Source organism: Streptomyces sp. NPDC030798 (assembly GCF_055572275.1).
Genome location: NZ_JBVIDR010000004.1, coordinates 266,334 through 324,004, shown reverse-complemented (window position 1 = coordinate 324,004; position 57,671 = coordinate 266,334). Strand labels below are relative to the sequence as shown.

The window sequence follows — 57,671 nt, the reverse complement described above, 5'->3', positions numbered from 1 at the left end:
GGCGCGCGGGAGGACCGCACCCTGCTGCCGGAGGCGATCGAGCTGCTGCGCCGGGCCATCCACAGCGCCGGTCCGGCCGCCGACAACCTCGCGCAGATGTACTCCGACCTCGGGCACGCCCTCACCCTGTACGCCGTCACCGCCGGCGAGGGCGAGGAGGTCGACCCCGCCGTGCCGGAGGAGGCCGTCGGCGCGCTCCGGCAGTCCCTCGCGCTCACCCCGGACGGCGAGAGCGAGGCGCTGCGGGACCGGCTCGACCGGCTGGCGGCCGCCCTCATGGCGTCCGCACCCGGCACCGACCGGGCCCGGACCGCCGTGCAGGCCGCGGAGGCCGTCGAGGCGCTGCGCCGGCTGCTGGACCTGACCCCGGTGGGTCACCCCGACCATGCGGACGTGCTGCTGCGGCTGGCCGCGGGCCTGATCGCAGCGCAGCGGCCGCAGGAGGCGATCGACCTGCTCGCCGGGGCCGATCCGGTGTTCGCCGGGGACGCCGGGCGGACCGCGCAGGCCGAGGGGCTGCTGTTCCAGGCGGCCGTGCTCAAGGGCGAGTTGGCCTCCCGCTCGGATCTCACCCCCGGCCAGCAGGACGACTGGGACGCCATCGACGACATCCTGCGGCCGGTGCTCGCCGGCGAGGGCGGGGACCATCCCATCGCCGCCGTGATGGGTCTGCTGGGCATGGGCCCGCAGGGTGGCACCAGCCGCAGCCAGGAGTTGATGGACTTCGGCAACCTGGTCCTCGGCTACCCCCAGCAGACCTCCCTGGGTGACGTCTTCGCCAAGGCCCTGGAGATGCAGGCCCGGCGCATCTCCCGGCTGCCCGCGGAGGAACGCGCCCAGGCTCTCACCGAGTTCCTCCAGGGCGGCGGCGAGGACCCGCAGCCCGTGGCGCACGCCCCGGTCGACCTCAGCGGCCTCGACGAGCTCATCGAGGTGCACGAACGCGTGCTGTCCCGGATGCCGGAGGACTTGCCCGAGTACCGCTTCCTGAAGAGCAACCGGTCCACGCTCACCCTGACGAAGGTCATGCACGCGTCCCTGGACGAGACGGGGGACCAGGCGACCCGCCTCGCCAGGATGCGCGAGGCGCTGCCGCTGCTGCGGGAGCTGTACGAGGAACTCCCGCAGCAGCTGCGGGACATGGGCATCGACCCCGAGCTGTTCGCCGGGCACACGGCGCTGGCGTTCGCGTACGAGTCGCCGTTCGAGCATGTGCAGGCCCTGGAGGAGGGCGTCCGGGGCGCCCGCCGCCGGCTGGCCGAACAGGAGCCGGGCAGCAGGGAGTACGACGACACGCGCGCGATCCTCGCCATGATGCTGTTCATCCGGCACGGGCTGTGGGCGGAGGAGGCGGACTTCACCGAGGCGGAGGGCGTCGCCCGCGAGCTGACCGCCGTACCCGAGCCGGACGGGCTGACGGCGCGGCTGCTGGCCCAGTGGACCTCGGCCGTCCAGTCCCGCGTCCAGCGCGGCCGGCTGCTCGGCGGCGACCCGCCCCCTGCCGGCCCGTCGCCGAGCCTGGTCACCCGGCTGGCCTCCGACGGCGCGGCCCGGGCGCTGGACTCCCGTGACCCGGTGGAGGCGCTGGAGACCCTGGAGGACGGCCGTGCCCATCTGCTGTCCACGGCGCTGAACGCCCGCCGGGAACTCGCAGTGCTGCACGGCGCAGACGCCGCGCTGCACGCCCGGCTGCGCGACACCCTGGGCCGGCTGCGGGCGCTGCGCCGGAGCGTGGAACCCGGCCGGCGGCCGGCCGAGGAGGAGATGGCGGCACAGCGGGCGGTGTCCGAGGAAGCGGCCCGGCTGATCACCGAGTTGCAGCAGCGCCCGGGCTTCCAGCGGTTCCTCACCCCGCTGCCGCTCGGCCTGGACGACCTGCGGCCTGCCGCCGAGCAGGGCCCTGTGGTCAGCATCAACGTGCATCCGCGCCGCTGCGACGCCCTCGCGCTGTGCTCCGACGGGCTGCGCACGGTGCCGCTGCCCCGGCTGTACGCCTCCGACCTGGTGGCGCAGGCCGAGGCGTTCCGGCTGGCCGTTCAGACGCTGACGGCGGGGCCGTACGATCCGCTGTTCGAGGAGGCGCGGGAGATCTTCACCGGGACCCTGGCCTGGCTGTGGGACGTCCTGGCCGAGCCGGTGCTGGAGGCCCTGGGCCACACGCGTCCACCGGAGCCGGGGGCGCCCTGGCCGCGGGTGTGGTGGTCGCCGTCGGGTGTGCTCAACTCCTTCCCCCTGCACGCCGCCGGGCACCACGGGCCGAATGCGCCGGCGGGCGCGACGGTGCTCGACCGGGTGGCCTCCTCGTACACACCGACGCTGCGTGCCCTGCTGTTCGCCCGGGCGCGCCGGCGCGCGGCCCCCGGCCGGCGCGCTGTGGTGGCCGTGGCGATGCCGGAGACGGCCGGGCAGGCGCCGCTGGCCCGGACGGTGGCCGAGGCCACGGCCGCGGTCGCTGCGGGCGGCGGTACCCCGCTGATCGGGCCGGCCGCCACCCGGGAGGCGGTGCGCACGGCGCTGCTCGACGCGGCGGTGGTGCACTTCGCCTGTCACGCCGACAGCGACCCGGAGGACGCGGCCGCCGGCCGGCTGCTGCTCGCCGACGGCGACCTGCTCATCGGCGACATCGCCGAACTGCACCTGGAATCGGCGGAGTTGGCCTATCTCTCGGCCTGCGGCACGGCCCGGGCCGGCTCGACACCCGCCCTGGTCGACGAGGTGATCCACCTCGCCTCCGTCTTCCAGCTGGCCGGCTACACCCAGTCGGTGGCCACACTCTGGGAGGTCGGGGACGCGTTCGCGGCGGACGCGGCCGCCGCCTTCCACCGCACCCTGGCCCCCGCCCTGCCGGAGCCGGGCCCGCTGCCCGCCGCCCTCGCCCTGCACGAGACGGTCCGGGCCCTGCGGGCGGCCGACCCGGACCGGCCCTGGACCTGGGCGGCCCTGGTCCACGCCGGCGCCTGACCGGCGCCGGCCCCGCTCAGTCCTCGGCCGGCGCCAGCCGCAGCGAAATGCTGTTGATGCAGTACCGCTGGTCGGTCGGGGTCGGATACCCCTCCCCCTCGAACACGTGCCCGAGGTGGGAGCCGCAGCGGGCGCAGCGGACCTCGGTGCGGACCATGCCGTGGGACCGGTCCTCGATCAGCTCGACCGCGTCGGTGTCCTTCGGGTCGTAGAAGGAGGGCCAGCCGCAGTGGGAGGCGAACTTGGTCTCCGAGGTGAACAGCTCGGCACCGCAGGCGCGGCAGGAGTAGACACCCTTCGTCCTGGTGTCGGTGTACTCACCGGTGAAGGCCGGCTCGGTGCCGGCCTGGCGCAGCACGGCGTACTCCGCCGGGGTCAGCTCCGCGCGCCACTGCTCGTCCGGCTTCTCGACGTCGTACGACATGAGGTTCAGCCCCTTCACTGGTGCGACAGGCGGTCCAGGATCAGCGGGCCCAGGTCGGTCACGTCGCCCGCGCCCATGGTGAGAACGAGATCACCGGGCTTGGCCATTCCCGCGATCACCTCGGGGATCTCCGCCTTGTCGTGCACGGCGGCGACGTCGGCACCCGCCGCGCGCGCGGCCTCGATGATCAGCTCGCTGGTGACGCCGGGGATCGGGTCCTCGCGGGCCGGGTAGATGTCGAGCACCACCGAGGCGTCGGCGAGCGCCAGCGACCGACCCATTTCCTTGCCCAGCTCCTGGGTGCGGGAGAACAGGTGCGGCTGGAAGACGACCAGGATCCGCGCGTCCCCGGCGGCGGCGCGCATGGCCTCCAGGTCGGCGGTCATCTCGGTGGGGTGGTGGGCGTAGGAGTCGATGACCTGCACCCCGGCGGCCTCGCCCTTGAGCTGCAGGCGCCGCTTGACCCCGGTGTAGGCGGCGAGCGCGGACGCCAGCTCCGCGGCCGGGACACCGAGGGCGGCGCCGGCGGCGAGCGCGGCGACGGCGTTGTGGGCGTAGTGCCGCCCGGGCACGGAGACCGTGAAGATCAGCTCCTGCCCGTCCAGCAGCACGGTCACCCGGCTCGTCAGCCCCTGCGGGACGACGGCGAGCACCCGCACATCGGCGTCCTCCGCCTCGCCGTAGGTCACGGTCCGCACGGACCCCGCGAGGCGTCGGGTCAGCTCGCGCGCTCCCTCGTGGTCGGCGGAGATCACCAGCGTGCCGCCGGGCACGATCCTGCCGGCGAAGGTCTCGAAGGACTCGTAGATCTCGTCCATCGAGGCGTAGTTGGCGTGGTGGTCCAGCTCGACGTTCAGGACGATGGCGACCTCGGGCGCGTACTTGTGGAAGCTGCGGTCCGATTCGTCCGCCTCGGCGACGAAGATGTCGCCCTCGCCGTGCAGCGCGTTGGAGCCGGGCGCGTCCAGGTCGCCGCCGATGGCGTACGACGGCCTCCGGCCCAGCTCGGTGAGGGAGACGGCGAGCATCGACGTGGTCGTGGTCTTGCCGTGCGTCCCCGCCACGGCGATCGGCCGCAGCCCGTCCATGAGCGCGGCCAGCGCGTCGGAGCGGTGCACGACGGGGATGCCCAGCTCGGCGGCGCGGGCCAGTTCCGGGTTGTCCTCGCGGATCGCCGACGACACGACGACACAGCTCGCGTCGTCGGCGAGGTGCCCGGCGGCGTGCCCGATGTGCACCGTCACGCCCAGCGCGCGCAGTGCCTCGGCGGTCGCCGACTCCTTGGCGTCACTCCCGGCCACCCGGGCCCCGCGCTGGGCCAGGATCTTCGCGATGCCCGACATCCCGGCGCCGCCGATGCCGATGAAGTGCGGACGGACCATGGCGGCAGGAAGCCCGGGTGCCATGCGTTTCTCCCCAGAGACGGTACGTACGAAATCAGCCCCAGCCTATGCCGTGAATCAAGGCCAGGGTGTCTAGGCCTTGCTGTGCGAGAACAGCTTCAGCACCGGCACGCCCACCTTGTGCCGGGCCCGGGAGGCCCAGTCGCGGTGGAAGAACTCCTCCACATAGTGGGGATCGGTGAGCACGATCACCTCGTCCGCGTCCACCTCGGCCACCAGCGTCTTCAGCGCGTCCAGCGGGTGGTCCTCCACCAGCCGCCCCTCGGCCAGGCTGCCCGCGGAGCGCAGCGCCTGCACGGACACGTCCAGCGCCCGCTGCCCGACGCTCTTGGCCTCCTCGCCCTCGGGCGTCTCGCCTTCGCGCACCGCCTCGTCGAGTTCGCCGAGCGCGATGTCGTCGATGGCCCGCAGCAGGCGGTCCGCCTGGTCGCCGCGCGGCTGGATCAGCACGTGGAAGAAGACGGGCTCGTCCCCGTGCAGGGTGGTGACGAACTCCACGTCGGCGGACGTCAAAGCCTTCTCGATCATCAGAACGCTCGTGAACACCAGGCGCCTCTTCTCCTTCGAGGGCCGGTGGGCCCCTCTGTCCTGCGTCGGGCCCGGCAAGGCCCTGCGGAAACCATCCTGCCCCGTGATCGCAGGAGTAGTGCCGGACCCAGTGTGCCCGCGAAAAGCCAACCGGAACGGCATATTCCGCCCATGTCAGGACCGACGGTAGCGACTGAACAGAAAACCCTCCTCCTCAAGGAGGGACACGAGCTCGAAGCGGCGCGGTACGGCGACCGGGGGACCCCCGGCGATGCGCTGCGCGTCCCCGGCGGTGAGCATCGGCGCGACGGTCAGACACAGCTCGTCCAGCACCTCGGCGGCGATCAGCTGGCCGAGCAGCCGGGGGCCGCCCTCGGTGAGCAGCCGGGTGTGACCGAGGTCCGCGAGGGCGCGCACGGCGCGGGCCGGGTCGACGCCCATGCCCTCGCCGGCGACGACCACCCGGGCGCCGGCCCGCTCGGCGGCGGCGACGCGGTCGGGGTCCGCGGCGGCGCCGGTGAGGATGAGGGTGGGCACCTGGGGCGAGGTGAACAGCGGCAGGGAGAAGTCCAGCTCGAGCCCGGCGGTGACCACGGCGATCGCCGGGGCCGGGCCCTGACCCGCGGCCTGTCGGGCCCCGGTGAACTCCGCACGCGCGCGTGCCGGGCGGTACCCCTCCTGGCGTACCGTCTCCGCGCCGACCACGATCACGTCCGCGAGCGCCCGCAGCGTGCCGAAGATCCGCATGTCGGCCGCGCTGGAGATGGGCTGCGAGTGCCCCTCGTGCTGGGCGGCCCCGTCGAGGGTGGACACCATGTTGGCCCGCAGCCACGGCCGCCGCGCACCGCCACCGGCATCCGCCTCGGGATAGGCGTAGGCGGCGGCCAACTCGGCGAGACTCCACTCGCGGTCCGCGAACGGGTCACGGGCGCCCACGCCGGCCGCCGCGGCGCCGGCGGCGCCGACCCGCTCGGTCCCACCTGGCCCGCCCACCTCAGGGGCCTCGTCGGCCTCCTTGCTCCCGGTGGGGGTCTGGGCTGCTGTTTCGTAGGTCACAGGGAACAGGCGTCGCATGTCGTGCAGTGTGACACGGCGCTTAGCATGGGTAACCGTGTCCTCCTCCACCGCCGCCCCCGGTTCCGGCCCGCTGACCGAAGCGGGCCCGCTGTCCCTGTGCGCTCGCGAGCCGCGCGTCCCCGCGGACCGGCTGGTCGCCGAGATGGTGCCGCCGCCACGCTTCGACGCGGTGCGCTTCGCCACGTACCTCCCGGACCCGAACCAGCCCAGCCAGACCGAGGCCGTCCAGGTACTGGAGGGCTTCGCGGCCGGGCTCGGCGGGGCGCACGCCTCCGGCGCCGGCCGGCGCGGCTTCCTCGGCTTCGGCCGGGCGAAGGCGCCCAAGACCCCGGCGGGACCGCGCGGTGTCTACCTCGACGGCGGCTACGGCGTCGGCAAGACCCATCTGCTCGCCTCCCTCTGGCACGCCACCCCGGCCGAGCCCGCGCTCAAGGCGTTCGGCACGTTCGTGGAGCTGACCAACCTGGTCGGCGCCCTCGGCTTCCAGCAGACCGTGCAGACGCTGAGCGGCCACCGACTGCTGTGCATCGACGAGTTCGAGCTGGACGACCCTGGCGACACCGTCCTCGTCTCCACGCTGCTCGGCAAGCTGGTGGAGGCGGGCGTGGCGCTGGCCGCCACCTCCAACACACTGCCGGGCAAGCTCGGCGAGGGCCGGTTCGCGGCCGCCGACTTCCTGCGCGAGATCCAGGGCCTGTCGGCCCACTTCCGCACCCTGCGCATCGACGGCGAGGACTACCGCCACCGCGGTCTGCCCGAGGCCCCGGCGCCGTTCACCGACGAAGAGGTGACGAAGGCGGCGTACGCCACCCCGGGCGCGTCGCTGGACGACTTCCCGCACCTGCTGGAGCACCTGGCGAAGGTCCACCCGAGCCGGTACGGCGCGCTGACCGACGGGCTGGCGGCCGTGTGCCTCACCGACGTGCGGCCGGTGCCGGACCAGTCGACGGCCCTGCGGCTGGTGGTGCTGGCGGACCGGCTGTACGACCGTGAGGTGCCGGTGCTGGCCTCGGGGTTGCCGTTCGACCGGCTCTTCAGCGAGGAGATGCTGAACGGCGGCTACCGCAAGAAGTACTTCCGCGCGATATCCCGGCTCACCGCGCTGGCCCGTGACGCCAAGGGACTCGTCACCGCGTAACGGCGGCTCGCCGCCTCGTCACCCACGGCCCGCCACGGCCCGCCACGGCCCGCCACGGCCGTCCAATAGTCGATCATGCTCCTGCGGGTCAAGAGCCGGTTCCGGCCATCCGACCCGCAATTTTCACGCTCTCTTGTGCTCGTAACGCCGAGTTAACCCTGCAAAGGGTCACGAGGCGTTACCGTGCTTCTTGACCATTCATTGACCAATGCTTGGTGCGCACAAGAGGCGCGAACATCCGGAAGGAGGGCGCATGTTCCGAGGTACGGCACCCCGGACCCGGCTCTCCCTCCTTGCCGTGGCCCTGCTCGTCCTGCAGATCTTCGCACTGTCGGGAACCTTCGCAACCGCGCACACGCTCGGTGAGGTAAAGGCCAAGGCCCGGCCCGGAATCACGTCCTCCACCAAGCCGCTCGGCACCGGCGCGGCCACGCTCCGCGAGCCCTGCCGTTCCCACGAGCCCGTGGGCACCCCGCAGACCCGCGACCGGCAGCGCGGCAGCGCCTCCGGGTGGGCGCCCGAGCGCCCGCCCATATCCCGTCGGGCCGCCGACCCGCAGGCACCGGCCGCACCCGGCGCCTCGCACCAACGTGCCAGTAGATCCTCCAGGGCCCACCTCCCCGCAGTCCTTCAGGTCTTCCGCTGCTGAGGGCGGGCTCCGTTCTCCCCCCACATCCACCGCGCAAGCCCGACGCGCCGTCCGGCGCGCCAGGAGGAGTCCACACGCATGCAGCCCCTCATCGACAACGCCCGTACCTTCGGACAGCGCCCTGAGGAGTTCGCCAAGCTCGCCGAAGGCCAGTCCCCGCAGGTCCTGTTCATCACCTGCTCCGATTCCCGGGTCGTCCCCGCCCTGATCACCGGCGCCCGCCCCGGTGAGCTCTTCGAGCTGCGCACCGCGGGCAACATCGTTCCGCCCTACGCCTCGGTCCACCCCACCAGCGAGGCCGCCACCATCGAGTACGCCGTGGAGGTGCTCGGCGTCCGCGACATCGTCGTCTGCGGCCACTCGCACTGCGGCGCCGTCGGCGCGCTGGTGCGCGGCGACGACCTGGACGCCGTACCCGCCGTGCGCGACTGGCTGGCGCACGCCACCCCGCGCCCGGCCGGCGCGGCCGAGGACCCCGAGGTCGCCGAGGGCGTGCAGAGCCACGTCCTGACCCAGCTCCTGCGGCTGCGCTCGTACCCGTGCATCGAACGGAAGCTGGCCCGGGGCGAACTGGGCCTGCACGCCTGGTACTACGAGGTGCACACCGGCACCGTACGCACGCACCGACCGCAGACCGACACCTTCGAGTCCCTGTGAGCGCGCCGATGACCAGCAACGACACCCGCATATCCCGCTTCCCGCACCTGCGGGAGGACTTCACCGCCTCCCTCGTCGTCTTCCTGGTCGCGCTCCCGCTGTGCGTGGGCGTGGCCGTCGCCTCCGGGGTGCCGGCCGAACTCGGCCTCGTCACCGGCATCGTGGGCGGACTGGTCACCGGGCTGATGCGCGGCAGCAGCCTCCAGGTGTCCGGGCCGGCCGCCGGACTCACCGTGCTCGTGTTCGAGGCGGTGAAGGAGTTCGGCCTGCCGATGCTCGGCGCGCTGGTGCTCGCCGCCGGTCTGCTGCAGATCCTCATGGGCGCGCTGCGGCTCGGCCGCTACTTCCGGGCCATCTCGGTCTCGGTGGTCGAGGGCATGCTGGCCGGAATCGGTCTGGTACTGATCGCCGGCCAGCTGTACCCGGCCCTGGCGGCCAAGGCGCCCGACTCGGGCCTGGGCAAGATGGCCGGGCTGCCGGGGGCGTTCCTCGACGCCCTCGGCGACGGCGGGGCCCTCGCCTCCCTCGCCCTGTGCGCCGGCACCGTCGCCGTCCTGGTGCTGTGGAAGCACGCCCCCGCCAAGCTGCGCGCGGTGCCCGGCCCGCTCGCCGCGGTGGGCCTGGCCACGCTGGTCACGCTGGGCCTGAGCATGCCGGTGGCGACCGTCGAGGTGAAGGGGCTGCTGGGATCGATCCAGCCGCCGCCGCTCAGCTCGGTCACCGAACTGGCGTCGCCCGGGGTGCTCGGCACGATCGCCGCGTTCACGCTGATCGCGTCCGCCGAGTCGCTGTTCAGCGCGGCGGCCGTGGACCGGCTGCACGACGGTCCGCGCACCCGGTACGACAAGGAGCTGATGGCGCAGGGCGCGGGCAACACGGTCTGCGGGCTGCTCGGCGCGCTGCCGATGACCGCGGTGATCGTGCGCAGCGCGGCCAACGTCCAGGCCGGCGCCCGGACGAAGGCCTCCCGGGTGCTGCACGGCGTGTGGCTGCTGCTGTTCGCGGCGCTGCTGCCGGGCGTGCTCGCCTACATCCCGATCCCGGCCCTGGCCGGTGTCCTGATCTACTCCGGCGCGAAGCTGGTGCCGGTCCGGGCGCTGGCCGCGCTGTGGCGCGAGCACCGGGGCGAGGCGCTGATCCTGAGCGTGACCGCCGTGTCGATCGTGGCGGTCAGCATGTTCGAGGGCGTGCTGATCGGTCTGGCGCTGGCGGTCGTGAAGACGGCCTGGGAGGCCTCGCACCTGAAGCTGGAGGTCGTCGACAAGGGCGCGGGCCCGGTGGAGGCGCACCTGTCGGGCAACGCGACCTTCCTCAAGCTGCCGAAGATCCTCGACCGCCTGGAGTCCCTGCCCCAGGACCGCCCGGTCCGCCTGGACCTGTCCGGCCTGCACCACCTGGACCACGCCTGCCGCACCGCCCTGGAGAACTGGGCCGCGCGGCACAGCGCGACGGGCACGGAGCCGGTCCGGATGACCACGGGCCCGGAGCAGGTGCGGGCCACGGCCGCGTGACACCCGCCTCCCGGCCCGCCGCCCCTCGGGTTGCGGGCCGGGAGGTCCCCGGGCCCCTGGCCCATGGCTTCCGCCCTCCCCCAGGCATATCGTTGCAGCAGCGGACAGAACGGACCTCTGGGTGAGGAGGTCATCATGCTCCAGGATCTGCTGGGTGCCCTCGCCGCGGTGGGCTCCGTGGGCGTCGTGTACGCCGCGATGGCCGCACGGGTGGTCAAGCAGTACGAACGCGGTGTGCTGTTCCGGCTCGGCAGGCTCGCGGGTGACGTGCGCGAACCGGGCCTGACGATGGTGATCCCGTTCGTGGACCGGCTGCACAAGGTCAACATGCAGATCGTGACGCTGCCGATCCCCGCCCAGGAGGGCATCACCCGCGACAACGTCACCGTCCGTGTGGACGCGGTCGTCTACTTCCGGGTCGTCGACCCGGCGAACGCCCTGGTGCGGGTCGAGGACTACAAGTTCGCGGTCTCCCAGATGGCCCAGACCTCGCTCCGGTCGATCATCGGCAAGAGCGACCTGGACGACCTGCTCTCCAACCGGGAGAAGCTCAACCAGGGCCTGGAGCTGATGATCGACAGCCCGGCCGTCGGCTGGGGCATCCAGGTCGACCGGGTCGAGATCAAGGACGTGTCCCTGCCGGACACGATGAAGCGGTCCATGGCCCGCCAGGCCGAGGCCGACCGTGAGCGCCGGGCCCGGATCATCAACGCCGACGCCGAGCTGCAGGCCTCCCGGAAGCTCGCCGAGGCCGCGCAGCAGATGTCCGACCAGCCGGCCGCGCTCCAGCTCCGGCTGCTGCAGACGGTGATGGCGGTGTCGGCCGAGAAGAACTCCACGCTGGTCCTGCCCATCCCGGTGGAGCTGCTGCACTTCCTGGAACGGGGCGCCCAGCAGCCCGCGCCGGACGGCGAGGGAGCCCGCCGAGAAGCCATCACGGAGAATCCGGCGCCGAACGGTGAGACGCAGCGGCCGGAACCGGCTGAGGCGGAAACGGGCGTGACGGGACAGCCGGACGCGGCTGACGCGGCGGAACCGGGGCCAGGCGTGGGCGTCGCGGTCGCCGACACCCCCGTGCCGAACGCCGACGGCGGGCCGCTCACGGGCTGACGTGCCCGCATGCGCAAGGGTTGCAGGAGCTGGGTGCCGGCCGTGGCCGCGACGGCCCTCGTGGCGGGCTGCGGAGCCCATGGCGGCGGCTCGCCGCCCTCCCCCGCCGCCACGGCCACCGCGCACCTCACGGTGTCGAGCCCGGCGTATCAGCAGGGCGGCACGATCCCGCGCCGGTACACCTGCGACGGCGAGAACGTCTCCCCGCCGCTCGCGTTCGGCGGCGTACCCGCGCACACCGCCACCCTGGCCCTCACCCTCCAGGACCCCGACGCACCGCACGGCACCTTCACGCACTGGCTGGTGTGGAACATCCGACCGGACACCACCCGCCTGACCGCCGGGGAGCACCCGCGGGGTGCGACCGAGGGCCGCAACGGCTCCGGCGGAACCGGCTACGGCGGCCCCTGCCCGCCCCACGGCGACGAGCCGCACCACTACGTCCTCACGGTCTTCGCCACCGACCGCCGCCTGCACCTGACCCCCGAGTCGACCGCCGACGACCTGCTGCACACCCTGGCCGGCCACATCCTCGCCACCGGCTCCCTGACCGGACGCCACGGCCGGTAGCTGGCGCACCCCGTCCGGGCGGCGCACCATCGAGGGATCCGTACGGAAGGGGTGCCCCGATGAACCTCCGGCAGCGGCTGCGCCTCCCGCCCGGCGAGGCCGTGGACCTGTCCGCGTACGACGCCCGGGCCACGCCCGGCGCCCCCGGCGGCAAGGACGCGGCACTCGCGGACCTGGCGCGCATGAGCAGGCGCCTGGCCAAGCTGCAGGAACGGCTGTGGGCGGCGGGCACGGCGGGCGACCGGCGCCGGGTGCTGCTGGTGCTGCAGGGCATGGACACCAGCGGCAAGGGCGGCACCGTCAAGCACGTCATCGGCCAGTTCAACCCGTCCGGCTGCCGCATCAAGGCCTTCAAGGCGCCCACCGAGGAGGAGCGGGAGCACGACTTCCTGTGGCGGGTGCGGCGCGCGCTGCCCGAGCCCGGCGAGATCGGCATCTTCGACCGCTCCCACTACGAGGACGTGCTGATCGCCCGCGTCCGGCACCTGGCGGTGCCCGCCGAGATCGGCAGCCGCTACGGCCGTATCAACGACTTCGAGCGGACCCTCGCGGAGGACGGCGTGACCCTCGTCAAGTGCTTCCTGCACCTGTCCTACGAGGAGCAGCGGCGCCGTCTGCTGCGCCGGCTGGACCGGCCCGACAAGCACTGGAAGTTCGCCCCGGGCGACATCGAGGAGCGCGCCCTGTGGCCCGCGTACCAGGAGGCGTACCAGCAGGCCATGGAGCACTGCTCGGCCCCGTACGCGCCCTGGTACCTGGTCCCGGCGGACCGCAAGTGGTACCGCAACTGGGCGGTCAGCCGCCTGCTGCTGGAGCATCTGAAGGCCCTGGACCCGCGGTATCCGAAGGCGGACTTCGACGTGGCCGAGTGCCGGGAGCGGCTGCTGACGCAGACGTGAGGCGGGGCCGGCGGGGTACCCGGCGGCCATGCGCGAGCACCGACAGGTCACCGATTCGTACTGGCTGCGGACCGCCCCGGGCCCCGAGCATCCCGCCCTGAGCGGGGACACCGAGGCCGACGTGGCGGTCGTCGGCGCGGGCATGGCCGGGCTGAGCACCGCCCACGCGCTGGCCCGGGCCGGGCAGCGGGTGGTGGTGCTGGAGGCCGGGCGGGCGGCGGCCGGGGTCACCGGCTACACCACCGCCAAGCTGACCGCCCAGCACACCCTCGTCTACGACCGGCTCCGGCGCACCCGCGGCCCCGAGGGCGCGCGACTGTACGCGCGCTCGCAGTCGGAGGCGATCGAGTACGCGGCCGGGCTGGTGGCCGAGCTGGGCATCGCCTGCGAGTGGGAGACCCGGGACGCCTACACCTACGTACGGGACCCGGAGCGGGTGGACGAGGTGCGTGCCGAGGCGGACGCGGCGCGGGAGGCGGGGCTGCCGGCCTCCTTCACCACCGACACGGGGCTGCCGTTCCCGGTGGCGGGGGCGGTGCGGGTGACCGGGCAGGCGCAGTTCCATCCGCTGAAGTACCTGCGGGCGCTCACCGACGACCTGCTCGCGCGCGGCGGCCAGGTGTACGAGCAGACGCGCGTCGTCGGCCTGACGGAGGGCGAGCCGTGCCGGCTGAGCACCGAGGCGGGCCACACCGTGACCGCGCGGGACGTCGTGGTCGCCACCCACTATCCGATCTTCGACCGGGCGCTGCTCTTCTCCCGTCTCTCCCCGCGCCGGGAACTGGTCGTCGCCGGCCCGCTCGGCACGGGAGCGGACCCGGAGGGCATGTACATCACGCCCGAGGAGAACACCCGCTCGGTGCGCACCGCGCCGTACGGCGAGGACGGGCAGCGGCTGCTCGTCGTCACCGGCGAGCACTTCACCCCGGGCACCGGCGATCCGGGCGCGGGCTTCGACGGGCTCGCCGGCTGGGTCGAGCGGCACTTCCCCGGGGTGGCGCTGGAGTACGCGTGGGCCACGCAGGACAACGACTCCACCGACACCGTGCCGCTGGTCGGCCCGCTGCACCCGGGCGCCCGGCACACCTACGTCGCGACCGGGTTCGGCGGCTGGGGCCTGAGCGGCGGCATCATGGCCGGTCTGCTGCTGACCGCCCTGATCACCGGGGAGCAGAGCCCCTGGCAGGAGCTGTACGACCCGCGCCGGCTGAAGTCGGTGCTGCGCGAGGCGCCCTCGCTGCTGAAGACCCAGGCGGAGGTGGCCCGGCACTTCGTCGGCGACCGGCTGCGGGCGCCCGGCTCCGTGGACGACCTGGCCCCCGGCGAGGGCGCGGTGGTCCGCGTCGGCCACGAGCGCCTCGCCGTCCACCGCGACGAGCAGGGGGACCTGCACGCCCTCTCCGCCCGCTGCACCCACCTCGGCTGCCTGGTCGCCTTCAACCAGGCCGAGCGCGCCTGGGAGTGCCCCTGCCACGGCTCCCGCTTCGCCGTCGACGGCACGGTCATCCAGGGTCCGGCGGTACGGCCGCTGGAGCAGCGGGACGTGTGACCGCCGAGGGCCGGCCGCCGCCGCGCGGGTGACCGCACCCGCGCGACACGGGTCATACGGACATACAACCGGACATCTGGTCCTACGTTCGTACGGTGATCCCACCAGTACGCCGTATCGCCGCCGTCTGCGCCCTGGCCGCGGCTCTCACCGCCTGCGGTACCTCGGGCCCGGGCGCGGTGCGCCCCGCCCCCACCAAGCCCACCGCTTCCCCGTCCCCCACGCGTCCGCCCGTACTCGCCCCCGGCCCGGGCGGCCTGACCCCGGTCTTCGCGCACGGCCCGCGCACCCTCGGCAAGACCGTCGCCCTCACCTTCGACGCCGACATGACCGCCGACCAGGGGCCCCGCGCCGCCGCCGGGGAGCACTTCGACAACCCCGACCTCATCGGCGCCCTGCGCACGCTGAAAATCCCGGCCACCATCTTCATGACCGGCCGCTGGGCCGAGCAGTACCCCGCCCAGGCCCGCTCCCTCGGCCACGACCCGCAGTTCGAGGTCGCCAACCACTCCTACAGTCACTACGCGTTCACCGCGGACTGCTACGGCCTGCCGACCGTCGGCGCCGACCGGATGAGCCAGGACGTCGAGCGGGCCTACGCGGCCCTGCGGAAGGCGGGCGTGCCCCGGCCGCTGCCGTACTTCCGCTTCCCGGGCGGTTGTTACGACCAGCAGGCGCTGCGCGCGCTCCACAGGGTCGGGGTCACCGCCGTCCAGTGGGACGTGGTCAGCGGGGACGCCTTCGCCACGGACGCCGACGCGGTCGTCAAGCAGGTGCTGGACGGGGTGAAACCGGGGTCGGTGGTCGTCATGCACTGCACCCGCAGCGCCGCCCCGACGACGGAACAGGTCGTGCGCACGGTCGTACCGGAACTGCGCAAGCGGGGCTACCGCTTCGTGAAGGTCTCCGAGCTGATCGGCGAGACGAGCGGCCACCGGTGAGCGTCCTACGCTGAAGGTATGAGCGAGAAGGACGACGAGACCTACTGCATGATCGTCGACACCGCCCGGCCCCCGAAGGCCGACGGTCCGCCGTACGCCGAGTGCGTGCTGTGCCGGGAGCCGACGGAGTACCCGGAGTCGTACAAGGGCATCACCCTCTGCCCGCCCTGCGAGTGGCAGGAGGCCCAGCGGACGGCCTGCTCGGGCTGAACGGTGCCCGGCCGCGGGGACTGAAGCCGCCCCGGAGCACGCACCGGCATCACGATCCTGTCGCAGGGGGTCGGAGCACTGGCTCACCCCCGACCCTCCCGTCGATCGCGACGGACCACCGCGTCCGGCAACGGAGCCCGGCTCGTAGGGTTGGTCTCCGTGACCCAGGTTCCCGCCACCCCCGCCGACAGCCCGTTCCGGTCCGAGCGCACCCCGCGCGACGTGGCACCGCAGTTCGTGCTGCCCCTCGTCGTACGGATCGAGCGGAGCGCGCCGCCCGCCCGCACCGACGCGCTGGAGACCGCCGCCCGCGCCGTACTGCTCCTGCTCAGCGACGAGCGGGCGCTCGGTGACGGGGAGTGGGCGCAGGCGGTGCGCGACTGGGAGGACGCCCGGATCCGCAAGGTGGTCCGGCGGGCCCGGGGCGCCGAGTGGCGCCGGGCCGAGGCGCTGCCCGGCATCACGGTCACGGGCAGGTCCGCAGAGGTACGCATCTTCCCGCCGGTCCCGCTGGACGGCTGGCCGAAGGACCTGGCCAAGCTGCAGGTGTCCGGCACGGAACTGGACGACCCGGAGCCGCCCGCCGCCCCCGACCGCTCCGCGCCCGTGCTCTGGCTGAACCCGGACCTGGCGATGTCGGCCGGCAAGACGATGGCCCAGGCGGGCCACGCCGCCCAACTGGCCTGGTGGGCCCTGCCCGACGAGGCCCGCACCGCCTGGCGCGAGGCAGGCTTCCCCCTGACGGTACGCACCGCCACCCCCACCGACTGGCCCCGCCTGACGCACAGCGGCCTGCCGCTGGTCAGGGACGCGGGATTCACGGAGATCGCCCCGGGTTCCTGCACGGTGGCCGCCGACCACCCTGCACTGCGGTAGGCGGTCCGGGACCGCCCCGCGGGCGCCGTCAGGCGGTCGCGTGCTGCGGGTCGGGGCGGGTGGGTGGGATGGAGCGGTGGGCCTCGTCCTGGAGGAGGAGGGACAGGAGGGACGCCACCGTGAGACCCAGGCCCGCTTCGGCGGGATGGCGCAGGATCCTGCTCGGGTCGATCCGGTAGGTGTTGCCGCGCCCCTCCCGGGTGTGGGAGAGGTAACCGTCCTGTTCCAGGTCCGCGATGATCTTCTGCACAGCACGCTCGGTCAGCCGGCAGTGAGCGGCGATGTCGCGGATGCGGGCGTTCTGATTGTCCGCGATGGCTGCGAGTACGCGGGCGTGGTTCGTGAGGAACGTCCATCCGCTGTGTGGCTCGGGCACTCCATCCATGCTCCGAGTTTAGCGACCCCGTGTTCACGCACTCAAAAACACGTACTACATTTCGTGTATCAGTTGACGTACTTCAAAGCCCTCGGGGAACGTGGGAGCACACACCGCCGAGCCGATGAGGGAGCGAGTCATGCCTGACCATGCCCATCCGGTCCCGTCCCTCATGACGCCCGGCCACCCGGCGAGCCGCGGCGGCGTCCGGAGGCTGCTGCCGCCCGGCCTCGCGACCGCGTCGTACGCGTCGGCCGGAAGCCGGATCCGGGTGACGGTCCGGGGTGAACTCGACCTCGATTCCGGCACACAGCTGCGCAACGATCTGCTGGAAGCGCTCGCCAGGTCGGTCGACGGCCTCGAGCTGGACCTGAGCAGGCTCGACTTCTGCGACTGCGCCGGCCTGAGCGTCCTGCTGGACGTCCGGCAAAGCGCGCTGCACCAGGGCAAGACCGTTGTCGTCCGGGCCGGCAGCCCGGCGGTCGACCGGTTGCTCGACCTGATCGGCGCCCGAGCGCTGTTCGCACCGCCGGGTCCGCCAGAGGGCGAACGGCACCATGCCATGGCCCGGCCCAGCCGGTCGGCCTGACCGCCTAACCTCAAATGTTGCTCTGAAGGCGAGGCGCCGGGGATTCACGGCCCGGCGCCGGGGCCATACCCCCGACATTCGACCGAGGGGGTGGAGCCATGCGGCGACTGGGGACGGGGATCGGCTGGCGGCCGGAGATCGCGGACGCGGTCGAGCACCTGCCGGGCATCGACTGGGTGGAGGTCGTCGCGGAGAACATCTGCCCCGGCCACCTGCCCGAGTCGCTGCTGCGGCTGCTGGACAGGGGCGTGACCGTGATCCCGCACGGCGTCTCCCTCGGCCTCGGCGGCGCGGACCGGCCCGACGAGGACCGGCTCGCCGCGCTCGCCGAGCGGGCGGAGGCGCTGGGCGCCCCGCTGGTCACCGAGCACATCGCGTTCGTCCGGGCGGGCGGCGCCCTCACCGCCTCCCCGCGCCTGGAGGCCGGTCATCTGCTGCCGGTACCCCGCACCCGGGACGCGCTCGACGTGCTCTGCGAGAACGTGCGGGCCGCCCAGCGGGCGCTGCCGGTGCCGCTGGCCCTGGAGAACATCGCCGCGCTGTTCTCCTGTCCGGGCGAGGAGCTGACCGAGGCACAGTTCCTGTCCGAGCTGGTCGAGCGGACGGGGGTACGGCTGCTCATCGACGTGGCCAACCTGCACACCAACCACGTCAACCGGGGCGAGGACCCGGCCGAGGCCCTGGCCGGGCTGCCCCTGGAGGCGCTCGCCTACGTCCATGTCGCCGGCGGCTTCGAGCGGGACGGCGTCTGGCACGACAGCCACGCCCACCCCGTCCCGCGCCCGGTCCTGGACATCCTGACCGACCTCGCGTCCCGGGTTGCGCCGCCCGGCGTCCTGCTGGAACGGGACGAGAACTTCCCCGAGCCCGGGGAACTGGAGCGGGAGCTGGACGCCATCCGGGCGGCGGCCGGGGCTTCCGGGCGGCCCGCCGGGACACGTCGTACGGCTACCAGTCCTACGGCTACCGGTCCTACGGCTGCACGCGGTACGGCCACGGCCGCCTCCGCCGGGCCCGTCCCGGACGAGGTCCGGCAGCGCGTCGCGGTCGCCCAGGCCGCCGTGCTGTCGTCCCTGGTGGCCGGGACGCCGGTGCCGGAGGGCTTCGACCGGGTCCGGATGGGGGTGCAGGCCCGGGCCCTCGCCGCCAAGCGCGCGAGCGTGGTGGCCAAGGTGGCGCCCGAGCTGCCGGTGATCCTCGGTGAGGGCTACCGGGAGGCCTTTCTGGCGTACGCGCGCACCCGCCCGATGACCGGCGGACACCGGCGGGACGCCCTGGACTTCGCCGGTCATCTGCTGAAGCTCGGCCGGCCGGCCGACCCCCGCGCCCGCCGGCAGCTGCGCACCTGGTGGCTCGACCGGTCGGGGCCGGCTCCCCGCTCCCCGGGACTCACCGCCCGCGCCAAGGTCCTGCTGCGCAGAGCCTGACCGCAACGTCGGCGGGGGCGGCGCGCATCACCACCCCGCCCCGGCCGGGCCCGCGGCCGCGCGCCGGAGTCGCTCACGACTCCCCAGTAATATGCCAAGCCCGCACGTGTACCCCCCGCGTGCGTGCAGGAGGCACCATGCGACCGCGACCCCCCATCGAGGGCCGAGGCATATTCAGCGGCACCGGACTGATCATCGCGGGCCTGGCGGCGACCGCCGCGGCGCTGCTGTTCCCGATCCTGTCGTACACCGACCGGTCGGCCGACGCGAGCAGCGCGAGCGTGCTCAGCGCCCAGACCGTGACGACGCCGTACGGCCCGCTCTCCGCGCAGGACCGGGACTTCGTCACCAAGGTCCGCCTGGCCGGTCTCTGGGAGCTGCCCGCCGGGGAACTGGCGGAGAAGAAGGGCACCACCCAGGCCGTACGGGACGCCGGCCGCCATCTCGTCGACGGGCACACCTCGCTCGACGCCCACGACCGCACCGTCGCCACCCAGCTCGGTCTGCCCCTGCCCAACGAGCCCAACGCCCAGCAGCGGCAGTGGCTGGCCACCCTGGAGTCGGCACACGGCCAGGAGTTCGACCGCCAGTTCGCGGGCATCCTGCGGCTCGCCCACGGCCGGGTGTTCTCCCTGGTCGCCCAGGTCCGCGCCGGCACCCAGAACTCGCTGGTCCGGGATCTGGCCGACGATGCCAACACCACCGTGCTGGACCACATCAAGGTGCTGGAGGCGACGGGATACGTCGACTTCTCCGCTCTGAGCCGGGACCTGGCCGCCTCTCCGTCCGCCGTACCGACACCGCCCGCGGTCGACCCGGCCTCCGCGGTCCCGGTCGAGCCCTCGCCGTAGGCGACGTACGCGCTGCCGGCCGCCGAGTCCAGCCCGCCCCCGTCCGGCACCCGCTGACCTGCGGGAAAAACGGAACGTCACAGACCGCCAACGGTCGGTCCGGATCACGGACAGGGCATGGCGTTTCCCTCGCCACTGGCATAGAAACACGTCATGTTCTGGGTCCTTCTGCTGCTCCTGGCCTGGGCGTTCGCCGGCACCGCGTGCACTCGGCTGTGCCTGGCCGCCGTACGCGCCGCGGCCGCCGACACCGACGGCGCCGCCCCGGACCGGGAGCACGATCTGACGCTGTACGAGGCGGCGTTCCTGTCCGGCGGTCCCCGGCGGGTCGCCGATGTGACGATGATCTCCATGGCCCGGCAGCGGCGGCTGCTGCTCGCGCACACCGGGTGGGCCACGGTGGTGGATCCGCGTGGCCGGGACGAGATGGAGCAGTCGGTCATAGGGGCCATAGGTCCGCAGGGGCAGTCCCGGATCGCCCCGGTGCGGGCCGCGGCGGCCGGCACGGAGCCGGTACGGCGGCTCGCGGACGGGCTGGTGCGCGCGGGGCTCGCGGTACCCGACGGGGCGCGGACGACGGTGGCGGACGGGGTCCGCCAGGTGCGGGCGGCCGCGGCGGCCGTGGGCGTGCTGGGCCTGACCGCGCTGCTGCTGCCGGCCCCGACCGGGATGCCGCGCCTGCTGGTCGCCCTGTGGTTCGCGCTGCCGCTCACCCTCAGCCTGAGCTGCCTGGTCATCGCCCGGGCCGAGGTGCACCCGTACTCGCGCTGGGCGTCCCCGGCCGGGCAGCGGCTGCTGGGGGCGCTGCACCGGAGGCGGACCGGCGAGGGCGACGAGCGGTCCTTCCTCACCTCCGTCGCCGTCCGGGGCATCCGGGCGATCGGCGAGCCGGAGCTGCGCGCGGCCTTCACGCACCGCGACCAGCCCTGGCAGGAGTGAGGCCGCACCGGGGGGCGCATTGGGGGCATTGACGGCGACACCGCCGGGCGGTGCTTGCCTTCCTCCCGGGGCGTACGAAACATCCCTTCTGTGATCGCCGGGCGTGGCAGCCGTGCCAGCGCCGCCGCGCACGAAGGGATACGCGATGAGAGCTGCCGCCCTGTACTCGGCCGTCGGGTCCTTGCTCCTGACCGCCCTGGCCGCGGCCCCGGCGGGCGGCGCCCCCGGCGGTCCGGCGGCATCGGCCGCCCCGGGCGCGGCGGAGCTGCGCGGTACGGCGGTGGCGGCCGCACGGGCCCGGGCGGCCGGCATCGGCTTCGGGGCGTGCACGGCGATCCGGGACGCGCCGGCCGGCATGCGGTGCGGCACGGTGAAGGTCCCGCTGGACTACGCGCATCCCTACGGCACGCAGATCGAACTGACCGTCAGCCGGGTGCGGGCCACCCAGAAGGACCCGCACAACAGCAAGCGCAAGGTGCCCCGGCAGGGCGCCCTCGTGTACAACCCCGGCGGCCCCGGGGGCTCCGGGATGCGCTTCCCGCTCGTCGCCGAGCAACCCGCGTGGAAGCGCATCGCCGCCGCCTACGACCTGGTCGGCTACGCCCCGCGCGGAGTGGGCCGTTCGGCGCCGCTGTCGTGCATGGACCCCGAGCGGTTCGTCCAGGCGCCCACCGAGTCGCCGACGCACCCCTCCGAGGAGTACAAGCGCGAGCGCATCGCCGAGGCGAAGACGTACGCGCGCGGCTGTGCGGAACGGTCGGGCAGCAGGCTGAGGTTCTTCACCTCGCTCAACAACGCCCGGGACCTGGACGTGCTGCGGGCGGCGCTGGGCGAGAACCGGCTGACGTTCATGGGGGCGTCGTACGGCACCTACTTCGGCGCGGTGTACGCGACGCTGTTCCCCGCGCATCTGCGGCGGATGGTGCTGGACTCGGCGGTCGACCCGGACCCGCAGAAGATCTGGTACGGCAACAACCTGGAGCAGTCGGCGGCGTTCGAGGACCGCTGGGCGGACTTCCGCGACTGGATCGCCCGGCACGACGACGTGTACCGCCTCGGCCGCACCCCGGGGCAGGTGCAGCGCAGCTACGACACGGCGCGCGGCCGGCTGGCCGCGAAGGCGGCGGGCGGCACGGTGGGCCCGGGGCAGCTGCAGTCGGCGTTCCTCACCGCCGGGTACGACGACGACTTCTGGCCGAGCCGGGCCGCCGCGCTCTCGGCGTATCTGCGGGGCGACGCCAAGCCGCTGGTGCGGCTGGCCGCACCGAGCGCGGAGACGGCCGTCCAGGCGGAGAACGGCAACGCGGTGTACACGGCCGTCGAGTGCAACGACGCGCCCTGGCCGACGGACTGGAAGGTGTGGGACCGGGACAACACCCGGCTCGCGCGGGTGGCGCCGTTCGAGACGTGGGACAACGCGTGGATGAACCTGCCGTGCGCCTACTGGCCGGCGCCCCGGCAGCAGCCGCTGGACGTGCGGACCGGTCCCGGTGAGCTGCCGCCGGTGCTGATCCTGGCGGCCGAGCGGGACGCGGCCACGCCGTACGCGGGGGCGCTGGAGATGAACCGGCGGCTGTCCGGCTCGGTGCTGGTGACCGAGCGGGACGCGGGCACGCACGGCATCGGGGGCGGCCCCAACCCGTGCATCAACGCCCACCTGGACGCCTATCTGCTGGAGGGCCGCCTTCCGGAGCGGCACGCGGCCTGCGCACCGCACCCGGAACCCCAGCCGGACGCCCCGGCCGCCGGCCCGGCGGACCGGGAGGCCCTGCGCGACGCCCTCAAGGGCAAGGCCGCCTAGCGGACGTGTCCGGCGCAGACATGCCGGCGTTGCTCGAAGCCGGCCCGATCCGCCGGACAGGTCCTAGGCGAGCCCGGCCACCAGGTCGGCCACGGGCTTGCGGCGGCCGGTGAAGAAGGGGATCTCCTCGCGGACGTGCCGGCGGGCCTCGGAGCCGCGCAGGTGGCGCATGAGGTCGACAATGCGGTGCAGCTCGTCGGCCTCGAAGGCGAGGATCCACTCGTAGTCGCCGAGCGAGAAGGAGGCGACCGTGTTGGCGCGCACGTCCGGGTAGCCGCGGGCCATCTTTCCGTGGTCGGCGAGCATGCGGCGGCGGTCCTCGTCGGCCAGCAGGTACCACTCGTAGGAGCGCACGAAGGGGTAGACGCTCACGTAGTTGCGGGGCGTCTCGTCGGCGAGGAACGCCGGGATGTGCGAGCGGTTGAACTCGGCGGGGCGGTGCAGCGCCATGTTCGACCAGACCGGCTCCAGCGCGCGGCCGAGCTTCGTGCGGCGGAAGAGGTTGTACGCCTCCTGGAGCTGGTCGCTGGTCTCCGCGTGCCACCAGATCATGAGGTCGGCGTCGGCGCGCATGCCGGAGAGGTCGTAGGTGCCGCGGACGGTCACGTCCTTCGCGGCGAGCTGGTCGAACAGCTCCTGCACCTCGTCGGCGTACCCCGCGCGGTTCTCGGGGAGCGCGTCCTTCAGCTTGAAGACGGACCACAGGGTGTAGCGGATGACCTCGTTGAGGTCCTTGGCCAGCTTGCCCTTGTTCGGGATCCTGCCGGACTCGGTGGTGGGGGCATCGTCACTCATGGTCCCTATTCTCCCGCTCCGCCGTGCAGGCTCTGCACCGGGTGGGCCGTCAGCTCCGCCACACCGGTCAGGTCGCCGCCGAGCTGGTCGACGGCGGCGTGGGCGCTCGCGATGCAGGCCGGGATGCCGACGCCGTCGTACGGCGCGCCGCACACCGCGAGGCCGGGCAGCTTGGCCACGTGCTCGCGGATGCGGGCCACGCGCGCGTGGTGGCCCACCGGGTACTGCGGCAGCCCGTTGGTCCAGCGGGTCACGCGCGTGCGCAGGGGTACGGCGTCCAGCCCGACGGCGTCGCGCAGGTCCTGCCGGGAGACGTCGACCAGTTCGGCGTCCTCGCGGCCGAGGATCTCCGTCTCGCCGTGGCGCCCTACGGAGGTGCGCAGCACCACCACGTCCGGGTCCTCCTCGGCGATCCAGCCCCACTTCCGGGAGGCGAAGGTGGACGCCTTGATGGTGCGGCCGTCGATGGGCGGGACGAGGAATCCGCTGCCCTCGGGCAGATCGAGGCCGGAGCGCCGGTAGGCGAGGGTGACCAGGGCCATGGAGGCGTACTCGACCTCGGCCAGTTCGGCCGCGGCGGCCGGCGCCTCGGCGCGCAGCAGCTCCGCGGCGACGGGCGCGGGGACGGCGACGATCACCGCGTCGGCGTGCAGCACCCGCTCGCCGGCGACCACGCGCCAGCCCGCGGCCCCCGCTCCGGCGGCGCTGCCGCCCGCGCCGGCGGACTCCGGCGGTGCGACCCTTCGCAGCTCCGTCACCGGGGCGTCGGTGACGATCTCGCCGCCGTGCGCCCGGACCGACTCGGCGACCGCGAGCGGCAGCCGGCCCACGCCGCCCTCGATGCCCATGAACACCGGGCCGGTCTGCTGCTGGGCGGCGGCCCGGGCCTGGATGTCGCGGACGGCCGCCGTGAGGGAGTCGTGGGTGCGGGCGGCCTGGAAGAGCTGGGGGACGGCCGAGCGCATCGAGATCCGGTACGCGTCGCCGGCGTACACCCCGCCCAGCAGGGGCTCGACGAGCCGGTCGACGACCTCGCGGCCCAGCCGCGCCGCCACGTACTCCCCCACCGCCACGTCGTCGCCGACCTCCGTGCGGGGCAGTTCGGCGTCGCGCTCGATCCGGGCGAGCCCCTCGTCGGACAGGACGCCGGCGAGGGCGGCTGCGGTGCCCGGGACGCCCATCACATGGCCCTTGGGCATCGGACGCAGGGCGCCGCGGGTCCAGATGGAGGCCGTCGCGGTGGCCGGGGGCTGAAGCTGCCCGTCGAGACCCACTTCGCGCGCGAGCGCCACCGCCTCGGGCCGGCGGGCCAGCATCGACTCGGCGCCGAGGTCCACGCGGACGCCCGCGATCTCGCCCGGGAGCAGCTTGCCGCCCACTCGCCCGGAGGCCTCGAGGACGGTCACCCGCGCTCCGCGCCGCACCAGCCGGTGCGCGGCGGCCAGGCCCGCGACACCGGCTCCGACGACGACGACATGCCCCGTGCTCGTACCCGTTGCGCTCATGTCCCCCACTCTCTCAGACCTCACTGACACTCCCCGCCGTCCCCGGTGTCCGGACCGTGACCGCATCGGGACCCCATCGGGACCGCGTCCGTCCAACGTTTCCGGCCGCCGGTCCGTCGAAGAAACGTCATCCGACAGTTCACCGTCCTCGGGGGTACCGCCCATGCGCACACCACGAATCGCACGACCCGTACCGGCCCTCGCCGGGGTCCTGCTCGCCGCCTCTCTGGCGCTCACCGGGTGCAGCGCCGGGGGTGACTCGGGCGGCGCGTCGAAGGCCGCCGCGCCCGACGCGGCGCAGCAGACGGGGGCCGGCGGCGCCCGGGCGGACGGGGCCGAGTCCGCCCGCAGGACGCCGAAGCTGAACACGAGCGCGATCATCCGTACCGCCTCCCTGACCGTCCAGGTCAAGGACGTGCCCAAGGCCCTGGACGAGGCCCGCCGGACCGCCGAGGGCGCGGGCGGGTACGTCGGCGACGAGAGCACCAGCCGGGACAGCGACGGCCATGAGCACACCCGGGTGGTGCTGCGCGTGCCCGGCGACCACTACGACGAGGTTCTCACCGGTCTGCAGGGCACCGGCAAGCTCGTGGAGCGCACGGCGAAGGCCGAGGACGTCACCGACCAGGTCGTGGACGTCGACAGCCGGGTCAGGTCGCAGCGGGCCAGCGTGGCCCGGATCCGCGAGCTGATGGACCGGGCGACCAAGCTGAGCGACGTCGTCAGCCTGGAGGGGGAACTGAGCAGCCGTGAGGCGGACCTGGAGGCGCTGCTCGCCCAGCAGGCGTCCCTGAAGGACCGCACGAGCTTCGCGACCATCACCCTGTCGCTGTCCGAGACGCCGGTGCACAAGGCCGCCGCCCGTGACGACACCCCCGGCTTCGTGGACGCGCTGTCGGGTGGCTGGCACGCGTTCCTGGCGATGCTGCGCTGGATCGCCGTGGTCGTCGGCGCCGTGCTGCCGTTCGCCGCGCTCGCGGCCGTGCTGGCGCTGTTGTGGGCCCGGGTCCTGCGCCCCCGCCTGCCGCGCCACCCGCAGCCGGCCCCGGCGCCGATGACCGCGACGGGCCCCCTGCCCCATGCGCGCCCCGTCCCGTCTGCCAGCTCACCGGAGCCGGACGAGGACTGAAATCCCCTGGCGGCCCGCCCCCGGACCAGGCCCCCTCGGGCGCGGCCGGGGCTGAACTCCTGTGGCCGGGTCGCAGCCGGTCCCGTCGCCCCGGAGCTGAGCTCCGGCAGCGGCCGACGCCGGACCATGCCCCGCCGGGCCCTCCCGGTACCGAGATCCGGTAGCGGCTCGGCGCCGGACCCCGGCCGGGGCTGCGCTCCGCCTCGAACTGACCGGTACCGGCCCCCTCTTGCCCGAGCCGGCCGGGCTGAAGTCCCGTGGCCGGTCGGCCGCCGGGCCCGTCCGCGTCGGTCCCCGGCCCGCGGCTGCGGAGCGGTGCTCCGGGGGCGGGGCCGCGACTGCGCTCCGCTCCGCCCCGACCGGAGCCGCCCCCCAGCCCCCCTCAGGACTCCCCTCCCCGCCCCCGGCCACGAGACTCCCCGGGCCCGGTCAGGAATGAAGTGGCCCCGGCCCGTAGCGTGTTCCCCATGAGTATCGGTGGTGGGCAGGGCGGGGCGGAGCGGCTGGTCGTGGTCGGCGGGGACGCCGCGGGGATGTCCGCGGCGTCGCAGGCACGCCGGTTGCGGGGACCGGAGGAGCTGGAGATCGTGGCCTTCGAGCGCGGCCACTTCACCTCCTTCTCGGCGTGCGGGATCCCGTACTGGGTGGGCGGTGCGGTGACCGAGCGGGACGACTTGATCGCCCGCACTCCGCAGGAGCACCGCGCGCGGGGGATCGATCTGCGCCTGCGCACCGAGGTCACGGAGATCGACGTGGCCGGGCAGCGGGTACGCGCGCGTGACGTCGATTCCGGTGCCGAGTCGTGGACGTCGTACGACAAGCTCGTCATCGCCACCGGCGCCCGCCCGATCCGCCCGGACATGCCCGGCGCGGACGCCCCCGGAGTGCACGGGGTGCAGACCCTGGACGACGGCCAGACCCTGCTGGACACGCTGGCACGCGCGCGTGGCCGCCGTGCGGTGGTCGTGGGGGCCGGGTACATCGGCGTCGAGATGGCCGAGGCGCTGATCAACCACGGCTTCGAGGTGACCGTCGTCAACCGCGGCAAGGAGCCCATGTCGACCCTCGACCCGGACATGGGCCGCCTGGTGCACCGGGCCATGGAGGGCCTCGGCATCACCATGGTCGACGACTCGGCGGTGACCAAGCTGCTGACCGGTGAGGACGGCCGGGTCCGCGCGGTGGCCACGGAGGACGCCGAGTACCCGGCGGACGTCGTCGTCCTCGGCATCGGCGTGCGTCCCGAGACCACCCTCGCCCGGGCGGCGGGGCTCCCGCTCGGTGCCCACGGCGGCCTGCTCACCGACCTCGCGCAGCGGGTGCGCGGCCACGAGAACATCTGGGCCGGCGGCGACTGCGCCGAGGTGCTGAACCTGGTCTCCGGCCAGGAGCAGTACGTCCCGCTCGGCACCCACGCCAACAAGCACGGCCAGGTCATCGGGACCAACGTCGGCGGCGGCTACGCCACCTTCCCGGGCGTGGTCGGCACGGCGGTCAGCAAGGTCTGCGATCTGGAGATCGCCCGCACCGGCCTGCGGGAGAAGGACGCACGCCGGGTGGGTCTGCAGTTCGAGACGGTCGTCATCGAGTCGACCAGCCGCGCCGGCTACTATCCCGGCGCCTCGCCCATGACGGTCAAGATGCTCGCCGAGCGCCGCACCGGCCGCCTCCTCGGGGTCCAGATCGTCGGCAGGGAGGGCGCCGGCAAACGCGTGGACATCGCCGCGGTGGCCCTCACCGCCCAGATGACGGTGGAGCAGATGACGGCCCTGGACCTGGGCTACGCGCCGCCGTTCTCGCCGGTGTGGGACCCGGTCCTGGTGGCGGCGAGAAAGGCGGCGGCGAAGGTCCGGCAGGCGTGAGGGGCCGTCCGACCGGAGGATCTACGCCGTGCCGCTGATCCGCGGCAGGGACGTGACACCGGCGGACGACGACACGGCCGCGGGCTGCTCCCCGGCGGGCTTCGCGTGGGACGCGGTCGGCCGGGTGGAGCGCAGCCGGTAGCTCACCGCCTCGTCCAGCGTCACGGGCCGCTGCATCTGCGCGGCCAGCCGCCCCGCCTCCTGGCCGAGCCGGGCGACGTCCTCCCAGGGGAGCCGCACCACCAGGGAGACCTCCGCCTCGCCGTCGGGCATCGCATGCATCGGAGGAGTAACTCGTTCGCTCATCGCCTGATCCTCACGTCGGTTGAGATGACATACGCGCCCCGGCCGGGCGGCGTTCACCGATTCGCGCGCCGCATCGCGGGCACTACTTCTGTGTGGTCATCCCCGTCCATGACGTGAACCCGGTGCGCCGCACCCCTTATGTGACGTACGCCCTCATCGCCGCGAACGTCCTTGTCTTCCTCTCCACTCCGGGCCTGGCCGGTTCCGTGTCCGGCGGAGGGAACCTGGCGCAGCTGTGCCATCTCCAGGCCTTCATGGACCACTACGCGGCGGTCCCGAGAGAACTGATCCACCATCAGATGCCCCGGGTCGTCCCCACCGGAGACATCGGCATGGGCCCGCACGGCGCCGGCTGCGTGGTGGCGCCGCCGACGTACGGCAAGTCCCCGGCGCTGTCGGTGTTCACGGCGATGTTCCTGCACGGCGGCTGGCTGCACCTGCTGGGCAACATGCTCTTCCTGCTGATCTTCGGCAACAACGTCGAGGACCGGATGGGTCACATCCGCTTCCTGCTCTTCTACGTCGTGTGCGGCTACGCTGCCGGGTACGGCTTCGCACTGCTCAACGCCACCTCCGGAGAGCCGCTGATCGGCGCCTCCGGGGCCATCGCCGGGGTCCTCGGCGCCTATCTGGTGCTGTTTCCGAGGGCGAGGGTGTGGGTCCTGGTGCCGTTCCTGATCTTCCTGCCGCTCCGGCTGCCCGCCTGGCTGGTGCTGGGCTTCTGGTTCGGGCTGCAGGCCGTGTACTCCTCCGGGCACGGCGTCTCCGGCACCGGCAGCGTGGCCTACGCGGCGCACGTGGTCGGCTTCGTGGCGGGCATGCTGCTCGCCTGGCCGCTCAAGCCCGGCACCCCGCCCCCGCCGGAGCCGCGCCGCCTGCTGTTCGGCAGGCAGGCCCGGCCCCGTCAGGTGTGGTGAGGAGAGGAGAGCGCGGGCCTCAGCGGGCGCTGTGCGTGTGCACGTACTCCACGAGCCGGGTCAGCGCGTCCGGGTCGGTGTTCGGCATGACGCCGTGGCCGAGGTTGAACACATGCCCCTCCAGGCCCGCGGCGGCGTCCAGCACCTCCTGGGCCCTGGCCTCGACGGTGTCCTTGCCGGTGAACAGCACCGTCGGGTCGAGGTTGCCCTGGAGGGCCTTGCCGGGACCGACGCGGCGGGCGGCCTCGTCCAGCGGGATCCGCCAGTCGACGCCCACGACGTCCGCGCCGGCCTCGCCCAGGAGGGCCAGCAGCTCGCCGGTGCCGACACCGAAGTGGATGCGCGGCACGCCGTACCCGGCGACGGCGTCGAAGACCTTCGCCGAGGCAGGCAGGACCGACCTGCGGTAGTCGGCCGGGGCGAGGGCGCCGACCCAGGAGTCGAAGAGCTGCACGGCCGAGGCGCCGGCCTCGATCTGCACCTTCAGGAAGGCGGCCGTGATGTCGGCGAGGCGGTCCAGCAGGTCGGCCCACAGCTCGGGGTCGCCGTACATCATCGCCTTGGCGTTCTCGTACGTGCGCGACGGACCGCCCTCGACCAGGTAGCTCGCGAGGGTGAACGGCGCGCCGGCGAAGCCGATCAGCGGGGTCGGGCCCAGCTCGCGGGTGAGCATGCCGATCGCCTCGGTGACGTAGGAGACGTCCTCGGGGGTGAGGTCGCGCAGCCGGGCGAGGTCGGCGCGGGTGCGGATCGGCTGCTCGACGACCGGGCCGACGCCGGGCTTGATGTCGAGGTCGATGCCGATGGCCTTGAGCGGGACGACGATGTCGCTGAAGTAGATCGCCGCGTCCACGTCGTGCCGGCGCACGGGCTGCAGGGTGATCTCGGTGACCAGCTCGGGCCGCATGCAGGACTCGAGCATCGGGACGCCCTCGCGGACCTTTCGGTACTCGGGCAGGGAGCGGCCGGCCTGGCGCATGAACCACACCGGAGTGTGCGGAACGGGTTCACGCCTGCACGCCTTCAGGAAGGCGCTGTCGTACGTCGCTGCCGGCTGCGGGCCCGTGGGAGTGTCGTTCGCGGTCACGGGGCAAGTCTCGCACGACGGCGGTCGGCGCACGTCAGCCGTGGGGCTCCGCCGGCCCCGCGGGCGGCAGGGCGGGTAACGGAGCGGGGTGTCTAGCCCGGCACCGAGCACCGGCTCCCTTACCCTTCCCGCATGGCTGCGGCTCAGGGACGAATGTCGGACAGCGCTGACGGAACGGACGACGCGAAGGACACCGGGGAGGCGGACCGGCCTTCCGGCACGTCCGGACCGCCGGCCTTCCGTGCCGCGGTCGAGGCCCTGCGCAGCGCCCGGCTGCGCCCGCAGGTCGAGGTGGAGCCCACCCCGGCCCCGCAGCGGCTCGCCCCGTTCGCGTACGCGCTGGAGGCCGTGGTGGTCGACGGCGAGCAGGAGCTGGCCGACGGCCGGCTGGTGCTGCTGCACGACCCGGCCGGGCACGACGCCTGGCACGGCACGTTCCGGCTGGTGACACTGGTGCGCGCGGAGCTGGAGCCGGAGATGGCGGTGGACCCGCTGCTGCCCGAGGTGTGCTGGTCGTGGCTGACCGGCGCGCTGCAGTCGCGCGGGCTCACCTACGGCGAGCCGAGCGGCACGGTCACGCGCGCGGGGTCGCACTACTTCGGCGGGCTGTCCGAGCGCCCGCCCGCCTCGCAGATCGAGATCCGGGCCTCCTGGACGCCGCGCGAGGGGCTCGGCGGGGCGCCGGACACGGCGGCCCACCTGGCCTCCTGGTGCGATCTGCTGGCCCAGGTCGCGGGGCTGCCCCCGGCCGGCCCCGGCGACGCGTCGGTGGTCACCCTGCCGCAGCGCCGGGGTCCGCAGTCCCGGTGACCTGACCGCCCCTTTCCGCCGGTTAATCCTCGCGTACGCCTTGTTGACCATCTCTTTGTCGATACGGCCACTTTCCGCACTCGAATCGCATCGGCTCGAAGCGACTCGATCTTCGGATGATCGATCGCGTGTCCGAATTGCACGAATTGTTACTCACTAGATCGTGATCATTCTCTAAAGGCGGACGGGTTTGCTGCCGAAGACGACTGTGACCTTGAAAGCACGGTTCGTCCCGGCTTCATCCCCACAAGCCGGCCCCGTCCCCCCACCCCAGGAGGCCTGGTGTCCGTTCTCCTCGAGCAGCCCGCAAGCCTGGTCGCCTACCGCCCGAACAAACCGACCGCCATGGTGGTCGTGGCCGACCCGCGCGTCCGCTCCACCGTCACCCGCCATCTGTGGGCCCTCGGTGTGCGCGACGTCATCGAGGCCTCGTCCATCGCGGAGGCCCGCCCCCGCATCGGCAACCCCCGTGACATCTGCGTCGCCGACGTCCACCTGCCCGACGGCTCCGGCCTGACCCTGCTGTCCGAGACCCGCGCGGCCGGCTGGCCCAACGGGCTGGCGCTGTCCGCCGCCGACGACATCGGCGCCGTGCGCAACGCCCTGGCGGGCGGGGTCAAGGGCTACGTGGTCACCGGCACCCGCACCAACATCGGCCTGCCCACCCGGCCCGGCGCCACTCCCCTCGGCGCCGCCGCCCGTATGCACCGCCGCCCCCCGGGTGCCCCGAGCCACCCGGGCGGCTACCGCGAGCTGTCCGGACGCGAGGTGGAGGTGCTGCGGCTGGTCGCGGAGGGCCAGTCGAACAAGGCGATCGGTGTCTCCATGGGCCTGTCCGCCCTGACCGTCAAGAGCCACCTCGCCCGCATCGCCCGCAAGCTCGGCACGGGCGACCGCGCCGGCATGGTGGCGGTGGCCCTGCGTACCGGAATCATCCACTGACCTGCTAAGACCGCCCCTCCTTGTTGACGCCGCCCGGCGCGCAGCCGGTTCACTCATGTGATGCGGAAGTTTCACCAGGCTGACTGGTTCACGACCCTCCGGCACCCGTCGACGGAACGTTCCGTCGACGGGTGCTGTCCCCGCACGGATACCCTTGACAGGTGACCGACGCCCAAGAGACCGCAGCAGACAGTTCCCTGCGTACCCACGGAGGCACCCCTCCGGACGACGCGGGGTCTTCTGTGACGGGGACGCCGGTTCCGCTGCTCGAACCCCGCGAGGGCATTCCGCCCGTGATCGCCGACGAGGCGTCCCTCGCCGAGATGATCGCCGCCTTCGCCGCCGGCTCCGGACCCGTCGCCGTCGACGCCGAGCGCGCCTCCGGCTACCGCTACGGCCAGCGCGCCTACCTGGTGCAGCTGCGCCGCGAGGGCGCCGGCACCGCGCTGATCGACCCGGTCGCCTGCCCCGACCTGTCCCGTCTCGGCACGGTGCTGTCCGGCGTCGAGTGGGTGCTGCACGCGGCCACCCAGGACCTGCCGTGCCTGCGGGAGATAGGCCTGATGCCGACCGTCCTGTTCGACACCGAGCTGGCCGGCCGGCTCGCCGGGTTCCCCCGGGTCGGCCTCGGCGCCATGGTCGAGAACGTCCTGGGCTTCGTGCTGGAGAAGGGCCACTCCGCCGTCGACTGGTCGACCCGGCCGCTGCCCGAGCCGTGGCTGCGCTACGCCGCCCTCGACGTCGAGCTCCTCGTGGACCTGCGCAACGCCCTGGAGAAGGAGCTGGACCGGCAGGGCAAGCTGGAGTGGGCGCTGCAGGAGTTCGACGCGATCGCGGCCGCGCCGCCCGCCGAGCCGCGCAAGGACCCCTGGCGCCGCACGTCCGGGATGCACAAGGTGCGGCGGCGCCGGCAGCTGGCCGTCGTCCGGGAGCTGTGGCAGACGCGGGACCGGATCGCGCAGCGGCGGGACGTCTCCCCGGGCAAGGTGCTCAGCGACGCGGCCATCGTGGAGGCCGCGCTCGCGGTTCCGAGCAGCGTGCACGCGCTGGCCGCGCTGAACGGGTTCGGGCACCGGCTGGGGCGGCGCCAGCTGGAGCAGTGGCAGGCCGCCGTCGACCGGGCCAGGGCCCTGCCGGAGTCCGGGCTCCCCCAGCCCGGCCAGCCGGTGACGGGACCTCCGCCGCCGCGCGCCTGGGCCGACAAGGACCCCGCCGCCGCGGCCCGGCTGTCCGCTGCCCGGGCGGGGGTGTCGGCGCTGGCCGAGCGGCTGGGCATGCCGCAGGAGAACGTGGTGTCTCCGGACACCGTGCGCCGGCTGTGCTGGGAGCCGCCGGCTGCCGATCCGGCGGCCGTGGAGGCCGCGCTGGCGGGGTACGGGGCACGGCCGTGGCAGGTGGAGCTGGTCACGCCGGTTCTGGTCGCCGCGCTGACGGCGCCGGGTACCCAGTCGCCGTAGCGCTGGTTCGTGTCGGCGGCTGCCCGTGCGCCGTGGTGGCTGGCGCCGTTCCCCGCGCCCCTTCTGGCGCGTCCGCACGGCGGAGAGCCGCTGTACGAGAGCAGTTGACGCTGCCGCTCGGGGAGGAGCCGCTGGACGCGTGGCGGCGGCGCCGGACCGGCGGCGGACGCGCACGGGACCAAGGTCACGCCGGTGGTGAACGGAGAGCGAGCGGCTCGGGCAGGCCGCCGCACACTCCCCTGCGCGTGCAGGGCCCACCCCGACCGCTCCACCCCCGGTGTGACGTTCGCCGCTCCAGGCGACAGGACTGGGCAGCTACGTTACTCACAAGTAGCATGGTCATGAGCAAGCGCTCAGCGTCCCGCATCCTGGAGGAGAGCCACGTGCCTCGTACCGTCAGGGACGTCGTCTTCGTCGACGGCGTCCGCACCCCGTTCGGCAAGGCGGGCCCGAAGGGCATCTACCACGAGACCCGCGCCGACGACCTCGTCGTGAAGGCGATCCGGGAGCTGCTGCGCCGCAACCCCGGTCTGGACCCGAAGACGGTGGACGAGGTCGCCATCGCCGCGACCACCCAGATCGGCGACCAGGGCCTGACCATCGGCCGCACGGCGGGCATCCTGGCGGGTCTGCCGCAGTCCGTCCCCGGCTACTCCATCGACCGCATGTGTGCCGGCGCGCTGACGGCCGTCACCACGGTCTCCGGCTCCATCGCCTTCGGCGCGTACGACGTCGCCATCGCCGGCGGTGTCGAGCACATGGGCCGCCACCCCATGGGTGAGGGCGTGGACCCCAACCCGCGGTTCGTGAGCGAGAAGCTGGTCGACGAGTCCGCGCTGTTCATGGGCATGACCGCGGAGAACCTGCACGACCGGTACCCGCAGATCACCAAGCTGCGCGCCGACGAGTACGCGGTGCGCTCGCAGGAGAAGGCCGCCAAGGCGTACGCCAACGGCAAGATCCAGCAGGACCTGGTGCCGATCTCGGTGCGCCGCACCAACCCCGAGGCCGGCGAGACGGGCTGGGGCCTGGTCACCGCCGACGAGCCGATGCGCCCGGGCACCACCCTGGAGAACCTCTCGGGTCTCAAGACCCCGTTCCGCGTCCACGGCCGGGTCACCGCCGGCAACGCGGCCGGTCTGAACGACGGCGCCACCGCCTCGGTCATCGCCAGCGAGGACTTCGCCCGCGAGCACGGCCTGCCCGTCAAGATGCGCCTGGTGTCGTACGCCTTCGCGGGCGTCGAGCCGGAGGTCATGGGCTACGGCCCGATCCCGGCCACGGAGAAGGCCCTCGCCAAGGCGGGCCTGAGCATCTCCGACATCGGCCTGTTCGAGATCAACGAGGCCTTCGCCGTCCAGGTCCTGGCCTTCCTCGACCACTACGGCATCGCGGACGACGACGAGCGCGTCAACCAGTACGGCGGCGCGATCGCCTTCGGTCACCCGCTCGCCTCCTCCGGCGTCCGTCTGATGACGCAGCTGGCCCGCCAGTTCGAGGAGCAGCCGCAGGTCCGTTACGGCCTCACCACCATGTGCGTCGGGTTCGGCATGGGCGCGACGGTCATCTGGGAGAACCCGCACTTCGAGAGCGCTGCCGGAGGCGACAAGTGAGCACCACCGCTGAACTCCTGAAGGGCGCGGCCGAGCTGTTCCCGGACGAGGTCGTCACGCAGGCGCACGTACGCCACTTCGACCTGCCCCTCGGTGCCGGGCGCTTCGCGCTCATCACCCTGGACAACGGCCTGGACCACACCAAGCCGACCACCTTCGGCCCGGCGTCGCTGGCGAACCTCAACGCCGCCGTCGATCAGGTCGAGAAGGAGGCCGCGGCCGGCGAGATCGTCGGCGTGGGCATCACCGGCAAGCCGTTCATCTTCGCGGTCGGCGCCGACCTCAAGGGCGTCGAGCTGCTGACGAAGCACGAGGACGCGCTGGCCATCGGCAAGGGCGGCCACGAGGTCTTCAAGCGCCTGTCCAAGCTCGCCGTGCCCAGCTTCGCCTACTACAACGGCGCGGCCATGGGCGGCGGCGTCGAGGTCGGCCTGCACTGCACCTACCGGACCGTCTCCAAGGCGATCCCGGCGTTCTCGCTGCCCGAGGTCTTCCTCGGCCTGGTTCCCGGCTGGGGCGGCTGCACGCTGCTGCCGAACCTGATCGGCGCCGACAAGGCCGTCTCGGTCATCATCGAGAACAGCCTCAACCAGAACAAGCAGCTCAAGGGCAAGCAGGTCTTCGAGCTGGGCATCGCCGACGCCCTGTTCGAGGGTGCCGACTTCCTGGAGCAGTCGCTGCTGTGGACCGCGCAGGTCCTCAAGGGCGACATCGAGGTCGATCGCCCGGTGATCGACCGCGGCGAGGCCTGGGACCAGGCCGTCGCCCGGGGCCGCTTCATCGCGGACTCCAAGGTGCACGGCGCGGCCCCGGCCGCCTACCGCGCCCTCGACATCGTCGCCGCCGCCAAGAACGGCGACCTGCAGCAGGGCTACGACGCCGAGGACAAGGCGCTGGCCGACCTGATCATGGGCGGCGAACTGCGCGCGGGCATCTACGCGTTCAACCTCGTGCAGAAGCGCGGCAAGCGTCCCGCGGGCGCCCCGGACAAGAACCTGGCCCGCCCGGTCACCAAGGTCGGCGTCGTCGGCGCCGGTCTGATGGCCTCCCAGCTCGCGCTGCTCTTCCTGCGCCGCCTGGAGGTGCCGGTCGTGCTGACCGACATCGACCAGGAGCGCGTCGACAAGGGTGTGGGCTACGTCCACGCCGAGATCGAGAAGCTGCTCGGCAAGGGCCGGATCAACCAGGACAAGGCCAACCGCCTGAAGGCCCTGGTCACCGGTGTGCTGGACAAGGCCGAGGGCTTCGCGGACGCGGACTTCATCATCGAGGCCGTGTTCGAGGAGATCGGCGTCAAGCAGCAGGTGTTCGCGGAGGTCGAGGCGGTCGCCCCGGCGCACGCGATCCTCGCCACGAACACCTCCTCGCTGTCGGTCACGGAGATGGCGTCGAAGCTGAAGCACCCCGAGCGGGTCGTCGGCTTCCACTTCTTCAACCCGGTCGCGGTGCTGCCGCTGCTGGAGATCGTCCGCGGTGAGCAGACCGACGACGCCTCGCTCGCGACGGCGTTCGCGGTGGCCAAGAAGCTGAAGAAGACCGCGGTTCTGGTCAAGGACGCCCCGGCGTTCGTCGTGAACCGCATCCTGACCCGCTTCATGGGCGAGATCCAGAACGTCATCGACGAGGGCACCCCGGTCGAGGTCGCCGAGAAGGCCGTGGAGCCGCTCGGTCTGCCGATGTCCCCGCTGGTGCTGCTGGAGCTGGTCGGTCCGGCGATCGGCCTGCACGTCTCGGAGACCCTCAACCGGGCCTTCCCGGACCGCTTCACGGTCTCCCCGAACCTCGCCGCCGTCGTCAAGGCGGGCAAGCGCGGCTTCTACGTCTACGACAGCGGCAAGCCGGAGCTGGACCCGGAGGTCGCCGCGCTGCTGAAGCAGGGCGATGTCGTCCTGACGGAGGAGCAGGTGCGGGCGCGGGTGCTGGACGCGGTGGCGCAGGAGATCGGGCTCATGCTCGAGGAGGGCGTCGTCGCCGAGGCCCAGGACATCGACCTGTGCCTGATCACGGGCGCCGGCTGGCCCTTCCACCTGGGCGGCATCACGCCGTACCTGGACCGCGAGGGCGTCTCGGAGCGCGTGAACGGCAAGAAGTTCCTGGCACCGGGCGTGGCGAGCATCCCGGCGTAACACCCGGTCGTTCGACGAAGGGCCCCCGCTGCGGCGGGGGCCCTTCCCGTGCGTTCAGACCTGCCGCCACGCCTCCAGGGCCAGGCCCGGCTCGTCCTTGCGCCGGGTCAGCAGGAGCTGTCCGGTGGACGGGGACAACGTTGCCGCCGCCACCCGGCCGTCCTCGTCCGTCGTGAGGGACACCAGGGCGTCGAGCGGCAGTCGGGGGCCCGACTCCGTCCACCAGGCGCCCGCGGACTCCAGTTCGGTGGGGTACGCGGCGAAGACCACGCGACCGCTCGCCGCACGCTGGGCCAGCAGGGTGCAGTCGTGGCCGTCGAGGTCGCAGCGGACGGCCGCGACGGGGCCGGGCCCCGCCGCCGTGAGCAGGGTGACCGGCTTGCCGCCGGGGCGCCAGGCGCACAGCTCGCCCGAGGTGTCCGTGTAGAACACGGTCGTGCTGTCGGCGGACGTGGCGAGGGCGTGGAGGGTGCCGGGGCGCACCGGGGCCGCGAGCGTCTCCTGCAGCACCGGCTCGGCGCCGGGCGCCTCCTGACGCCAGTGCAGGAGGGTTCCTGCAGCGGCCGCGTACAGCTCGACCCTGCCGGACTCCCCCGTCACCGCCGCGAGGCCCTCCTCGACCCGGCTGCCCTTCAGGTCCCGCCAGGGCTCCCAGCCGCCCTTCTCCTTCTGCGCGAGCAGGCTCACGCCGCCGTCGGCGTTGCGTACGAAGACATGGGCGCGGCCCTGCGCGTCGACGGCGACGGCGGGTGTGCCGGTGCGGTCGCCCTTCTTGTTCGGGTGGCCGATCGGGGTCCAGTCCAGCGCCGCGAGGTGCGGGCGGAAGTGGGTGGAGTGCACCAGGCCCGACTCGCCCTTCGTCGTGGGCCGCCAGGAGACGAGGTGGGCGTAGCCGTCGGTGCCCTGCCCGACGGCGAGGACGGGGTGGAGCTTCTGGCCGCCGCCCACCGTGCGCGGGTCGGTCCAGGGGCCGCCCGGCCCGCGCTCCGCCCGGCACAGGACGGCATCGCCCGACAGCTGGTAGACACTGAGCCGGCCGTTGCGGCCGCGGAGGAGCCAGTCGCCGTTCACCGGCTCACTCTAAGCCGCCGGTCCAGGGCGCCGGGTGCCGCCCCCGGCGGGTGCGTGGGACCCTTGGGCCCATGGACGACCCCCTCGGCACCCCGGAACCGGACGGCCCTGTGCTCGTGATCGTCGACGGCGCGAACGTCGTCGGGTCCCGGCCCGACGGCTGGTGGCGGGACCGCCGGGGCGCCGCCGAGCGACTGCGCGACCGGCTGGCCGGCGAGGGTCTGCCGGGCTTCCCGGCCGAGCCGGAGATCGTGCTGGTCGTCGAGGGCGCGGCGCGTGGCGTGGAGTCGGTGCCCGGCGTGCGGGTCGACTCGGCACCGGGCAGCGGCGACGACCGCATCGTGGAGCTGACCGCCGAGAACCCCGCCCGCGCCCGCCTGGTGGTCACCGCCGACCGCGAACTGCGCCGCCGGGTCACGGACCTGGGCGCCGAGGTCACCGGTCCGCGCGCGGTACTCGGGCCCAAGGAGTAGGCGGCGCCGCAGAACACGACCCGTAGCGCGGGTTCTTCACCGTGCGGGCCCGGGACACGGACGGCCGCCTCGGCCCGCCGAGCCGGGAGGTGCGGGCGCGGACGCCCGCGGCGGCCGCGGCGGATCGCTCGGCGCCGGCCCGGCCCTCGCAGGCGGCCGGGCGCGTGGTCGGCAGCCGGACCGTGCGGCTGTCGTGGGGCGCCTCCCGGGACAACCGGCCCTGGCACGGCGCCGGGGCGCCCTCGGTCGGGGCGCCCCGGCGCGAGCGGATCGGGTGCCGGGCGGTCGCGGCCGGACGGAACCGCCGGCCGTGCCCTACGGCGCGTTCCCCGGCGGCGGGCCCGGTACCTGGCCCGCTGTCTTCTCCCGCACGGCGAGGCGGCTGTGGGTACGGCCGTAGAGGAAGTAGACGAAGAAGCCGATCACCATCCAGATGGCGAACCGGAGCCAGGTCTCGGCGGGCAGGTTGAGCATCAGCCACAGCGAGGCGCACACCGACAGGATGGGCAGGACCGGGACCCAGGGGGTGCGGAAGGAGCGGGGCAGGTCGGGGCGGGTCTTGCGCAGGATGATGACGCTGATCGCGACGACGACGAACGCGAACAGCGTGCCGATGTTGACCAGTTCGGCCAGCTCGCTCAGGCTGGTGAAGCCGGCCACGATGGCGATGATCACGCCGAGCAGGATGGTCGGCCGGTGCGGGGTCTTGAACCGCGGGTGGACGCGGGAGAAGAAGCGCGGCAGCAGTCCGTCGCGGCTCATCGCGAAGAACACCCGGGTCTGGCCGAGCAGCAGGATCATGCAGACGGTGGTCAGGCCGATGGCGGCACCGAAGCTGATCACGCCCGCGTACCAGGGGTGCCCGATCGCCTTGAACGCGTCGGCGAGCGGCGCCTCCACCGAGAGCCGGGTGTACTTCTCCATGCCGGTGACGACGATGGACACGGCGACGTAGAGCACGGTGCAGATGAGCAGCGAGCCGAGGATGCCGCGCGGCATGTCCCGCTGCGGATTGCGGGTCTCCTCGGCGGCCGTGGCGACGATGTCGAAGCCGATGAACGCGAAGAACACCACCGAGGCGGCGGTGAAGATGCCCATCACCCCGAAGTTGGCCGGTGCCCAGCCGAAGATCAGCTGGATCAGCGGTGCCTTCAGGCTGGCCCCCGCCGCCACCGGCTCCGGCTTGGGGATGAACGGCTGGTAGTTGCTGCCCGTGATGAAGAACGCGCCGGCGATGATCACGATGAGGACGACGGTCACCTTGATGGCGACGACGAGCGAGGTGATCCGGGCGGACAGCTTCATGCCGAGGACGAGGATGCCCGTGAGCACCAGTACCAGCGCGGCGGCGAGGATGTCGAAGCCGAAGCCGCTGGCGTTGTCCCGGCTCGCGAGGTAGGCGGGCAGGTGCCAGCCCGCGTTGTCGAGCAGCGAGCGGATGTAGCCGGACCAGCCGACGGCCACCACCGCCGTGCCGAGCGCGAACTCCAGCACGAGGTCCCAGCCGATGATCCAGGCGGGCAGTTCCCCGAGGGAGGCGTACGAGAAGGTGTACGCGGAGCCCGCCACGGGCACCGTGGAGGCGAACTCGGCGTAGCAGAGGGCGGCCAGCGCGCAGACCACGCCGGCCGCCACGAAGGCCAGGGCCACCGCCGGTCCGGCGTTGTTCCTGGCAACCTGTCCGGTGAGGACGAAGATGCCGGTGCCGATGATGACGCCGACGCCGAAGACGGTCAGGTCGAGGGCGGAGAGGGACTTCTTGAGCGAATGCTCGGGTTCCTCGGTGTCCTGGATGGACTGCTCGACGTTCTTCGTCCTGAAGAGCGTGCTCCTCACGTGCCTACCTCCCACGCTTGTCGTCCTCGACATGGCTCGACATGATCGAGAGGGCCGGGGATGCGTATGCCCCGGCAAGGGCAGGTTCACGCAAACGGGCCGGTTCCGCCACCCGTGGAAGGGGGGAACCGGCCCGTGGGGCGGGTTTCGCGCTAGTCGCGCGCGGGCTCGACGGAGTCCACCGCGTCGGCCGTACGGTCGAACCGGCCGTCCAGCTTGGAGACCAGCCCGGTGACCTGGCGGGCGATGTCCGGCGCGGTCAGGCCGATCTCGGCGAGCACCTCGGCGCGCGAGGCGTGGTCGAGGAAGCGCGGCGGGATGCCGAAGTCGCGCAGCGGTACGTCCACGCCCGCGTCCCGCAGCGCCTGGGCGACGGCCGAGCCGACGCCGCCGACGCGGGAGTTGTCCTCGACGGTGACGACGACCCGGTGGCGCTCGGCGAGCGGGGCCATGGCCTCGTCGACGGGCTTGACCCAGCGGGGGTCGACGACGGTGGTGGAGATGCCCTGCTGGTCGAGCAGACCGGCGATCTCCAGGCACATCGGGGCGAGCGCGCCCACGGAGACCAGCAGCACGTCCGGCCGGTCGGTGCCGGGCTCGCGCAGCACGTCCATGCCGCCGACGCGCCCCACGGCCGGTACGGCGGGGCCGACGGCGCCCTTGGAGAAGCGGACGACGGTGGGCGCGTCCTCGACGGCGACGGCCTCGCGCAGCTGGGCCCGCACCTGGTCGGCGTCGCGCGGGGCGGCCAGCCGCAGCCCCGGGACGACCTGCAGGATCGACATGTCCCACATGCCGTTGTGGGAGGCGCCGTCGGTGCCGGTGACGCCGGCCCGGTCCAGGACGAAGGTCACGCCGCACTTGTGCAGGGCCACGTCCATCAGGACCTGGTCGAAGGCGCGGTTGAGGAAGGTGGCGTACACGGCGAAGACCGGGTGCACCCCGGCGTGGGCCAGGCCCGCCGCCGACACGGCACCGTGCTGCTCGGCGATCCCGACGTCGTAGACCCGCTCGGGGAAGCGCTTGGCGAACCGGTCCAGGCCGACCGGCTGGAGCATGGCCGCCGTGATGGCGACGACGTCCTCGCGCTCCTCGCCCAGCTTGACCATCTCGTCGCCGAAGACGGAGGTCCAGTCGGCACCCGAGGAGGCGATCGGCAGGCCGGTGTCGGGGTGGATCTTGCCGACGGCGTGGAAGCGGTCGGCCTCGTCCTGCAGGGCGGGCTGGTAGCCGCGGCCCTTCTCGGTCAGGCAGTGCACGATGACCGGCCCGCCGAACCGCTTGGCCCGGGCCAGCGCCGACTCCAGCGCCTCGATATCGTGCCCGTCGATCGGGCCGACGTACTTCAGGCCCAGGTCCTCGAACATGCCCTGCGGGGCGATGAAGTCCTTCAGCCCCTTCTTGGCGCCGTGCAGCGTCTCGTACAGCGGCTTGCCGACCACCGGCGTCTTCTCCAGCACCTCCTTGGTGCGGGCGAGGAACCGCTCGTAGCCGTCGGTGGTCCGCAGGGTCGCCAGGTGGTTGGCGAGGCCGCCGATCGTCGGCGCGTACGACCGCTCGTTGTCGTTGACGACGATGACCAGCGGGCGGTCCTTGGCGTCGGCGATGTTGTTCAGCGCCTCCCAGGCCATGCCGCCGGTCAGGGCGCCGTCACCGATGACGGCGACGACATGGCTGTCCCGCTTCTTGAGCTGGTTGGCCTTGGCGATGCCGTCCGCCCAGCCCAGCACGGTGGAGGCGTGGCTGTTCTCGATGACGTCGTGCTCGGACTCGGCTTGCGAGGGGTAGCCCGACAGGCCGCCCTTCATCTTCAGCCGGGAGAAGTCCTGCCGTCCGGTGAGCAGCTTGTGCACATAGGACTGGTGACCGGTGTCCCACAGCACCTTGTCCTTCGGCGACTCGAAGACCCGGTGCAGGGCGATGGTCAGCTCCACCACACCGAGGTTCGGGCCGAGGTGGCCGCCGGTCTTGGACACCGCGTCGACGAGGAAGGTCCGGATCTCCTCTGCCAGCCGGTCCAGCTCTTCCAGGCTGAGCCGGTCCAGATCGCGCGGTCCCGTGATGCGGGTCAGCAGCGGCACCCGTGCCTCCTTGCAGTAAAAGCTGATCGAGCTGTTGCCGGGCTCGACGAGTCTAATGTTCCGCCTTTGCACGACACGACAGCGCCCGGCACCTGGGAAGGCACCGGGCAGCGTCAAGGGGCGCGGGGCACCGCGCGACCAGCCACGACGGACCGGCACCGCAGTACCACCGCGCCCCTGCGGCGCGTGGGCGAACCGGCTACGCCCGCCCGGCCGCCTTCTGGCTGCGCCGCGACACCGAGTCGATGACCACCGCACCCAGCAGCACCGCGCCGGTGATCATGTACTGGATCGACGTGTTCATGTTCAGCAGGTCCAGACCCGTCTGGATCGACTGGATGACCAGCATGCCCAGCAGCGCCGACCACACCGAACCACGGCCGCCGAAGAGGCTCGTACCACCGATGACGGCGGCCGCGATGGCGAGCATCAGCGTGTTGCCGCCGCCGGCGTTCAGCGTGGCGCTCGCGGTCTGGCCGGCGAAGAACATGCCGCCGAGCGCCGCGAAACCGCCGGAGATGGCGAACACGGTGATCCGCACCATCGGCACGCTGATACCGGCACGACGCGCGGCCTCGATGCCACCGCCGACTGCGAACACCTTGCGTCCGTACGTGGTACGGCGCAGCACGAAGTCCACGATCACCAGCGCCGCGAGGAAGATCACCAGGGCGTTGGAGACACCGGCGGAGTTGTTCAGCACCGCGGCGGCGGCGAAGGAGGCGATGGCGAGGACGCCGACGCGCAGCAGGATCTCGCTGGTGGGCCGGAACGGCACGCCGGCGGCCCTGCGGCGGCGCTGCTCGTTGAGGTTGCCGACGAGGGAGAGGACGACACCGAGGCCCGCCAGCAGGTAGGCGCCGATGATGTCCTGGTCCATGAAGAAGGAGTTCTGGCCGAACAGGTGCACCGGCCCGGAGTCGTCCGGGATGTTGATGGTGCCGCTGGAGCCGAGCAGCCACAGCATCAGGCCGTTCCAGCCCAGGAAGCCGGCCAGGGTCACGACGAAGGCCGGTACGCCGATCTTCGCGAAGAACCAGCCCTGCAGCGCGCCGATGCCGACACCGGTCACGATGGTCAGGACGAGGGCCAGCCAGCCGTTCATGCCGTGGTTGACCACGAACACGGCGAACACCGTCGAGGCCAGTCCGCTCACGGAACCGACGGACAGGTCGATCTCACCGAGCAGCAGCACGAACACCAGGCCGATGGCGAGCATGCCGGTGGCCGAGAGGAAGTAGCTGATGTTCGAGAGGTTGTCGGCGCTCAGGAACCGGCCGTTCTCCAGCTGGAAGATGGTCCAGATGACGACCAGGCCCACGAACACCGGCAGCGAACCGAGCTCGCCGCCCTTGATCTTCCGCTTGAACTCGGTGACGTAGCCCTTCAGGCCCTCGTCGCGGACCAGCAGGCGCGGGTCGACCACCGGCACCGGCGCGGCCGTGGGGTCGTCGGCCGGGGCCACCGTGGTGGCGGACTTCGCGACGGTGTCGGCCTTCTCGGTCTTGGGCGCGTTCTCGCCCTTCACGGTCTTCTCACTCACTTGGCCGCCTCCGTGGTGCGACGCTCCGCACGACGCGTCACGGCATTGTCCGTGGCACCCGTGATCGCGGCGATGATTTCTTCGTGGCTGGTGCTCTTCACGGGGAAGGAGCCGTTGTTCCTGCCCAGGCGCAGGACGGCGACGGTGTCCGCCACCGCCTTGACGTCGGCCATGTTGTGGCTGATCAGGATGACACCGAGGTTGCGCTCGCGCAGCCGCTCGACCAGGTCGAGGACCTGGGCGGTCTGCTCGACGCCGAGGGCGGCGGTGGGCTCGTCGAGGATGACGACCTTCGGGTCGCCGATCAGGGCGCGCGCGATGGCGACGACCTGGCGCTGACCGCCGGAGAGGCTGGCGATCGGGATGCGCACGCTCGGGATGCGGATCGAGAGGGTGCTCAGCAGCTCGCGGGCCTGCTTCTCCATCGACACCTCGTCGATGGCGCCCCGGTGCAGCAACTCGCGCCCGAGGAAGAGGTTGCCGACCACGTCGAGGTTGTCGCACAGGGCGAGGTCCTGGTAGACCGTCGCGACGCCGAGTCCCTGGGCGTCGTGCGGCTTGGTGATGCTGACCGGCCTGCCCTCCCACTCGATGACGCCCTCATCGATGGGGTGCACACCGGCGATCGTCTTGACCAGGGTGGACTTTCCTGCGCCGTTGTCGCCCACCAGGGCGACCACTTCACCGGCGTGGACCTCCAGCTCGACGTCGGTGAGGGCCTGGACCGCACCGAATCGCTTGGAGACTCCGCGCAACGCCAGCACGGGCGTAGCGGACACGTGAACCATCTCCTTCGCCGCCTGACCGGCGGGGATGCCGCGCTTGGGGGACAGGCGCGGAGGGACGTGCAAGGCACGTGGTTTACAAGATGAACATGCGCGAATCCGCTGCCCTTGGCAACGGGTCCGTCCGACGCCCGCCCGGCAGCGGGGTCTGAAGGCCGGGGCGGGCGTCGGAGGAGCTTCGCGGGTCCGCCGTCCGGTCACTGCCGCTCGATCGGCGGCCGGTACCGGCGGAGGGTCGCTACTGCGAGCGGGTGACTACTGGAGGCCGGCGGCCTTGCAGGCCTTGGCGTAGTCGGCGGTGCAGATCTGCTGGACGGTGTACAGCTTGTCCTTGATCACCGTGTCCTTGATGTTGGCCTTGGTGACCGACACCGGGGTCAGCAGCTGGGAGGGCACCTTGTCACCGGAGCCGCTGGTCAGCGTCTGGTTGGCGAGGGACTTGATGTCCTTGCCCTGCAGCAGGTCGACCGCGAGCTGGGCGGCGGCGTCGGCCTCCGGCTTGAACGCCTTGTAGACGGTGCTGGACTGGACACCGGCGACGATGCGCTGGATGCCCGCGAGCTCCGCGTCCTGACCGGTCAGCGGGATGCCGCTGATGCCGGCGCCCTTGAGGGTGGTGGCGATACCGCCGGCCATGCCGTCGTTGGCGGAGTAGACGCCCGCGATCTTCTTGGCGCCGAGCTGGGTGATCGCCGCCTTCATCTTCTGCGCGGCGACGGTGTCCTTCCACAGGCCGGACTGCTCGTAGGCGATGTCGACCTTGCCGTCGAGGGCCTCGTGGGCACCCTTCTTGAACTGGCCGGCGTTCGGGTCGGCGTCGTCACCGTTGATCATGACGATCTTCGACTTCTTGGTGGCCTTGGAGCCGAGGGCGTCCAGCAGCGCCTGACCCTGGAGCTGGCCGACCTTGACGTTGTCGAAGGAGACGTACGCGGAGACCGGGCCCTGGGCGAGGCGGTCGTAGGCCACGACCTTGATGCCCTTGTTGACGGCGGTCTGGATCGAGGACTTGATCGCGGCCGAGTCCTGGGCGCTGATCACGATCACCTTGACGCCCTTGGTGATCATGCTGCTGACCTGCTGAGCCTGCTTGGCCGCGTCACCGGCGGCGTTGGCGTACTCGACGTTGCAGTCGGAGCAGAGGTCCTTGACCTTCGCCTCGAAGAACGGCTTGTCGAACTGCTCGTAGCGCGCGGTCACGCTGTCGGGGAGCAGCAGGCCGATGGTCTTGCCGCCACCGGAGGAGCTGCTGCCGGAGTCGTCCTTCTTGTCGCCGGCCTTGCCACAGGCGGCCATCGACAGGGCCATCGAAACCGCAGCGGTTCCGATCACGACTCTACGCATCGTTGCGTTCATTTGGGGGTGCCTCCCTGACAGGGCCGCAACGCCGCGGCCGAGGTGGCTGGAAGTCAACTCGGCCACACGTGCGACGTCAAGAAGTAAATACTTAACGAGATGGCAACGGCGTCATTCGTTCTCTAAGTGAAGGCGAGGGCGGAGACGGCCACCGAGCCGTCCAGAAGGGTCGAATCGCCCATCTCGCTCAGCGCGAGGGCAAGCGCTCCGAGCACCTCCGCACGGCCCCCCAACGCCCCTGGGAGAACGGACAGTTGACGCGCCGCACTGGGGATCGCATAGCGGCCGACGGACTCCCTGATGGGCCCGAGGACGAGCTCTCCGGCCTCGGCGAGATCACCGCCGAGGACGACCCGGCTCGGGTTCAACAGATTGCACAGGTTGGCCACTCCACTGCCGATGTGGCGGCCGACGTCGGCGATCACCCGACGGCAGCCCGGGTCTCCGTCCCTGGCCAGTCGCACGACGCCTTCCATGGTCAGGTCGGTGCCATGACTGGGCTGGAGCAGCGGGAGCACATAGCGCGCGGCCGTGAAGGTCTCCAGGCAGCCACGGTTCCCGCAACGGCAGACCGGGCCGGATTCGTCGAGTGTAATATGTCCGATTTCACCTGCTGTGCCGCCGGGGCCTCGGTAGATCTTCCCGTTGATCACCAGACCGGCGCCGACGCCGCTGGCGACCTTGATGTAAGCAAGATCACGGACGCCCTTGCCACTGCCCCAGACCAGCTCACCGAGGGCGCCGAGGTTGGCGTCGTTGTCCACGTGCACGGGTACGCCGAGCCGCTCGCGCAGCTCCTCGGCGGGCTTGGTGCCGCCCCAGCCGGGGAGGATCGCGGTGGACCCGAGGGTGCCCGACTCGACGTCGATCGGACCGGGCACGCCGAGCCCGACGCCGGCCACCTTGGTCCGGTCCACGCCCGTGGCCGCGATCAGGCGGTTGACCAGTTCCTCCGCCCGGTCGAAGCCCTGGGTGGAGCTGGCGTCGACGTCCAGCGGCTCGGACTCCTCGGCGAGGACCTGGTGCGCGAGGTTCCCGATCGCGACGCGCAGGTGGGTGTGCCCGAAATCGACGCCGATCACGATGCCGGCGTCGCCGCTCAGGCTGACGCTGCGGGCCCGGCGTCCACCCGCCGACGTGGGCGTGACCTCGACGGTCCCGCCGTCCTTCAGCTCACGCACGATGTTGGAGACCGTCGCGGCGGACAGGCCGGTCGTCCGCGCGATCTCCGCCTGCGTGAGCGACCCGGCCAGCCGCACGGCCCGTACGACTCGTTCCAGGTTGGCTCGGTGCAGCGACGACTGCGACCCCGGAGTCTCCATCGACCCATCCACTCCCGCCATCGGCCGGGCGGCCCCTGTCGCCGCCCGTGGCCCAGGTCACATCTACGGAACCGGGCCACTTACAAGTTATGAACTCCAAGCTCGGCTGTACGGGTTACCGCAGTCAAGTCCTTGACGGAAATCGCTGTCACATCCGTGATACCGCGCCCGCCCCTCCGCGGCCACCTCCGGGCCACTTCGGAGTGGGTGACGGCGGGGCCCTTCCCGTGGGCCAGGGGGGTGCTGGAGGTAGCGGGGCGGGCTCCGGGGAATCGTTCATCCCCGGAAACCGTGACGGCAGCGGGGCGCGCCAGGGAGCGGGGGCGGACGGAGGCCGGCGCATCGTTCAGTTCCGAAAACCGGCAAAGGCGGGGGTGGGACCCACGGGAGGCCGCGGCGCGGGCACACGGTCCACCGATCGGCTGGACGGGATCGGAGCGGGCGGAGGCCGGCGCACCGTTCAGCCTCGAAAGCGGGGCGCTCCCCGGGGCAGGCACCGGCGGGCATGCGCCCTCGGCGGCATGTCGCACCCGGGCCGGAAGCCCGGGCGCGGGTCGGCGCCCCGGCTGTCGCACCTGTCGCGCTCCGGGAAGACGCGCCCGGCGTGCCGGGGGCGGACAGGGCGGCCGGAGGCCGGGCACCCCCGGGGCAGTGCGGCGGAGGCAGCCGGAGAGCGCGCAGCCGCAGAACGCCGAGGGCGCCGGGGCGGAGATTCCGGGCCGCCTGCACCGGGAAACGCACGGTCACGTCTCCCAGCGGCGCGGTTCGCCGGCACCAGGCCCCGCGGCGGGCTCGGGAACCGGGCGCGGGGGCGTGGTCGCCGGTGTCTGACGGCCCGGGTGCGCATCGCGAACGCGAATACGAGGGCCGGCATCGACGGCTCCCCCGGTGCCGCGGCTCCGGCCGATGCTCCCGGGCCTCAGCCGGACCCCGTCGCCCTCACTTCAGGGCACCCGCCGTCAGGCCCGCCACCACCTGGCGCTGGAAGACGATGTACGCCGCCAGGACCGGGAGCATCGCCATGACCAGGCCGGCGAAGAGGCCGGACCAGTCGCCCTTGTAGCCCTGGCTGACGGCCAGCTGGACCAGGCCCTGGGTGAGGACGCGTTTGTCGGGGTCGGTGTTGAGGACCGTGGGGAGCATGTACTGGTTCCACTGGCCCAGGAAGTTGAAGATGCCCACGCTGATCAGGCCCGGCTTGGCCATCGGCAGCATGATCTGGAAGAACGTACGGGTGTGCGAGGCTCCGTCCACGAACGCCGCCTCGGCCACCGACGTGGGCAGGGTGCGGAAGAACGCCGTGAGGAAGAACACCGTGAAGGGCAGCGAGTAGGCGATGTAGACCAGGATCAGGCCGTGGATCGTGTTGAGCAGGCCCATGTTGTTCACGACGTAGAAGAGCGGGACCAGCGCCAGCATGATCGGGAAGCTCATGCCGCCGATGAACAGGTAGTAGATGAAGCGGTTGCCCGGGAAGTCGAAGCGGGCGAGGACGTACGCGGCCATCGAGCCGAGGACCAGCGTGCCGATGAGCGAGCCCCCGACCACCAGCACGGTGTTCAGGAAGTAGTCGCTCATGTTGGCGTCGGTCCACGCCCGCGCCCAGTTGTCGAAGTGCAGTCTGTCCGGCAGCGACCAGGGTGAGCCGAAGATGGAGCCGTCGTCCTTGAAGGACGTCATCACCGCCCACAGCAGCGGCATGACCACCATGACCGCCCAGAGGACGAGGATGCCGTGGGAGAAGACGTTGAGGGCGGCGCCCTCCTTCTTCTTCGCGGCGGGCCGCACGGCCGGCGGCACCGCCACCTTCGACACGCTCGGGCCGGACTCGGCCGGCAGCGGGGCGGGGGTCTCGGTCGTCTTCATCGGTTCAGAACTCCAGCCGCTCGCGACGGCCCAGCCGCATCACGATCGCCGCGAACGCGAGCGTGACGACGAGCAGGGCGACGCCGATGGTGGTGGCGTAGGCGGCCTGACCGTCCCGGAACGCCTTCTGGTACACGTACAGGACCATCACGGTCGTCGAGTAGTCCGGCCCGCCCGGGCCGGTCGTCATGATCTGGACCACCGCGAAGGACTCCGCCCCCAGCGCGAGGATGCCCATGTAGACCCAGCCCGACTGCACGGTGTCCCACAGCAGCGGCAGGGTGATGCGGAAGAAGGTCGCGGCGCGGCTCGCGCCGTCCAGCAGCGCCGCCTCGTACAGTTCGGCCGGGATCGAGGCCATGCCCGCGGAGAACAGGACCACGAAGAACCCGACGGTGGACCAGACCAGCACCGCCATCACGCACCACAGCGCGAGGCTCGGGTCGCCCAGCCACAGCGGCTGCACGCTGTCGAGCCCGACACCGCGCAGCAGCGAGTTGATGGCACCGCTGTCCGGGTTGTACGCGAAGGCGAACAGCAGCGAGACGATCGCGATGGACAGCACCTGCGGGAAGAAGTAGACGATCTTGTAGAAGGACGAGCCCCGGACCCCGGAGATCGCGGGGCCGCCCCTTCTGCGCCGCCCGCCCACGTTGATCATGAAGGCGAAGAACAGCGCCATGCCGAGTGTCACCAGTGGCAGCACCAGGGCGAAGAGCAGGCTGTGCTGGAGCGACTTCCAGAAGATGTCGTCGTGGAACATCCTCGTGTAGTTGTCGAAGCCGACCATCTTGAATTCGGGGCTGAGGCCGGTCCAGTCCGTGAACGAGTAGTAGATGGACTGGATGAACGGCCACACCACGAAGAGCGCGTACAGTCCGAGGGGCAGTGCCAGAAACCCCACAATGAACCGGTACTTGCCGTGCTGCATCGCCACTCCGGTGCGTCAGAGGGTGCTGGTCACTGGTGCTTGTAGTGCTTGATCGAGGTGTCCTTGGCCGCCTCGTCGGCGAATCCCTGGATCTTCTTGATGGCCTCGGCCGGGGTGAGCCGGCCGGCCATCATCTCGCCGAGGCCGGCCACCCCGATCTTCTCCTTCTGCAGCTGCACATACCAGTCCTGAAGGCGCGGATTCACCACGTTGGACCCGGCCTTCTGCAGCGCGGCCACGCCCGACTTCAGACCGGGGGTGAGGGAGATGCCGGAGGTGCCGCCGTTGTAGGCGGTCAGCGACTTCACCTTGGCGGTGAAGTTCTTCGAGGACGCCTCGGAGAGCATGATGCGCAGCTGCTCCATGCCGCCCTCGGCGTTCGCCGCCTTGGCCGGCACGATGAAGGGCTCGCCGCCGGAGGCCCAGATGGTGCCGAAGGGCATCTTGTCGGAGGAGTCGATGCCGGTGGGCGCGGAGACCGCGAGGTCGAAGTCGGCCGGGATGACGTTGGCCGACTCGTTCTCCACCCAGGAGCCGTTCGGGATGAACAGCGCGTTGCCCTTGGCCCAGGCGGTCTGCGACTGGATGTGGTCCAGGCCCGGGGTGCCCTTGAGGATGTAGCCCTTCTTGTAGAGCTCGTAGTAGGCGTCGAAGCACGCCTTGACCGCCGGGTGCTTCCAGGCGTTCGGCTCCAGGTTGTCGATGGCGTCGAGCACCTCGCGGCCGCCGACCTTGCCGATCATCGGGTACAGCGAGAAGGGGATGTAGTACGGGTACTTGCCCGCGTACGTCCAGCCGGCCATGCCCTTCTTCTTGGCCTTCTCGCAGACCTTGAGCATCTCGTCCCAGGTCTCGGGGTACTTCTCGTCGAGCGAGTCCAGCGCCTTCTGCGAGTACCAGACGCCGTATACCGTGTAGGCGTAGTACAGGATCCACACGGGCTTGCCGTCGAACTGGCCCATCTCCACGATGCCGGGCCGCAGCGTGTCGCGGACCTTCTTGTTCGGGTCGTCGTACGACGGCGCGTCGAGCAGCGGGGTGAGGTCGGCGAGCTGGTTCTTGCCGACCAGCACGCCCATGTCCATCTGCTCGGCGCCGGAGTTGTCGATGAGGTCCGGCGGGTTGCCCTGGTTGAAGCGGGGCTGCAGGGTGGACTGGATCTTCTGGGTGGCGGAGAACTTCACCGTGGCCTTGGGGAAGTTCTTCTGGTAGATCTTCACCGCGTCCTGGGCGTACTCCTTGCCGAAGCCGCCGTCGAAGAGGACGAATTCCATCTTGGCGGTCTCGTTGACGCCGAGCGGGTTCTTGGCGGTCTTCTTGCCCGTCTTCGCCTTGTCCTGTCCGCCGCCGCCGCTGCTCGCGCAGGCGGACAGCAGGCCCATTCCGGGGGCGGCGACCAGGCCGAGCGCGGCGGAACGCTTGATCAGATCGCGGCGGCCGACATCTCGGCCACCGTGGTGCGCAGTGGATCCCATGCTCAAGTCCTCGCCTTCTCCAGGACTCAGGCGGTGAACCGGATCCTCCCCGGCACCGCGGGCGGGTCGTGCAGGGTCGTGCGGGAAACGCCGACAGGTATAGTCCACTTCCGGCCGACGGAGCAAGATCGAATGCAAGGTTCGCCATGGGTCTTTTCCGAGTTGAGACCTGCCGGAAATATGAGCGCCCGGTGAACGGCCCGCCGGAAAAATTCGCGACATAAGGCCCTGAATGCCACAGCCAACGCCCTTGACATCAACGGCCACTTGACCACTTACTGGTTCCTGCGCACCGAGATTGACAACGTTGTCCACAGCGGTCGCAGGAGGGGAATCCGTAGATGCAGCGGAGAACTCGGCACAGACTCGGTCCGGCGGTCGTCCTCACGGCCGCCTTTGTCATGGCCGCCGGCGCGCAGGGAGCGGCGGTCGCCCTGCCGCACCGGGCACCGGCGGCCGGCCAGGAGTTCGCCACCTCGTTCGAGCCGGGTGAACCGGCACCCGACTGGCTCAACACCGTCGACACGGCGGCCGACGGAGGCAAGCGCGCCTCGGGCGTGGACGGCGGTTACAGCACCGGAATTCCGGGCAATGTCGACGACCATGTGACCGAGGTCCGGGCCAGCGGGGAGAACACGGGCGCGGGCGAGGTGAAGGAGAACCTCGTCGACGGCGAGCCGGGCACCAAGTGGCTCACCTTCCAGCCCACCGGCTGGGCCGAGTTCGACCTGGACCGGCCCGTCAAGCTGGTGACGTACGCGCTGACCTCGGCCAACGACTACGACGAGCGCGACCCGAGGGACTGGACCCTGCAGGGTTCGACGGACGGCAAGGACTGGAAGACCGTCGACACCCGCACGGACGAGTCCTTCTCCGAGCGGTTCCAGACGAAGTCGTACGACCTCGCCCAGCCGGCCGAGTACCAGCACTTCCGGCTCGAGGTGACGCGGAACAACGGCGCCGCGGGCATCCTGCAACTCGCCGACGTTCAGTTCTCCACCGGCGGCGGGGGCGGCCCGGTGCCGCAGGACATGCTGACCCTGGTCGACCGGGGCCCGAACGGGTCGCCGACCGCGAAGGCGCGCGCCGGTTTCACCGGACAGCGGGCCCTGCGCTACGCCGGCCGGCACACCGCGGGCGGCCGGGCGTACTCGTACAACAAGGTCTTCGACGTCGACGTGCGGGTCGGCCGCGACACCCAGCTGGCCTACCGCATCTTCCCCTCGATGGCCGACGGCGACCGCGACTACGACGCCACCAACGTCTCCCTCGACCTGGCCTTCACCGACGGCACCTACCTCAGCGACCTGGGCGCGAGCGACCAGCACGGCTTCCCGCTCTCCCCGCGCGGGCAGGGCGCGGCGAAGGTGCTGTACGTCAACCAGTGGAACGACGTGGCCTCGCGGATCGGTTCGGTGGCCGCCGGGAAGACGGTCGACCGGATCCTGGTGGCGTACGACTCGCCGCGCGGACCCGCGAAGTTCCGGGGCTGGATAGACGACGTGAGCCTGCGGCCGGTGGCACCCGAGAAGCCCAGGGCCCACCTGTCGGACTACGCGCTGACGACGCGCGGCACCAACTCCAGCGGCAGCTTCTCGCGCGGCAACGACTTCCCGGCGACCGCGCTCCCCCACGGGTTCAACTTCTGGACGCCGGTGACCAACGCGTCGTCGCTGAGCTGGCTGTACGAGTACGCACGTGCGAACAACGACGACAACCTGCCCACGATCCAGGCGTTCAGCGCCAGCCACGAGCCGAGCCCCTGGATGGGTGACCGGCAGACCTTCCAGGTGATGCCGTCGGCCGCGCCGGGCACCCCGGACACCGGCCGGGAGGCGCGCGAGCTGGCCTTCCGGCATGAGCACGAGACCGCGCGGCCGTACTACTACGGCGTCCGCTTCGAGAACGGCCTGAAGGCGGAGATAGCCCCGACCGACCACGCGGCGGCCCTGCGCTTCACCTACCCGGGTGCGGACGCCAGTGTGCTGTTCGACAACGTGACCGAGCAGGCAGGCCTGACCCTGGACCGGGAGCACGGCGTCGTCACCGGCTACTCGGACGTGAAGTCCGGCCTGTCCACGGGCGCCACCCGCCTCTTCGTCTACGGCGTGTTCGACAAGCCGGTGACGGGCGGCGCGGCCGACGGCGTCAAGGGCTGGCTCCGCTTCGACGCGGGCGAGGACCGCACGGTCACCCTGCGCCTGGCCACCTCGCTCATCAGCGTCGACCAGGCCAGGGACAACCTGCGCCAGGAGATCCCGGACGGCACCTCCTTCGGCACCGTCGAGGCGCGCGCCCAGCGCACCTGGGACGGGTTGCTCGGCAAGGTGGAGGTGGAGGGCGCGACCCCGGACCAGCTCACCACGCTGTACTCCAGCATGTACCGGCTGTACCTGTACCCGAACTCAGGATTCGAGCGGGCCGGCGGCAAGGACCGGTACGCCTCGCCCTTCTCCCCCATGCCGGGCCCGGACACCCCCACCCACACCGGCGCGAAGATCGTCGACGGGAAGGTCTACGTCAACAACGGTTTCTGGGACACCTACCGGACCACCTGGCCGGCGTACTCCTTGCTGACGCCCTCTCAGGCGGGCGAGATGGTCGACGGGTTCGTCCAGCAGTACAAGGACGGCGGCTGGACCTCGCGCTGGTCCTCCCCCGGGTACGCCGATCTGATGACCGGCACCTCCTCGGACGTGGCGTTCGCGGACGCGTATGTGAAGGGCGTGAAGTTCGACGCGAAGGCGGCGTACGACGCGGCCGTGAAGAACGCGACCGTCGTCCCGCCGATGCCCGGCGTGGGCCGCAAGGGCATGAGCACCTCGCCCTTCCTCGGCTACACCAGCACCGACACGCACGAGGGCCTGTCCTGGGCGATGGAGGGCTACGTCAACGACTACGGCATCGCCAGGATGGGCGAGGCGCTGTACCGGAGGACCGGCGAGAAGCGCTACCAGGAGGAGTCGGCGTACTTCCTCAACCGCGCCCGGGACTACGTCGACCTCTTCGACGCCGGGGCGGGCTTCTTCCAGGGCCGGGACGCGCAGGGCAAGTGGCGCGTCGACTCCGCCGCGTACGACCCGCGTGTGTGGGGCTACGACTACACGGAGACCAACGGCTGGGGCTACGCCTTCACCGCCCCCCAGGACAGCCGGGGCCTGGCCAACCTGTACGGCGGCCGGCAGGGACTCGCCGACAAGCTCGACGAGTACTTCGCCACCCCCGAGACGGCCTCCCCCGACTACGTCGGCTCCTACGGCGGTGTCATCCACGAGATGACCGAGGCCCGGGACGTCCGGATGGGCATGTACGGCCACTCCAACCAGGTCGCGCACCACGTCATCTACATGTACGACGCGGCCGCCGAGCCCTGGAAGGCGCAGGCCCACGTCCGTGAGGTGCTCTCCCGTCTGTACACGGGCAGCGAGATCGGGCAGGGCTACCACGGCGACGAGGACAACGGCGAGCAGTCCGCCTGGTACCTCTTCTCCGCGCTCGGCTTCTACCCGCTGGTCATGGGCAGCGGCGAGTACGCCATCGGCTCCCCGCTGTTCACCAAGGCGACCGTGCACCTGGAGAACGGCCGCTCGCTGGTCGTCAAGGCCCCCCGCAACAGCGCGCGGAACGTCTACGTCCAGGGCGTGAAGGTCAACGGCCGCCCCTGGACCTCCACGGCCCTCCCCCACTCGCTGCTGGCCAAGGGCGGGCTGCTGGAGTTCGCCATGGGGCCCAGGCCCTCGACCTGGGGTACGGGCAAGCACGCGGCGCCGGTCTCCGTCACCCAGGACGACAAGGTGCCCACCCCGCGCGCGGACGTCCTGCGGGGCGAGGGCCCCCTGTTCGACAACACCTCGGCGACGAGCGCCACCGTCACCCGGGTGACCCTGCCGGTCGGCCGCCCGGTGCGGCCCGTCCAGTACACCCTGACCTCACCGGACGACCGCACGAAGGCACCGACCGGCTGGACGCTGCAGGGCTCCACCGACGGCACCACCTGGAAGACCCTCGACCACCGCACCGCGGAATCGTTCCGTTGGGATCTGCAGACCCGGGCGTTCACCATCGCCGCACCGGGCACGTACGCCAGGTACCGCCTGGTCCTCGACGGCAGGTCGACCCTGGCGGAGGTGGAGCTGCTGGCCTGACCCACCCGGCACAGGCCGGGGGCGGGTCCTCGCGGGCCCGCCCCCGGCGTTTCCCGGCCTCAGTCGAGCGTGCGTTCCACTGCCGCTTCCAGCTCCGCCACCCGGCGCGGCGCGTCGATGGCGCGGACCAGCTCCAGCGCCTCGCCGTAGGCCTCGCGGGCGAGGGCGGGCCGGCCGGCGTGCAGATGGACGTCTCCGAGGACGGTCAGCATGGTGGCGAGCGCCGCCTGGTCGCCGCGTTCCCGGTGGAACACGATCGCCGGGGTCACGGTCTGCTCGGCGTCGGCATGGCGGCCCATCTGGTCGTACGCGAGCGCCAGATGCCACTGGCACCAGGCGATCTCGAGCTCGTTGCCGCGTCGCCGGCTCTCCGCCAGAGCCTCCTCCAGCACCTGGGCCGCGTCCTGCGGGCGGTCCATCTGCCGGTACGCGTCCCCGATGTGCGCGGCGAGCCAGATCTCGGCCGCCGTGTCGCCGCGTCGCCGGTTGATGACCTGGGCCTCGGCGTAGCGGTGCAGGGCGTCCTGCGGGCGGTCCAGATCGCACTGGAGGTCTCCGAAGTGCGCCAGGATCCAGGCCTCCTTCTCCTGGTTGCCGGCGCCGCGTGCGATCTCCAGGGCCCGCTCGTACAGAGCGGTGGTCTCCTGCCGCCGGCCCAGGATGCGCCGCGCCTCCGCGAGATGGATGAGGGACCCCAGTTCGGCGGGCTCGTCGTGCAGGCGGCGGGCCGCCCGCACCGCCATGGCCTTGACCGCCTCCATCTCCTCCCAGTGGCTGCGGTGGAAGAGCAGGCCGTAGAGCGATTCGGCCAGCCGGACCAGCAGGTCCCACTCCTCGCGGTCGTAGGCCTGCCGCACGGCCGCCTGGACGTTGAGGTGCTCCGCACTGAACCAGTCGATCGCCTCCTGCGGCGGCATCTCGTGCGCCCCCGGCCTGCTCATCCAGGCGCCCAGCAGGTCCGCGTACCAGCCGAGGGAGCGCCGGACCGCCTGGCGCCGCTCGGCCTCCGGTTCGGTGCGCTCGGCGTGCTCCCTGGCGTACAGCCGGAGCAGGTCGTGCAGCCGGTAGCGGCCGCCGGTGAGGGCCACGACCTCGACGAGCTGCCGGTCCGCGAGTTCGCCGAGCAGCCGTTCGGCCTCCTCCGCGTCGAGGCCCGCGCAGCTCGCGGCCAGTTCGGGCACGAAGTCGGCACCGGGGAGCAGGCCGAGGTGCCGGAACAGGCGCCGGGTGTCCTCCCGGAGCGTGCGGTAACTGATCTCGAAGGAGCTGCGTACTCCCGCGTCCTCCCCGTCCAGTTGCCCCTCCAGTCGCGAGATGCGCTGCCGTTCGTCCGCCAACAACGTAGCGTGCTCGCTCAGCGGCCTGGGCCGGGCGAGGACATTGCCCGCGGCGATCCGGATGGCTAGGGGCAGGCCCGCCATGAGGGCGACGATGCGGTGCGCGGCGTCCGGTTCCCGGGCGACCCGTTCGGCGCCGACGATCCGCTGGAACAGCCGCAGCCCCTCCACCAGGGGCAGCGGCTCGACCGGCAACCGCTCCGCCCCTGTGATCGAGGGGAGTGCGGAGCGGCTGGTGAGGAGCGCGGCGCTGCCCGGTGACGCGGGGAGCAGCGGCACGATCCGGGCCACGTCGGCCACGTTGTCCAGCACGAGCAGGCTGGGGCCCTTCTCGAGCTGTCGCTGCAGTTCGGCGCGGCGCGAGGGGCTGTCGGGCGGCAGTCGGTCGCCCTTGAGGCCGAAGGCCTGCAGGACC

The 57,671-nt window shown here is 72.2% G+C and carries 47 protein-coding genes and 1 pseudogene (2 of these 48 cut by a window edge); 28 read left to right on the top strand and 20 right to left on the bottom strand.

Translation table 11 applies throughout. The features are described 5' to 3' along the window. A protein-coding gene (locus ACZ404_RS12075) for a CHAT domain-containing protein (protein ID WP_468438667.1) crosses the window boundary here: on the top strand, positions 1–2,961 show its 3' portion. It extends 750 nt beyond the left edge of the window; 2,961 of the gene's 3,711 nt are visible here — the last part of the coding sequence; its start codon lies off the left edge, out of view; the stop codon is at positions 2,959–2,961. 16 nt (positions 2,962–2,977) lie between these two features. On the opposite strand, the gene msrB is transcribed toward ACZ404_RS12075, so the two are convergent. The 4 genes from msrB to ACZ404_RS12055 form a co-directional block, all read right to left on the bottom strand. Then, the gene (gene msrB, locus ACZ404_RS12070; protein WP_468438665.1) at positions 2,978–3,385 is read right to left on the bottom strand and encodes a peptide-methionine (R)-S-oxide reductase MsrB; all 408 of its coding nucleotides are present in this window, start codon (positions 3,383–3,385) and stop codon (positions 2,978–2,980) included. 14 nt (positions 3,386–3,399) lie between these two features. Beyond that, positions 3,400–4,791, bottom strand: coding sequence for a UDP-N-acetylmuramate--L-alanine ligase (murC, locus tag ACZ404_RS12065; RefSeq protein WP_468438663.1), 1,392 nt, complete (start codon positions 4,789–4,791; stop codon positions 3,400–3,402). Between the two features lie 69 nt (positions 4,792–4,860). Beyond that, a complete protein-coding gene (locus ACZ404_RS12060; protein WP_468438661.1) occupies positions 4,861–5,334 on the bottom strand; it encodes an indole-3-glycerol phosphate synthase in 474 nt (157 codons plus the stop codon). A 156-nt stretch (positions 5,335–5,490) separates the two neighbouring features. Beyond that, positions 5,491–6,390 carry a pyrimidine reductase family protein gene (locus ACZ404_RS12055; protein ID WP_468438659.1) on the bottom strand — a complete coding sequence of 300 codons (900 nt, stop codon included), beginning with the start codon at positions 6,388–6,390 and terminating at the stop codon, positions 5,491–5,493. A gap of 37 nt (positions 6,391–6,427) precedes the next feature. On the opposite strand from ACZ404_RS12055, the gene zapE reads away from it, so the two are divergent. From zapE to ACZ404_RS12000, 11 genes are all read left to right on the top strand, one after another. After that, positions 6,428–7,531 carry a cell division protein ZapE gene (zapE, locus tag ACZ404_RS12050; RefSeq protein ID WP_468438658.1) on the top strand — a complete coding sequence of 368 codons (1,104 nt, stop codon included), beginning with the start codon at positions 6,428–6,430 and terminating at the stop codon, positions 7,529–7,531. 253 nt (positions 7,532–7,784) lie between these two features. Further along, positions 7,785–8,180: a hypothetical protein gene (locus ACZ404_RS12045; RefSeq protein ID WP_468438656.1), complete on the top strand. Its 396-nt coding sequence runs from the start codon at positions 7,785–7,787 to the stop codon at positions 8,178–8,180. Positions 8,181–8,258: 78 nt separating this feature from the next. Beyond that, positions 8,259–8,837: a carbonic anhydrase gene (locus ACZ404_RS12040; protein WP_468438654.1), complete on the top strand. Its 579-nt coding sequence runs from the start codon at positions 8,259–8,261 to the stop codon at positions 8,835–8,837. Positions 8,838–8,845: 8 nt separating this feature from the next. Further along, entirely contained in the window at positions 8,846–10,348 is a 1,503-nt protein-coding gene (locus tag ACZ404_RS12035; RefSeq protein ID WP_468438652.1) for a SulP family inorganic anion transporter, read from the top strand. 135 nt (positions 10,349–10,483) lie between these two features. After that, positions 10,484–11,458: a slipin family protein gene (locus ACZ404_RS12030; protein ID WP_468438650.1), complete on the top strand. Its 975-nt coding sequence runs from the start codon at positions 10,484–10,486 to the stop codon at positions 11,456–11,458. 42 nt (positions 11,459–11,500) lie between these two features. Continuing rightward, a complete protein-coding gene (locus ACZ404_RS12025) occupies positions 11,501–12,028 on the top strand; it encodes a YbhB/YbcL family Raf kinase inhibitor-like protein (RefSeq protein WP_468438648.1) in 528 nt (175 codons plus the stop codon). 59 nt (positions 12,029–12,087) lie between these two features. Then, on the top strand, positions 12,088–12,927 hold the full coding sequence (locus tag ACZ404_RS12020) for a PPK2 family polyphosphate kinase (RefSeq protein ID WP_468438645.1): 840 nt from the start codon (positions 12,088–12,090) through the stop codon (positions 12,925–12,927). Between the two features lie 28 nt (positions 12,928–12,955). Beyond that, a complete protein-coding gene (locus ACZ404_RS12015) occupies positions 12,956–14,476 on the top strand; it encodes an FAD-dependent oxidoreductase (protein WP_468438643.1) in 1,521 nt (506 codons plus the stop codon). A 95-nt stretch (positions 14,477–14,571) separates the two neighbouring features. Then, positions 14,572–15,417 (top strand): polysaccharide deacetylase family protein, encoded by an 846-nt coding sequence (locus ACZ404_RS12010; protein ID WP_468438642.1) that lies wholly within the window; start codon positions 14,572–14,574, stop codon positions 15,415–15,417. Between the two features lie 18 nt (positions 15,418–15,435). Continuing rightward, complete coding sequence (locus ACZ404_RS12005) at positions 15,436–15,627, top strand: hypothetical protein (RefSeq protein ID WP_468438640.1); 192 nt, start codon at positions 15,436–15,438, stop codon at positions 15,625–15,627. Between the two features lie 159 nt (positions 15,628–15,786). Continuing rightward, positions 15,787–16,503 carry a peptidyl-tRNA hydrolase gene (locus ACZ404_RS12000; RefSeq protein ID WP_468438638.1) on the top strand — a complete coding sequence of 239 codons (717 nt, stop codon included), beginning with the start codon at positions 15,787–15,789 and terminating at the stop codon, positions 16,501–16,503. Positions 16,504–16,531: 28 nt separating this feature from the next. Here ACZ404_RS12000 and ACZ404_RS11995 read toward each other — a convergent pair whose 3' ends face one another. Then, positions 16,532–16,888: a helix-turn-helix transcriptional regulator gene (locus tag ACZ404_RS11995; protein WP_468438636.1), complete on the bottom strand. Its 357-nt coding sequence runs from the start codon at positions 16,886–16,888 to the stop codon at positions 16,532–16,534. Positions 16,889–17,018: 130 nt separating this feature from the next. Between ACZ404_RS11995 and ACZ404_RS11990 the strand changes: the two genes are divergently transcribed. The 5 genes from ACZ404_RS11990 (at position 17,019) to ACZ404_RS11970 (ending at position 22,486) form a co-directional block, all read left to right on the top strand. Next, on the top strand, positions 17,019–17,468 hold the full coding sequence (locus ACZ404_RS11990) for an STAS domain-containing protein (RefSeq protein ID WP_468438634.1): 450 nt from the start codon (positions 17,019–17,021) through the stop codon (positions 17,466–17,468). Between the two features lie 98 nt (positions 17,469–17,566). Next, positions 17,567–18,895 (top strand): MbnB/TglH/ChrH family RiPP precursor modification enzyme, encoded by a 1,329-nt coding sequence (locus tag ACZ404_RS11985; RefSeq protein WP_468438632.1) that lies wholly within the window; start codon positions 17,567–17,569, stop codon positions 18,893–18,895. Between the two features lie 137 nt (positions 18,896–19,032). Beyond that, positions 19,033–19,746 carry a DUF4142 domain-containing protein gene (locus ACZ404_RS11980; protein WP_468438630.1) on the top strand — a complete coding sequence of 238 codons (714 nt, stop codon included), beginning with the start codon at positions 19,033–19,035 and terminating at the stop codon, positions 19,744–19,746. A 153-nt stretch (positions 19,747–19,899) separates the two neighbouring features. Beyond that, positions 19,900–20,685, top strand: a complete 786-nt coding sequence (locus ACZ404_RS11975) for a TIGR04222 domain-containing membrane protein (protein ID WP_468438628.1) — start codon at positions 19,900–19,902, stop codon at positions 20,683–20,685. A 145-nt stretch (positions 20,686–20,830) separates the two neighbouring features. Further along, positions 20,831–22,486 (top strand): alpha/beta hydrolase, encoded by a 1,656-nt coding sequence (locus ACZ404_RS11970; RefSeq protein ID WP_468438626.1) that lies wholly within the window; start codon positions 20,831–20,833, stop codon positions 22,484–22,486. 63 nt (positions 22,487–22,549) lie between these two features. On the opposite strand, the gene hemQ is transcribed toward ACZ404_RS11970, so the two are convergent. Beyond that, a complete protein-coding gene (hemQ, locus tag ACZ404_RS11965) occupies positions 22,550–23,281 on the bottom strand; it encodes a hydrogen peroxide-dependent heme synthase (protein ID WP_468438624.1) in 732 nt (243 codons plus the stop codon). A gap of 5 nt (positions 23,282–23,286) precedes the next feature. After that, complete coding sequence (gene hemG, locus ACZ404_RS11960) at positions 23,287–24,786, bottom strand: protoporphyrinogen oxidase (protein ID WP_468438622.1); 1,500 nt, start codon at positions 24,784–24,786, stop codon at positions 23,287–23,289. A gap of 163 nt (positions 24,787–24,949) precedes the next feature. Here hemG and ACZ404_RS11955 point away from each other — a divergent pair, with 163 nt between their 5' ends. Then, complete coding sequence (locus ACZ404_RS11955) at positions 24,950–25,915, top strand: DUF4349 domain-containing protein (RefSeq protein ID WP_468438620.1); 966 nt, start codon at positions 24,950–24,952, stop codon at positions 25,913–25,915. 467 nt (positions 25,916–26,382) lie between these two features. Further along, positions 26,383–27,777 carry an FAD-dependent oxidoreductase gene (locus ACZ404_RS11950; protein WP_468438618.1) on the top strand — a complete coding sequence of 465 codons (1,395 nt, stop codon included), beginning with the start codon at positions 26,383–26,385 and terminating at the stop codon, positions 27,775–27,777. 21 nt (positions 27,778–27,798) lie between these two features. Here the strand turns inward: ACZ404_RS11950 and ACZ404_RS11945 are convergent, their stop codons facing one another. Next, on the bottom strand, positions 27,799–28,083 hold the full coding sequence (locus ACZ404_RS11945) for a hypothetical protein (protein WP_468438616.1): 285 nt from the start codon (positions 28,081–28,083) through the stop codon (positions 27,799–27,801). A gap of 92 nt (positions 28,084–28,175) precedes the next feature. On the opposite strand from ACZ404_RS11945, the gene ACZ404_RS11940 reads away from it, so the two are divergent. Then, entirely contained in the window at positions 28,176–29,000 is an 825-nt protein-coding gene (locus ACZ404_RS11940) for a rhomboid family intramembrane serine protease (protein WP_468438614.1), read from the top strand. 19 nt (positions 29,001–29,019) lie between these two features. Here ACZ404_RS11940 and hemE read toward each other — a convergent pair whose 3' ends face one another. Continuing rightward, entirely contained in the window at positions 29,020–30,087 is a 1,068-nt protein-coding gene (hemE, locus tag ACZ404_RS11935) for a uroporphyrinogen decarboxylase (RefSeq protein WP_468438612.1), read from the bottom strand. Positions 30,088–30,219: 132 nt separating this feature from the next. On the opposite strand from hemE, the gene ACZ404_RS11930 reads away from it, so the two are divergent. From ACZ404_RS11930 to ACZ404_RS11910, 5 genes are all read left to right on the top strand, one after another. Beyond that, positions 30,220–30,897 (top strand): DUF3000 domain-containing protein, encoded by a 678-nt coding sequence (locus tag ACZ404_RS11930; RefSeq protein WP_468438610.1) that lies wholly within the window; start codon positions 30,220–30,222, stop codon positions 30,895–30,897. 282 nt (positions 30,898–31,179) lie between these two features. Continuing rightward, positions 31,180–31,839, top strand: a complete 660-nt coding sequence (locus ACZ404_RS11925) for a helix-turn-helix transcriptional regulator (protein WP_387512466.1) — start codon at positions 31,180–31,182, stop codon at positions 31,837–31,839. Positions 31,840–32,000: 161 nt separating this feature from the next. Beyond that, positions 32,001–33,296 carry a ribonuclease D gene (locus tag ACZ404_RS11920; protein WP_468438608.1) on the top strand — a complete coding sequence of 432 codons (1,296 nt, stop codon included), beginning with the start codon at positions 32,001–32,003 and terminating at the stop codon, positions 33,294–33,296. Between the two features lie 383 nt (positions 33,297–33,679). Then, positions 33,680–34,909: a thiolase family protein gene (locus ACZ404_RS11915; RefSeq protein WP_468438992.1), complete on the top strand. Its 1,230-nt coding sequence runs from the start codon at positions 33,680–33,682 to the stop codon at positions 34,907–34,909. Beyond that, entirely contained in the window at positions 34,906–37,035 is a 2,130-nt protein-coding gene (locus ACZ404_RS11910; RefSeq protein WP_468438606.1) for a 3-hydroxyacyl-CoA dehydrogenase NAD-binding domain-containing protein, read from the top strand. The genes ACZ404_RS11915 and ACZ404_RS11910 overlap by 4 nt, the downstream gene beginning before the upstream one ends. Before the next feature lie 54 nt (positions 37,036–37,089). Here ACZ404_RS11910 and ACZ404_RS11905 read toward each other — a convergent pair whose 3' ends face one another. After that, positions 37,090–38,106, bottom strand: a complete 1,017-nt coding sequence (locus ACZ404_RS11905) for a DUF8189 domain-containing protein (protein ID WP_468438604.1) — start codon at positions 38,104–38,106, stop codon at positions 37,090–37,092. 71 nt (positions 38,107–38,177) lie between these two features. Between ACZ404_RS11905 and ACZ404_RS11900 the strand changes: the two genes are divergently transcribed. Together ACZ404_RS11900 and ACZ404_RS11895 are read left to right on the top strand one after the other, a co-directional pair. Beyond that, entirely contained in the window at positions 38,178–38,579 is a 402-nt protein-coding gene (locus ACZ404_RS11900) for an NTP pyrophosphohydrolase (RefSeq protein ID WP_468438602.1), read from the top strand. A 35-nt stretch (positions 38,580–38,614) separates the two neighbouring features. Beyond that, a pseudogene (locus tag ACZ404_RS11895) lies at positions 38,615–38,797 on the top strand (fibronectin type III domain-containing protein); the annotation flags it as partial. 97 nt (positions 38,798–38,894) lie between these two features. On the opposite strand, the gene ACZ404_RS11890 reads toward ACZ404_RS11895, so the two are convergent. From ACZ404_RS11890 to ngcE, 9 genes are all read right to left on the bottom strand, one after another. Further along, entirely contained in the window at positions 38,895–40,415 is a 1,521-nt protein-coding gene (locus tag ACZ404_RS11890) for an amino acid permease (RefSeq protein ID WP_468438600.1), read from the bottom strand. Positions 40,416–40,567: 152 nt separating this feature from the next. Then, the gene (dxs, locus tag ACZ404_RS11885; RefSeq protein WP_468438598.1) at positions 40,568–42,496 is read right to left on the bottom strand and encodes a 1-deoxy-D-xylulose-5-phosphate synthase; all 1,929 of its coding nucleotides are present in this window, start codon (positions 42,494–42,496) and stop codon (positions 40,568–40,570) included. A 199-nt stretch (positions 42,497–42,695) separates the two neighbouring features. Then, positions 42,696–44,024 carry a sugar ABC transporter permease gene (locus ACZ404_RS11880; RefSeq protein WP_468438990.1) on the bottom strand — a complete coding sequence of 443 codons (1,329 nt, stop codon included), beginning with the start codon at positions 44,022–44,024 and terminating at the stop codon, positions 42,696–42,698. 11 nt (positions 44,025–44,035) lie between these two features. Then, positions 44,036–44,827, bottom strand: coding sequence for an ATP-binding cassette domain-containing protein (locus ACZ404_RS11875; protein WP_468438989.1), 792 nt, complete (start codon positions 44,825–44,827; stop codon positions 44,036–44,038). 252 nt (positions 44,828–45,079) lie between these two features. Beyond that, positions 45,080–46,168 carry a sugar ABC transporter substrate-binding protein gene (locus ACZ404_RS11870; RefSeq protein WP_468438596.1) on the bottom strand — a complete coding sequence of 363 codons (1,089 nt, stop codon included), beginning with the start codon at positions 46,166–46,168 and terminating at the stop codon, positions 45,080–45,082. Between the two features lie 134 nt (positions 46,169–46,302). Continuing rightward, positions 46,303–47,502 carry an ROK family transcriptional regulator gene (locus ACZ404_RS11865; protein WP_468438594.1) on the bottom strand — a complete coding sequence of 400 codons (1,200 nt, stop codon included), beginning with the start codon at positions 47,500–47,502 and terminating at the stop codon, positions 46,303–46,305. A 939-nt stretch (positions 47,503–48,441) separates the two neighbouring features. Further along, positions 48,442–49,368 (bottom strand): carbohydrate ABC transporter permease, encoded by a 927-nt coding sequence (locus ACZ404_RS11860; RefSeq protein ID WP_468438592.1) that lies wholly within the window; start codon positions 49,366–49,368, stop codon positions 48,442–48,444. A 4-nt stretch (positions 49,369–49,372) separates the two neighbouring features. Next, positions 49,373–50,299, bottom strand: a complete 927-nt coding sequence (locus ACZ404_RS11855; RefSeq protein ID WP_468438590.1) for a carbohydrate ABC transporter permease — start codon at positions 50,297–50,299, stop codon at positions 49,373–49,375. Between the two features lie 29 nt (positions 50,300–50,328). Next, complete coding sequence (gene ngcE, locus ACZ404_RS11850) at positions 50,329–51,774, bottom strand: N-acetylglucosamine/diacetylchitobiose ABC transporter substrate-binding protein (RefSeq protein ID WP_468438588.1); 1,446 nt, start codon at positions 51,772–51,774, stop codon at positions 50,329–50,331. Positions 51,775–52,115: 341 nt separating this feature from the next. On the opposite strand from ngcE, the gene ACZ404_RS11845 reads away from it, so the two are divergent. Beyond that, positions 52,116–55,919 carry a GH92 family glycosyl hydrolase gene (locus ACZ404_RS11845; protein WP_468438586.1) on the top strand — a complete coding sequence of 1,268 codons (3,804 nt, stop codon included), beginning with the start codon at positions 52,116–52,118 and terminating at the stop codon, positions 55,917–55,919. 59 nt (positions 55,920–55,978) lie between these two features. Here ACZ404_RS11845 and ACZ404_RS11840 read toward each other — a convergent pair whose 3' ends face one another. Next, positions 55,979–57,671, bottom strand: the 3' portion of a protein-coding gene (locus tag ACZ404_RS11840) for a tetratricopeptide repeat protein (protein ID WP_468438584.1). Its footprint extends 989 nt past the window's final position; 1,693 of the gene's 2,682 nt are visible here — the last part of the coding sequence; its start codon lies beyond the right edge, outside the window — the gene reads right to left on this strand; its stop codon occupies positions 55,979–55,981.

What these genes read in the sequence shown, in the direction of transcription:
- msrB (WP_468438665.1), bottom strand. Translation starts at nt 3,385, where the DNA reads ATGTCGTACGACGTCGAGAAGCCGGACGAGCAGTGGCGCGCGGAGCTG.
- murC (WP_468438663.1), bottom strand. Translation starts at nt 4,791, where the DNA reads ATGGCACCCGGGCTTCCTGCCGCCATGGTCCGTCCGCACTTCATCGGC.
- ACZ404_RS12055 (WP_468438659.1), bottom strand. Translation starts at nt 6,390, where the DNA reads ATGCGACGCCTGTTCCCTGTGACCTACGAAACAGCAGCCCAGACCCCC.
- ACZ404_RS12045 (WP_468438656.1), top strand. Translation starts at nt 7,785, where the DNA reads ATGTTCCGAGGTACGGCACCCCGGACCCGGCTCTCCCTCCTTGCCGTG.
- ACZ404_RS12040 (WP_468438654.1), top strand. Translation starts at nt 8,259, where the DNA reads ATGCAGCCCCTCATCGACAACGCCCGTACCTTCGGACAGCGCCCTGAG.
- ACZ404_RS12035 (WP_468438652.1), top strand. Translation starts at nt 8,846, where the DNA reads ATGACCAGCAACGACACCCGCATATCCCGCTTCCCGCACCTGCGGGAG.
- ACZ404_RS12030 (WP_468438650.1), top strand. Translation starts at nt 10,484, where the DNA reads ATGCTCCAGGATCTGCTGGGTGCCCTCGCCGCGGTGGGCTCCGTGGGC.
- ACZ404_RS12020 (WP_468438645.1), top strand. Translation starts at nt 12,088, where the DNA reads ATGAACCTCCGGCAGCGGCTGCGCCTCCCGCCCGGCGAGGCCGTGGAC.
- ACZ404_RS12015 (WP_468438643.1), top strand. Translation starts at nt 12,956, where the DNA reads ATGCGCGAGCACCGACAGGTCACCGATTCGTACTGGCTGCGGACCGCC.
- ACZ404_RS12005 (WP_468438640.1), top strand. Translation starts at nt 15,436, where the DNA reads ATGAGCGAGAAGGACGACGAGACCTACTGCATGATCGTCGACACCGCC.
- ACZ404_RS11995 (WP_468438636.1), bottom strand. Translation starts at nt 16,888, where the DNA reads ATGGATGGAGTGCCCGAGCCACACAGCGGATGGACGTTCCTCACGAAC.
- ACZ404_RS11990 (WP_468438634.1), top strand. Translation starts at nt 17,019, where the DNA reads ATGCCTGACCATGCCCATCCGGTCCCGTCCCTCATGACGCCCGGCCAC.
- ACZ404_RS11985 (WP_468438632.1), top strand. Translation starts at nt 17,567, where the DNA reads ATGCGGCGACTGGGGACGGGGATCGGCTGGCGGCCGGAGATCGCGGAC.
- ACZ404_RS11980 (WP_468438630.1), top strand. Translation starts at nt 19,033, where the DNA reads ATGCGACCGCGACCCCCCATCGAGGGCCGAGGCATATTCAGCGGCACC.
- ACZ404_RS11975 (WP_468438628.1), top strand. Translation starts at nt 19,900, where the DNA reads ATGTTCTGGGTCCTTCTGCTGCTCCTGGCCTGGGCGTTCGCCGGCACC.
- ACZ404_RS11970 (WP_468438626.1), top strand. Translation starts at nt 20,831, where the DNA reads ATGAGAGCTGCCGCCCTGTACTCGGCCGTCGGGTCCTTGCTCCTGACC.
- hemQ (WP_468438624.1), bottom strand. Translation starts at nt 23,281, where the DNA reads ATGAGTGACGATGCCCCCACCACCGAGTCCGGCAGGATCCCGAACAAG.
- hemG (WP_468438622.1), bottom strand. Translation starts at nt 24,786, where the DNA reads ATGAGCGCAACGGGTACGAGCACGGGGCATGTCGTCGTCGTCGGAGCC.
- ACZ404_RS11955 (WP_468438620.1), top strand. Translation starts at nt 24,950, where the DNA reads ATGCGCACACCACGAATCGCACGACCCGTACCGGCCCTCGCCGGGGTC.
- ACZ404_RS11950 (WP_468438618.1), top strand. Translation starts at nt 26,383, where the DNA reads ATGAGTATCGGTGGTGGGCAGGGCGGGGCGGAGCGGCTGGTCGTGGTC.
- ACZ404_RS11945 (WP_468438616.1), bottom strand. Translation starts at nt 28,083, where the DNA reads ATGAGCGAACGAGTTACTCCTCCGATGCATGCGATGCCCGACGGCGAG.
- ACZ404_RS11930 (WP_468438610.1), top strand. Translation starts at nt 30,220, where the DNA reads ATGGCTGCGGCTCAGGGACGAATGTCGGACAGCGCTGACGGAACGGAC.
- ACZ404_RS11900 (WP_468438602.1), top strand. Translation starts at nt 38,178, where the DNA reads ATGGACGACCCCCTCGGCACCCCGGAACCGGACGGCCCTGTGCTCGTG.
- ACZ404_RS11875 (WP_468438989.1), bottom strand. Translation starts at nt 44,827, where the DNA reads ATGGTTCACGTGTCCGCTACGCCCGTGCTGGCGTTGCGCGGAGTCTCC.
- ACZ404_RS11870 (WP_468438596.1), bottom strand. Translation starts at nt 46,168, where the DNA reads ATGCGTAGAGTCGTGATCGGAACCGCTGCGGTTTCGATGGCCCTGTCG.
- ACZ404_RS11865 (WP_468438594.1), bottom strand. Translation starts at nt 47,502, where the DNA reads ATGGAGACTCCGGGGTCGCAGTCGTCGCTGCACCGAGCCAACCTGGAA.
- ACZ404_RS11860 (WP_468438592.1), bottom strand. Translation starts at nt 49,368, where the DNA reads ATGAAGACGACCGAGACCCCCGCCCCGCTGCCGGCCGAGTCCGGCCCG.
- ACZ404_RS11855 (WP_468438590.1), bottom strand. Translation starts at nt 50,299, where the DNA reads ATGCAGCACGGCAAGTACCGGTTCATTGTGGGGTTTCTGGCACTGCCC.
- ngcE (WP_468438588.1), bottom strand. Translation starts at nt 51,774, where the DNA reads ATGGGATCCACTGCGCACCACGGTGGCCGAGATGTCGGCCGCCGCGAT.
- ACZ404_RS11845 (WP_468438586.1), top strand. Translation starts at nt 52,116, where the DNA reads ATGCAGCGGAGAACTCGGCACAGACTCGGTCCGGCGGTCGTCCTCACG.